Genomic DNA, 57,671 nt, shown 5'->3' with positions numbered 1-57,671 from the left:
CTTTACCTGGAAGTAAGATAACTCCCGTTTTGTGAGCTAAACGGAATAGGAAGTCTTTGCCTTTACCGCTGTCTTTAAACCATTCAACAAACGCTTCACCATAAAGTTTGCCACCTAAAGTGTCTAGCTCTAGTAAGGTGTAGTAATCAACACGGTCGACATTTTCTTCAACTTCAATCCCCATGTTTTTGTATAGGGTGATGTAACGTTCACGGATAATGCGTTTACAAGCTGCTTTGTAGTTGTCTTCTAAATCCATTAAGCAATTTAAAGAGAACAACGCCATTTGAACTTGCTGTGGTAATGCTAAACCCGCGGTGTGGTTTAGTGCTACCGCACGGCTATCTGCAACGATACGGTCGATAAATTTAATGCTACGTGGATCAGGAGTGATCGTTTTGTAGCGGTTATCAAGCTCTAGCTGATGAGCTTCTGGTAGGGCACGCATAGCATCATCAAACACATTGCTGTGATGGATACCAATGGTGCCTAAACGCCAGCCGGTTGCACCGAAGTATTTTGAGAATGAGTACACACATAAAGTGTTGTATGGCAGTTTTGCAAACAGTGACACAAAGTTGTCTGCAAAGGTGCTGTATACGTCATCAGTAATGATAAATAAGTCACTACGCTGTGTGTTTACAAAGTCAGTTAAGCGGTTCAGTGTATCGTCAGAAAATTTCACTGACGCTGGGTTTGCTGGGTTAACCACACAAAGTAGTTTGATATCAGTATCAGCTAATTTTTCAATTTCTGATTGCGGTAACTGCCATGTGGTTTCATCAAGGCGAATTTCAACGATTTCTAGATCGTACTCAGCAAGCTCTGGAATTTCTAAGTAAGGGGTAAAGATTGGCGTGATAAGTGCCACTTTGTCGCCTTTTTTAAGCAGACCATTGTTTGCCATTGTGGCGAAGGTATAGGTCATTGACGCAGTGCCGCCTTCAGTCGCAAACAAATCAAAGTCAGAATTCATTGGCAAATCACCATACATTTCTTCGCCGATGTACTGTTTTACCACTTTTTCGATGTTAATCAGCATACGTGAAGGTACAGGGTAGTTACACGCAAGGAATGCGTTAACAAATTCATGTAAGAAAGATTGCTTTTCGATGCCTAAACGGTCTTTGGCATAGCTAACCGCTTTTTGTAAAAACTCAACGCCTTCACGGCCTTGGTTCGCTTTAGCAAAAGTATCGAAACGGGCAACCACACCGTCACCATCTGGGATACCGCCAAACCCTTCATTGAGGTATGAGTAGCTGCGCTCTGACTCTTCTAATGCAAAGTCACCTAAACGAAGGAACGCTTTACGTGGCAAGGTGGCTAAAAAGTTTGGGTTACCACGGCCAGCATCTAACAAAGTGCGATCAGGCACTGCTTGTGCAACTTCGATAAGTTTATCTTTCAGTTCAAATGGGCTTAAGTCGGCAAATTGTGTGAAATCGATTGCCATTAGGTCGTTAGTATTTTGCTTGTTCATAGTATGTACCTATTGATATTTTAAAATCTGATTATTGGCGAGTCAGTTGAGTGAACTCACTCGCCGAAATGTGTTTTGTTTGAAACTATTACGTTGAAAAGTCAGGTTGAAGCTACTGAGTTGAAATGATGCCGACAATGATTGGGCCCCAAAGGGTGAGCAATACATTGGCAATGGCATAAGTCACTGTGAAAGCAAATACTGGTGTCGCGTTGCCTGCTTTTTCAAGTAAGGCTGCGAATGCTGGGTTAGCGCTGCGGCCACCAGAAACACAAGCTAAAGCTTCAATTGGATTCTTAATTTTCAATACGTAATAAGAAATAAAGAATGAAATGATTTGTGGAATAATGGTCACTGCCATACCCAAGAACAATAAAGTTAAACCGTGTTCTTTCATGGTATTAATGGCTTCTGGACCTGCTTGTAGACCAACAATGCCGACAAACACCGCTAAACCAAAATCACGTAAGAAGTTAGATGCACCTAGAGGTAGTGAGCCAATAGCAGGTTTACGGCTACGTAACCAACCCACGAATAAGCCTGAAATTAAACAACCTGCGCCTGAACCAATTGTGACGGGAATACCGGCAATTTCGAAACTGATTAGACCAATTAGCAGACCTGCAACCATACCTAAACCAAAGAAGATAAAGTCGGTGGCAAAGGCTGAACCTAAACGTTTACCAATATTTTTCTCTACACGGTTAATGTCTTTAGCGGTGCCCGTTAACTGAATGATGTCGTCTTTAGCGACGATAAAGTCAGCATCAACATCTTGTGAATGACCACCACGAATAATGTCTGTGACATAAACACCACGGTAAGTATCCGCATTGGCTTTTGCTTTAACTTCAGCAATGGTTTTACCCACTAAGCTGGCATCTTTAGCAATAAGCTGGCGATTTTCTTCAATTAAGTTGATGCCTTTTGGCATAGCGACTTCGCTGGTTGCAGTGCTCATATAACCTGCAATTGCTTCACGGCGGCCTGTGACAATGACAATGTCGCCAGCTTGAATTGTGATGTCTTTATCAAGCTCAATGGCATTACCGTTACGGTCAATCATTTCGATAGCGATATCGAGCAAATCTTTATTGATTTGTTGGCTGGTGCGGCTAATAAAATCGCTGCTGTCATCAATTTGATAGGCACGAGATACCAGATCGCTAATAGCGTTAAACTCACCAGGTGCAAGCTCTGCTTTACCGTCTGACATTTTTTCAGCAAGCTTAAGTGCTTCGCCGCGGATGTCCCATTTCATAAAGGTTGGAATCAACCATGACACCATTAATATTGGACCTAATGAACCAAAGATGTAGGTCACGGCATAACCGACTGCTACGTTGGTTTGCATCAACTGTTTAGCTTCTTCGGTGACGTTACCTAGCTGTGATATAGCATCACCTGCTGTACCAATAATGGCTGATTGTGTTAAGCCACCTGCTGCAAGACCTGCAGCTGTGCCGCTATCAAGATCAAACATCAATGCTGCAGCAAGTACACAGAGTAAACCTGTGACTGTCATGACAACCGCTGACAATAAGATATTGATGGTTTTGAAGTTAAGCGCACTGAAAAATTGTGGCCCACCTTGATAACCGACTGCGTAAATGAATAACGCGAAGAAAATGGTTTTTACACCTGGATCTATTTGTACTCCAAATTGGCCAATTAACACGCCCATGATTAAGGTTCCTGCTACGCCACCCAGCACAAAACGGCCGATGGTGATTTTACCGATGAGGTAACCTAACGCGAGTGTAATAAATAAAGCGATGTAAGGAGATACGGCAAATAGATTTTCGATAATGCTCATAATATTTGCTGCCTAAAATTAAATTCAAAAGTGAATAGTCACTGGTTAATTTGAACCATTTACTTATTCACTATTAAACTGAATGTGAGTGATAGTTCGTGGTTTCGGCAGCAATATTAGGGCAGGAAACTAGACACAATTAATCCCATTTGATGGATTAAACCCTTCATAGTCTTATGTTATGAGAGAAAGTAGAATAGTTTTATGTATTAGGTTATTGATTTTTATGAGCAACTAGAAGTGAGGCTCCTAGCGAGGAGATTATTTTATTTGAGCAAGATTTTGTGAAAACATCCCTTAAGAGATATGAAAAGAGGTGAGTCGTGAAGCCGTATTCTATTCAGACCGAGTGAAAAGTGAAAAGTGATGCGGATACAAAAACGGCTTAATGGTAAAACCCAATAAGCCGTTTGAAGAAAAGTGAGTTACAAATAAGTTAGTCTAAACCTTTAGGGTAGGGATACTCTGCAAAGATATTGGAAACAATCTCTTTAATTGGCGCAATTTGTTTTGAGTATGGTGCCCATAACGCTATAGGGACACTAACATGATCAAGCAACTGTTCAGATTTGAACGTAACGACTTTTTCTTGGTAGCTTGGTGATATGGTCACTAAGCTAGGCAGTAAAGCCCAGCCAACATTCGCTTCGAGTAGTTTTAGTATTAATGTCATTTGATCGATGATTTCATGATCTGAAGATAATATGACTTTTTGTTCCATGTCGTCATCGAGCATGGCTTTCAGTATTAACTGCTTTGATGACTTCATCATAGACATGGTTTTATTTTTAGGGGCAGTCGCCAAAGGGTGATCTTTACCTGTATATAAGTAAAAATCTAAATTCTTTAGGAAGGTAAAGTCGATACTATTAACCACTTTACTGTTGTAAACATTGACAATAGCCAGATGAATACTGCCATCTTCAATGCCTTTTTTGATTTCTGGTTTCGTGCGAACAACATAGTGCACTTTCATATTGGGAAACTCTTCCAGCAACTTAAGACGAATGTCGGTTAAGAGCCCTGGTGACATAAAGCTGCCATAAGCGATAGTAATAGATTCAAGCCCACCAAAAGATAAACTGAGCGCCACTTTATCGAAAGTCAGTGCTTGTTGAACCGTTGTTTTGGCGTAAGTGTAAAGCAGCTCACCATCTTCTGTTGCTTCGACACTGCGACCAACACGATTAAATAAAGCGACTGCGACCTCGTCTTCTAGGTTGGTAATCACTTGCCCAATAGTTGTACGGTGCTTATCTAACTTAACTGCAGCTTTACTAAATGATCGCTGTTCATAAACCGCAACGAATGCGCGTAATTGCTCTAAGCTAAAATTCATCGGGTATGGGCTCCATTTATCATTATTTCTGGTTAAGTGACTCGCCAAGCTACGTCATTTGATGCAGATTGAGAAAATTACCTTCAAGAGTCAGTGTAATTAAACCCTGTATCAATTGAAACAGTAAGTAAGCGTATTCAGTTGCTTATGAGGTATTTTTTTACCTGCTTTGCTCATACTCATCATTTGTTTTAACAAACCCACTCAAAATGGTTTATTTGAGCGATTATTGGCTCATTGAATACGATGTTCGTGCCTCACTAAATATTATTAAAGATAGTCTCTATTCAGTCATTGGTAAAAAGGGTCTGTCTTGGGTTCAAGTTTGATGGGTTACATCCTCTTTAAGCGATTACAACAAACATTAATCAATCGATACAATTATCGTCATTAGCAGTATTGCTTATTTTGTGATGCTGCTCCCTTTTTAGTTATAACTCGATTGGTGACACAAATGCCTCATGAATTTGCGATTGGAGAAGTGTACTTTCCGCCGCTGTTAATCGTTGTAATGTTAGCTTATTTTCTTACCGTCGCGGTTACATTTGTTGCTGGCAAACTCGGTTGGCAGCGTGTTATAGCGTTGCCAGCATTAGTTGAACTTTGCATGGTGGTGATATTTACCGTGCTATTAAGTCGATTTATCGCTTTTACCTAACTCATCAGACTTTGGAGCTCGATATGTTTCGTATAATTACCACACTGGTGATGGTTGCAATTGCTGCAATAGCAGTGTTAAGCCAGTATCAAAACTACGCTGAAAATCCTTGGACCCGTGACGGCCAAGTAAGAGCGCACATTATTCAAATAACCCCAAGAGTGACAGGCCCTGTAACGAACGTGCTGGTAGACGATAATAGCCGCGTTAAGAAAGGCCAATTACTGTTTGAAATTGACCCGAGTATTTACCAAGCTGAGTTAAGTAATGCTAAAGCAAAGCAGATGCAGGCGAGCGCATTAGTAGATAAAGCTAAAAATGAAAATCACCGCGCAGTGGAACTTGAGAGTCTCAAGCACGGCACGGTTTCTGAACTTGATTTGAATAACTTTCAAAACGCGGTGCAAACAGCTAAAGCTAACTTGGCTGCAGCAGATGCAGTGGTTGAACAAGCTGAACTTAATGTGGCTTATACCCATGTTACAGCGCCTACAGACGGCTTTATTACCAATCTAAACCTTAGGCAAGGCGCCCAGGTTGTGGCTAACAACCCTGTTGTTGCCTTGATTGATGAGAACAGTTTTTGGATTGAAGGTTTCTTTAAAGAAACTGATTTACAAGGAGTGAATATGGGGGATGAAGCTCGCGTGACGTTAATGATGAACCCAGATAGCCCGATAGAAGCGAAAGTTGAAAGCATTGGTTTTGGTATTGCTAAGTCAGATGGCAGCACAGGTAATACCCTATTACCTAATGTGAACCCTAATTTTCAATGGATCCGTTTAGCACAGCGTATTCCCGTTAAGATCCATATTGAACATGTTCCTGAAGACGTACAACTGCGTGTTGGCACCACCGCCTCAGTGCAAATTTTTAATGGCGCTTAATAAGCTGCAGACCTGATATTTATGGTGCAAAAGGGGATTAATATGCTGGGTCTTGCTACTAAAGAAGCCATTAAAGTCGCTCTGGCTTTTACCAGTGCCATTGTATTGGCATTGTTATTTGGCTGGGAAAAGCCTTATTGGGCAGCCATTACCGTTGTTACATTGGCGGCAAATGAATCATATAGCCATTCAATTCAAGCTGCACAAAACCGTATTATGGGCACAATAGTGGGGGCTAGCATTGCTATTGCAATGATTGCCTTTTTTGCCCAAGAGCGAATGCTATTTATTGGGACATTTATATTGCTTGCTGGCATTAGTACTGTGATGTCTTATGATCGCAAACACGGATACTTTGTCAGAATTACGTTTATTGTATGTACTCTAATATGCTTTATGGGAAGCTTTGACGATATAACATCAGTCAATATGATTTTTCTTCGCTTACAAGAAACATTACTGGGCGTGGTGATGTTCTCGCTTGTGTATCGATTTGTCTGGCCGATAAATTCTGAAGTCAATTTTTATGCACAACACAACAGCATCACAGAGCAATTAACTGAATTAGTTGCAGAGCTAACCGACTGCTTGAATGGCAAAAAAGAGGTGAGTATAGATCAGCTTTTAGCCCATCAGGCTAACTTAGTTAAGATGACCGAAAGCATCAAATCCCAAAGTTTAATTTTAGATTTGCCCAGTGCAGGGAGTTACCAATTATCCCATCAACGTAAACAGTGGAAGCTATTGACCATTGCGAGTTACGAAACGATTGAGCGTTTAACTCAATGGCTTGAGCAAGCTAAGAGTATCGTCGGCAATGCAGATGCTAATCCTGAAGTGATTAAAGTGTCTTTACTGCAAGCCGTTTCTAATGAAGATAGCCTTATTCAACTGAACGAAAAATTGATGCAGAGCGCATCAATGGTGACGCGTATTCAGGTAGCTAAAGATTATTTGCTGAGCACCTCAACACGTATTGATAAAAACAGCAAAACCTTTACTGATATTAACGTGACTTTGACATGGCAGGAGTTAGTTAAACAATGGGATATTGCGCTTCCGCTATCGTTGCGCATTAAAGATGGCTTAATTGTAATGGCGGCATTAGCGACCAGTTTTGCTTTGTGGATATACACACCATTACCTAATGGCTATATGTTTCCGATGTTGTCTGCGGTGATGGCTGTTAATTTAAGTGCATTACCAAAATTTATTGTGAATGAAGCTTTGGTCGGTATCTGTATTTTTGGCGCTTTAGTGACATTGGAATATGTATTTATCATGCCTTCTTTTACAGAAGTGTGGCATTTAGCCATGTTCTATTTTGTCAATATAGTGGTGATTTGGCGACTTTGTGCAGCACCTCAATTAGCTTTGCAAAAAGTGATTGGTGCTAATTTACTGGTAGTGCTAACCATGAGTGCGCTGCACCTTACACCAAGTTTTGATATTACGGTGTCATTAAATATGTTGGTACAGGTATTCATGGCGATAGCCGTCGTTCGGTTTTTTGTGGGCGTATTTAAAGAGGGCTAATAGCTTCGAATGAAATTTTGCAATGCTTGACTCAACTGAGTTCAAGCTTGTGAATTTGCTGACGACAAAATCAACAGTTGAATTAATTTTTAATGGCGTGGCGGTTTCAAATTCTTAACAAGTGCAACGTCATCCTTGCTGTTTTTTTACACGCTGCGTGTAGATTTAACCTTAAGTGAGTTAACACTTTTAATCCCCAATTAGTCTTGTAGCATGCGATTTAAATTATGTCGTTTGGCAAGTTCACGCCTTTAAATGGTGTGCTGCAAACTGGGGAGTTAACAATGCTGACTTATCACCAATCTGTACGCTTACAAGTTGACAATGTATTGGTTCAATATCATATCTTTGATACTGATGAGCCTTTAATGGTGACATTTCCCCCTTCTAGTAATGCGATGTCGCAAGAGCAAGTTGATGCTGACCAGCAGGCATGGAGTTTTCAGTTTTTTGCTAAAAAGAAAATGAATGTGATTTCGTTTAATCATATTGGTGGTGAAACCCATTATTTTGACTCAGCAAAGTTTGCCGCATTTATTGATGACTTGTCTGATTCATTATTCCCATTTCCCGCTCGGATTGGTTATGGCTGTAGTAAAGGCGGTTTTGCAGCAGCATTTCATGCCAAAGCGTTAAAGCTAGATAAAGCCTTATTACTCATGCCGCTAAGTACCTATTGGCAACCTAATGCACCGTGGGATCCAAAGCTGAGTAAACACACCGAACTGCAAGTTCAAGATATGTCTCATATTGATGCAAGCCATTGTGAAACGCCATTAACCATTATCTACGATCCATTGTTTATTCCTGATACTTTACATAAAAAACGCTTTAAATCCTGTGTTGCTAGTTACCGCATACCTGGTGTGGGCCACAGAATTGCGCGGGCTTTACAGCATACAGGTTCGCTTAAAGAGACAATATTGGAGTTTAGAGAGGGTGAAATTGATGCTGATCGTTTTTATCGAGTTGCAAGAAAGCGAAAGCAATTAAGTTATTACTTTCGTTCAATTGATAAGTCCAGTACTCAAAAAATGACACCTAAGCGTCTCGGGGTCATCTATTTACATCGATTTTATCAATATAAATCCCAGAGTATTGATCTGAATAAATTAAAATCTCGACTACAACAAAGTGTTGAAAAACGGGTTAATAGCCTTTGTGGTTTGGTGCAAGGGAAAAGCATTATTGCAGTGAGAAATTTTGCTGGTGGAACTGCGTTTATGTTTTGTTAATTTACCAGCTTTCTTGGGCTGTTCTGAGTTTGCAGTTCATTGCTCTCAATTTTTTTGGGGAGTAAATAAATACAAAATGAGCATCTTGCTCGTTTTTAGCCAATTAGACTCACTCTTCTGCAAAGCATAGTTTCTAAATTCTTCTTCGTTTTCCCTTTTCCCTTCATGCCTTTTAGGGGGGGATTTATATCTCAGTTAGGTGTCATTTGATTTTATTTTTGGCGTTAAATGGTAACTATTACTGCCAGTAATCGGCGATTATTTGTGCTGTTAAAGCACAGTTATTCATTTGGTTGTCAAACAGAGCTGATGTTGCAAATGGCTTATGTTGCAAATGGCTTATGTAGTAAATGACAGTAGCGCTCTTGAATAACAACAATTGATTATCTAACTTTTATTGGAGGTATTATGTCTAAGCTTAATCAGACTTTATTGCTAAAAACTGCAGGTCTTGTATCTACTTTTGCCGTTGCCGCAGTGATGAATTTTACCGTCATTAATAGTAGTTATGCTGAGCAGTATGTTTTTCCTCAGCAAAATCAAAGTTCAGAGCTACAGGCTAGTGATGAGGCAAGTTGTAATAGTTGGGCTGTATCGCAAACTGGCTATAACCCAAGTCAGCCACAAACTATCGCCACAACAACACAACCGACGCAAGTTACACCAGATAGTAATGACTCTGCTGATAGAGGCTCTGGCATGCGAGGAGCTATGGCTGGTGCAGCCGCTGGCGCTATGATTGCCGAATTTGGTGATGATGATAGTAGTGACGCTGCGCAAAATGGAGCAGCTATTGGCGCTGTGGCAGCAAGACGTCAAAGTCGCCGCAGTAATATTCAACAAGCTGAACAGCAACAACAAGCGGCTCAGCAGCAAGCTGCGCAACAACAGGCTCAGCTACAAACTGCAAATGTCCAAGGCGAGGAAAACTTTTATCAAGCTCGCGCAGCTTGCTTAGAGGGTAAAGGCTATAGTGTTAATTAGACTTTCATTAAAAGATCTATTTATAGCTAATACATAGCCACCCATTATTTTGAAGCTATAACATAAAGCTAGACTGGGTGGGCTAATTGATGAACTACAACCTTCTTTGAAAAATTATTTTCAAAGAAGGTTGAATACCGAGGCCTAGACACTCCCCCCACGAGCTTTGAAATTTGCGAGCTGGACAACGATTTGGGGATAAGGACAGTTTAATCACGATAGGGCATGATTACTGTTTTTTGTTAATTGTAATTACATAGTAAGTGGCAAAAGGCCGAATAAACTGCCAAACAAGCAGTAACGATGCTAACGGAAAAAACAAGCTATAAATGTTGAAGTCCGCATGGCCCTTGGCTGCATCTATCATCCATTGGGAAAACGCTGACGTGGCAAAAAAACTATAACCAATTACAAATAACATTAAAAACTGCGCTTTACCTTCAATAAAGAGTGCCAATACTCTGCCGAATGTGGACAGTTTTCCGCCTTGAGAAGCTTCATGCATTGGCATTTTTTTAAGTTTAGACCGAGCAATGACAAAAATGATTAAAGCGAACAAAGGTATTAATACAAAGAGGGCCCACTGCAAGATATAAAGGTCAGCAATTTCACGCATAGCAACTGATCTATAGTTCATTTCTGCATCAGAAAAAGGACCTAATTTTAATAATTCCCAATAAAATTCTAAGTTTTCCATATGAATATAAGGCATTCTGAATTGCTCGAACCACATAAATAACGTAAATAGTCCAAGGTATAAAGCCAGTAATGAATTAACAGCTAGAGTCTCAGTTGATTTTCTTTGTGCGATTGAAGGCGTTATTGAAGTGTTAGTTTGAGCTGTAATACATGCACGAAAAAACATACTAATATTGTGAATATGATACTGCTTAAAAGGCATATTAATCTCTATTTTTAATTTGAAAAATTTATCCTCAAAGCATTATATGATAATTCTATATCAATGAAATAATTATGGTTTATCTTACTGTGACCTCCTATTATCAACTAGATATTCGTTAAGTTATATGGCTTTATGTGTCGATGAGGTAATAGCTTTTTGTGCGGATGCTTACAGTTTTTTTGAAAGTTGTTGGGTTTCTTTTACTTATTCTTACTTTGATCACCCACACCCACACCAAAATTCATTTACTGATGGCCAAAGGACTAAATACTTCATCATTAATCACCGAATATTAAGCAGTAACTAAAGCCTTGTAGAGTGTTTGATATTTAGTCACATGGAATGGATGACCATGTTGTTGCTACTCCATAGATTTTTCTATCCATTTTTTGAAATATGAAATGCGAGAGTAGTTTTCAATTACCCCATATTTAGCTTCTTGCCATTCTGTTGGCTCTGCATTTTGCCATGAACTAACGCCCACAATATAAAGTCGATTATTCATTTTAAGTAGTGCGGGTCCACCAGAGTCCCCTGGACCACTAATACCCTCTAATGCCAAAGAGTCTTGTTCACTATCAAACTTAAACCGAACCCACTGCCCAGAAGTTTCTGTGACAACATTTTGCGCAGCCCTTAATCGAGCATCAGCACCAACAATTCCTACTTCACCAGTGCCAAAGTCTCCGCGACCGATAAACGTCAAAGTTTTATGAAGTTCATCTTCTTTGTCATATAAAGCAACAGTTTCACTATTAGGGATAGTCGATTGTAACTGGACAAGCGCTATATCATTTGGAAATTGCTTATCTTTCCAATCTGGATGTTTAACAACTTTCTTTATCTTGTAGTAAGAATCTTTAAACCTGACTTTTCCATCAATTAACAAATAATTGGCAACATGAGCAGCGGTAATCACCCAATCTTCGGCAATTAGAGTCCCAGTTCCTTCGACAATTTCTTTATCTCTATAATTTCCGTAAAAGGTAACTATCGATTTATTATCTTTTGCAAATTCTAGATATTTAGACTCATCTACATCATGTCGCATTATAATTGCACTCGATGGAAATGATAAAACGAGTAGGATTAAGAAACTCCATTTCATGAATTATTCCTTTAACGCCCGTCTCAACTGCCGGAGGTCAGATTGCAGGCGCTTGTTATGTTTTTGCCAGCCATTTATACATGACTAGCGCGTCTACGTAACCCAACTTAGGGTGATTGAACGCTTTTGGTAAACGGCCAACTGTCTCAAAGCCCAGCTTATCCCATAAACGAACAGCACCTTCGTTGCTTGAGGCCACAAAGTTAAATTGCATGGCCAAGTACCCTAAATCAATGGCAGCTTGTTGGGAATGCTCACACATTGAAGTAGCTAGCCCTTTGCCTCTGGCTGCAGATGAAACCATATAGCCACAATTACAGACATGATTTCCTGGCCCAGCTTGATTTGTTTTAAGGTAATAGGTGCCAAGAATTTCCCCGTCTTCTTCGAATACGTAAACTTTTCTTGGTGTTTCTAGCCAAATCTTTTCCGCTTGCTCTTTGGTTGTAGCCGGATCGTAGGCATATGTTTCTCCCGCAGAGACTATTTCACTGAAAACTGGCCAGATTTTTTCCCAATCTGATTTAGTTGCCTCTCTAATGTTCATAGCTCGATCTCTCTAAGAAAACATAACGCCGCAAACAAAGGCGCGCTTTAGCGCGTCCTTTTTGCTTTGCCTTGTTATGAGTGTTGTATAAAATAAAATGCATACATAAATGGTGTTGATATTAAACCTGCTATAACTGGTAATAACAATATAACCAGAACGTTTTGAAACCATTTTAGCCGAACAACATGCCTTACATAAAGGTATGAAAATATTAAGCTAAAGGGTATACCTAAATAAGGACCATAATCATAACTTACAAATAATAAGCCTAAAGGCAATAGCACCTGTAAAAAAGCTAAAGTAAATCCAAACATTATTGCACGGCGCAGTAGCTGTGCAGTTACTCCAACTCTCTTAAGTAAGACATACGATGGAGGTACAAAGCATGAAAAATAAGTTGTTAATACTAGAACAGAAGTTAAATCCATAATTACTCATAACGATCATAGTTCATGAGCCGTAGGTCTCATGTAACGGGTTGTTCTTTACTTCGGAGAGAGGAGGTTGTCGCTACTCAATCCGTGAGTTCATATTCCATGCCCTTGGGGCTTAATTGAAGCCCCCCTGCGGCGTGAGGGAAGCATCGCTTCTTTACTTGAAGTCAATTGCAGGTCTCTTTAAAAGCTACGCTTTACGAGCCTTAGCAAGTGCCTTCAAGCTACCATAAAATAGGCGTTTCTTCCATCACGTTTGGTTCTATCTACTCCCTCGGCTAGACTAAAATATCACTTCTTTTTACTAAAAAATCGTCTACCGCAGGTCAAGAACGCCCGCTTAATGGGCAGACAACGCTACCACTTTACTTAACATAAAGTACCGTAAACACAGAATTTCACGAGTGGTAATAAACTGGCCAAGCGTTGGCTGTCCCTATTGAAGCGTTTGTTAAGTTACGTTTTTTTTGTTGCTTTCCATTCATCAGACAGTATTTTTTGTGTCAGAGTTGATAGTTGTTCAACTAGATGACGGGTATCTATATTGTCATGATAATTTCTGACTATCTCAGAAAGCAGTGCCACTAAATTTTGATGATCTTTTTCATTGGCGTTGATATGTAGCTCAATACTCGAATACAACAAAACTAAACGTTCATAACGAAGTAGATCTTCTTTGTGAGCTACAGAGCCATTAGTTTTTGATTCTGATTCAGTGGGAGAAATATGGAATCTATCAATGGCCACGATTGAAACAAACTCAGCTATTTTATCTCTTAGTGCATTAATCCAAGCTTGGCGCATAGGGGCAATTACTTGCCTTTTTGAAATTCTAGCATTCACTAAAGGACTAACGAATAGAGCTAAAAAAGCTATAGCTAACGCGCCAATTGAAACCAGCTCATTAACTCCTATGTTTTCGACAAAACATTCTTTAATCTCTACCACAGAGTCTCCTCAATGAATTAGTAACTTAACGCCCATTTAAGGGGCTGATAATTGTTTGCTAAAATTGTGTAGCGAAGCGAAACCGAGCAAACTGTTAGCAGTCCCGCTTTAAATTCTTGTTAGGTATACTCTTCACCGAAACTCTCGTAACACTTTGGAAAGTAACCCCAAACTCTGATTGTTGACTTGGTTGTTTCGAACTCAAAGCCAATTTTGCGCACCAAAGTTAATACAGTTTCAGTTAGTTCTATATCAATCCACTCAACGTTAAGTAATGGGAATGGTAAGTGATAATACCATTCGCTATCCCAGCCCGATATGTAGCCATTAACTACCTTAGTTCGGTAGCAAGGTGGATTAGGGAGTTCTCGCATTTCTGAGATGAGTTCATTCCATTTTGTGTTATTGGCAGCACCAACTAATTGCTTTTCAGCAATGATCCTTTTAGCTACTTTCACGTCCTTTTCATCGGACACTGCATCAGCCATTGGCAGAAGACTCATGTGTATACCTAACGCCGCGTTAAGCGGACAAAAATTGTGGGTTATAATGTGTAGCGAAGCGAAACGTAACCCACTGTTTTTGTTCCGTTTAAACGCCTTGTTAAATTGATTATTCGCCAACACACAAGCTACCTAAAAACTGCTTTAAAGACTTTGATAGTAGAGTCATGTTGTATTCCCAAGGCTCTCCATCATAGTTTGCTTCTTCATGATCCCAATGATAGATATAACCATATTCATGATCTTTCAATGAAATACAAAATGCATCTCCGCCTGGGCTATCAGCAAAAGGTAAATACCCTTGTGGAATCATCCCGACATGTTCTTTAATTTGCCTCACTAAGTCATCGTGTCTCGATTCATCTAAAACAGCATAGAAGTAACCAACAAAGTCAAAGTGCTCATCATTATGGCGCACTCCATCTAAGCTTGGGCGACCACCATTATGCTCTAATAAAAATGACTTATAATCAGCAGGCAATTCAAAGCCAATTATATTCTCGACAATATTTAGGTCATCAGAACTTATTGAATTGTGGCTATCTAGTAATTTCACGATACCTCCATATCAATTTAACGCCCGCCTCAACTGCCGGAGGCCAATGGCGCCTTTTGTGCGGCTTTTTGCACAAAAGGTGACAGTGGCCGGAGGTCAGATTGCAGGCGCTTGTTAAATGCATTTATTGTAACCCTGCTCTCATTGGTAATGGGATGCCCCAAATCATTGCTAGAAAACTGGTAAGTAAAATTATACTCGCTATACCTATGGCGGTTAATACACGAAATAATAGTAATCTTAATTTTTCTCTAAAATCAGCCCACGCTTCTATTTTTCTTTCGTCTTGCAGGGCTTCATAATTATCAAGCAGCTTAGAATAGTTTTCAGGCATGGCTGATAAATATTGCTTTAGCTCAGGATTAGTCTCACGTACTGTCTCGATGAGCTCTCTTCCATTATCTTTTAGTTCGGGTCTTTCCTTTAGGATGTCTCTCGTCGTAGTAACAGAAAGCTCTAAGATTCTTTCCAGGCTCTTTACATGATTTTCTCTAGTTGGGTGCCCAGTAATTGGCAAGGTACCAGCAAGCTTTACTAAAGCCTTGGGGAGATTTTCCTTTATACCCATATTCATCCTTATTTGAACACTTCAAGCATTTAACAGCTTATTAGCGAGAATTCCGATAAACACCCTAGGCCACTTACCAAAACTCAACCACTTTTTAGCTTGATTTATTAATAATTTTAATAACTTAACAGCCAGCATAATTTAAATCAATCGACTAAATAGTGGATAAAACCGAGAATTGAGATAACCGAGAATTAATTTGGGTCGTTATGTAAACTTCCTCTGTGATAAAATAGTTATTTTTCAATGGTATATATTTGTTCGGATGGTAAATCCGAGAATTTTTGCTTTTACATAACGAGAAGCAAGTGCTGTCAATTGCTGCTTTTTAATTATAACTGTATATCCATACAGTCATATAAAGCTAACAAACTTTGGGTAAAAACGTTTTACCAGCACCAACTTTATACTTAATTTATATTGGCTCTTTTTCAGTAGTCCATTACTACAATTTAACCCATTGCCTGCCGCTGGGATGTTCAGGATGAACGGAATGTCGCGATCACATGGTCAATGATGTTCCCTACATCATAATGACATTTCCCATATCCCTATGGGTCAGATGTGAAAAAGCGGCCTTTTGTGCAGATACATCCAAGACACGCCGTAAACACATCCCTGTGGGCTCTGCGAAAACATCCATGTTTTCGAAGGTCTTGAACGTATCTACACTGGGTTTATTGTCTCTTCGATTTGACAGCATTGGTGATAATTTAAAGAGCTAAAGCTAGTAGAACTTACATTTAAAAGACTCCATTTGAATTGAGGACGTTGAAGAAAATAGCGTGAGCCTGACAGGACGTCAGGCTAGCTTTCGCGGTGCAGGGATGCACCATCGGAAGCGTTAGCATTTTCGAATAAGGCCGAAGCAGTAATCAAACGAAGTTTAAAGCTGGATCAATCCCCGTTGAAAATATGCGCTTTTCAGCATTTTTCGTTGGGGCTGCGGGGTGTTCCAAGAGGGTATTGCAGTTGATACCCTCTTGGTCGGGTGTGGGTGGAAAACCCACGACTTTAATCCAAACGAAGTTTGGAAATATAGAAAGGAAATTTACGGTCTAACTCAGGTGTTAACTAAGCATCACGACTTTGTTTTTAAAGTAGCTAACAAGTTTTGAGGCTGGAATGTGTTACACCTAACTCAGCCAAGCGAGCAACACGCCCTAATGACCTTTAGATTGTTTAGGTTCAATATTGCTTTGCAGGTATTGACGACAAAAGTCTGCTTTGGTTAGCGGTGTGGAAAACATAAAGCCTTGTAGGTAATCGCATGATAGCTGTTTAAGCAACAGCTGCTGGGCGCGAGATTCAATTCCTTCCGCAACAACTTGTACGCCGATATTATGGGCCATAGTAATAATTGCTTTTACTAATGCGACGCTGCTTTCGTTAGTTGTGATATTGGTTATAAATGAACGATCGATTTTGATGATGTCGATATCAAGCTCTTGCAGATAAGCTAAAGATGAATAACCCACGCCAAAGTCATCAATGGCAACTTTAATTCCGTTGTTATTAAGTAGCTTTAATTGTTGCTTAATAGACGAGTCTGGTGTCATCAAAGTATTTTCTGTTACTTCAATTAAAAAAGCACCATGTGGTAGCTTTGATTTATTACAATCTAATATCCATTGATCGATCCACTTTCCAGAGCGATCTATTTCGGTTGGGGATGTATTTACACTAATTTGTATTACTGTGCCCTGTAATTGATAAAACTCAATTGCATCAGCAATAACTTGCTGACGAACCCAATTACCAATTTCCACTATAAGCCCGCTTTCTTCGGCTACTGGAATAAAGTCGTTAGGTTCAATTAAACCCCATTTAGGATGATTCCAGCGGATTAATGCTTCTACTTTCTTTAATTGGTTGCCGTCAATATTAACAATGGGTTGATAGAATAATTGGAACTGTTCAGACTTAATCGCTTGCCTTAATTCTTCTGTAAGGCGTCTTTTACCCAATGCTTGTTCTTCCATTGAAAAAGAGAAAAACTCGTAACGGTTACGTCCCTTACTTTTGGATAAATACATTGCTTGATCTGCGTGTTTGACCACATCTTCAATGGTCTTACCTTCGCTAGGGAAGAAGGTTAAACCGATACTACTAGTAATATAAACTTGCTCATTTTTAATGGTAATCGGTTGCACTAAACTGCTTTTAATGACCTCGGCAATTTCGCTGGCACGACGTTGATCATTAATGCCTTCAACGATTAAGGTAAATTCATCGCCACCTAAACGAGCCACTGTATCATGACCTCGAACGCAGTTTTTCAGGCGTTTAGCGACCTGTTGTAACAACAAATCACCGTAATCATGACCAAGGGTGTCATTAATCTCTTTAAACCCGTCTAAGTCAATAAATATAAGGGCGAAAATCATTCCTTCAGTATCTATCAATGATTGCAATTTTTCATAGAAATAACGTCTGTTCGGCAGGTCGGTCAAGCCATCTTGATAAGCGAATTGGTGTAATTTCTCATTAGCGCTTTCAAGCTCTTCGGTTCTACTTTTTACCTGACTTTCTAAGCGCTTATCACGTTGCTCAATGGTTTCAAGCATGTCATTAAAGTGAGCGCTTAACTTGCCAACTTCATCATGAGATAACTCTTTGGCGCGCAAACTATAGTCATTGGAGTCAGATACTCGTTCTGCAATAGTCGCTAAATGCAATATTGGGCTTAAAAAACGGCGCCGTAAGATGAGCGACAGTGAAAAACTGATCCCTAGGGCAAATATCAACAATATGATAATGAACTGGCCGTAGAATTTAACGCGAGTAGTGATATAACTTTCATCGGCTAAGATGTGAATTTGACCATACTCTTGTTCATCTAATGTCAGAGGGTTATTAATTTGGGTTACATTTATCGGTGGGTTTAAAATATTGTCTGGCTCACGGGGCGTTTTACTGACAAATGCCAATACCTTGCCTTGGTTATCAGTAATTGTGACTGACACAATATCGCCGCGAAGTAGAATAGGCTCGATCAGTTCTTGTATTGCGTCTTGATCATCAAATAGAACAGCGGCTGTAATATTGGGGGATAGCATTTTAGCGATGGTTTGTAAGCCATCAACTTGCTCACGTTTTGCAGTGGTAAGTTCGTAGGCGCTGAATACAAAAGTAACGGTGATAATGGACGCAAAAGAGACCCCCATTAAAATCATGAGTAACTTTTTGCTGATGGTGTTCATCGAGAAGAATCTAGTCATGGCATCACCTATCCAGCACGCGACCAAGTCGCAGTACTTTTGAACTCATGGTGATACCAGATTGCTGTAATTGTTGCGGTGATATCTCGAACCTTACTTTACCACTGGCAATGAAAAAACGAATATGACCGCCAGCTTCAATGGTGCCTTTTGATTCGCCGACAATCATAGTGTTGGCTAAAGCTTTAGGGTGAACATTGTGCCAGTTGACCCATTGGATGAATGTTTCAGAGGTAATGAATAACAATTGGCAATGGTTAAATTGTTCTCCCTCAAATTGAATTTGTTTAATCAGAATAGGTTTGTCATCGACACTGCGCTGCTTAAGTGTTGATTGTGCGGTATAGACAAAAGCGGCGTCAGCGCTGCACAAATTAAAATATTCATCCTTGGTGGTATTATCTTGCCAATTTCCGTAGCGGGCGAAGTTATATAGGAAACCTGCTTTGAGTGCGTGTTCTTGCTCAGCCGTATTTGCATTCGGGCTACTGAGTAGCAAGAATGAGAATAGTAAAACCTGTAAAAACGAAGTGATATTGCGCATTAAGTTAATTAGAAGTTCGCCGTTACTTTGAACAATACACTTTCATCAATGTAATTGGGGATAGTGTATGTTTCTTGTCGATTTGCATATTCAAGATGACTACCTGCAAATAAATTTTTTCCAGTGACCGAGACAGCCCAGTCAGGAGTCAGTGCCCAGCTCCATGTTAAATCAAGCAAGGTGTAGTTTTCTGATTGATAAGCATCACTGTTTTCTACTCTTACCGAGGCAAAAATATTATGGTTATCAAATACGTGAATATCTGCTTTGGCAAAAATTTGTCGAGTTGTAGAGTCGCGTCCAATGGCTGGAAAAGTATTCTCAGGAAGATCATAATCGAAGGTGTTATAGCTATAACCTAGCTCAGCGTTAAACATTTCAGCAGGTACCCAAGACAACACAATATCGCCGCCTTGAGTGGTTACATCAGCGGTAGAAACGATATCAAATTGGATGGTTGTTTGAGTTAAGGCTTGTGAAGCCAGTTGTATTTGACCTGCTTGGAAAAGGGCTAGAACAGGTAAAAACTGCTCCATGTTAGGGTCAATATCAATAACAGCAACGTTTTCAGCTTCCGTATGATACACAGATACATCAATATTCCAGGCATCCTGCGATAAACGATAACCTAACTCATAGGATAAAGACGTTTCTGCTTCGACTTGATCATTGCCATTGAGATAGGTTTTTATGTGGTAATCGTCTATTGCCTCAATGCCTGTTGATAAAGGCAGAATATCGCTAACTTTCTGACCATTAATCGCATAATTATCATTAAACTCAATAAGTGAGGGGATACGAACACTTTGGGATACTGATGTCCATAGTACTTGATTGTCTTCGGGTTTCCAGAGCAACCTTGCTAAAGGCTGATACTCCCAATCAGTTAAGTCATTATGCTCAGCTCTGGTACCAATAACAAAATCAAGCTGTTCTGGAATAAGGGCAAATTGTGCCTGAACAAAGCCGCCGAATTGTTGTAAGTTATCGAAGTCTTTATCACTATGAAGAAATAAACTGTCTTCAAATGAAATCGTGCTATAGCGGTAATTTAATCCCCAATCGAGCTGTAAAGCTTGATAAATAAAGTTCATTTGATAATCAATATCAAAGGATTCAAATTCTTCTTGAAGGTAGGTTTGGGTACCTGATTGATCCAGCCACGATACTTGGATCATTTGATTTGCTGAGTCTGATATTCTATTTTCAAGCCGAGCCATTAATCGTGAGTCAGTGCGCTCTAGCTCACCAGAAAAGGTCACATTTTCATTAGTATCATCCACAACGCCGCGATAGTTTTGTCCAAGTGTTGATTCCGTCATATCGCCTTGAATAAAACCAGACCAGTCATCATTGAGAGAAAAATCCAGTCGACCACCTAAGGAGTATTGCTCTGTGGTGTCATTGGGTTCAACAGTTAGGCCTTTTTTAGAAGCATTACCATCTTTCACGTGGCCATAAACACGGTAGCTTCCACTGCTGCCTATATCAGCACCATAGCGAATATTAGCATCAATATTAACTTGGCTACCGCTAGCTGCGTCCACAAACAGGCCGCGAGTATCAATGCTGTTTTTAGTAATAATATTGATCACGCCATTATTGGCATTACTGCTCCATAGTTGTCCACCCTGACCACGGATCACTTCGATGCGCTCAATATCATAAAGAGGCACGTTGAGGGTTTCCCAATAGACAGCGGAGAATTGGGGGGTATAAAGACTTTGACCGTCAATCATGACCAACATTTTACTGGAAAACCTTGAAGCAACCCCGCGAGCCGATATAGCCCATTGGTTGTTATCAAGTTGGCGAACCACGAGTCCTGGCACCATTTTTAATGCTTCTGGAACCGAGGATGCACCAGAATGTATGATCCGTTCTTTAGTGAGAACATAAATGGAAGTTGCGGTATCGAAGGCTGATTGAGAACGTTTCATTGCAGACGTCACTTGGACATCCATTGCCATTAATAACTCTAAATCTAAATCTTCCAGTGAATCGACAGCCTGAGCTATAGGAGATATAACCATTAAGGGGATTAATAAGTTAAAGTGTCTTTTCAAAGTTTACTCTCCGACAGTGTGCATATGCACTGTTATTCGCAATGTGCCTTTGTCGCGCTACTACAATTTATCTTATCATGTTAAATAATTGTTGAGTGCTTTATGTGATTGTATTATTACCTTTTGCGATATAGATCCATTAAGTGGCATGAAGCTGGTATTAATCAATTTATGGCTTAATGCAAAGATGAGCTTTTAAGTGAGAGAATAAGAAAACTACTTTTCACTTACTGAGGATCATTAATCGCTCAGTCATTTATTAGCGATTTATTGGCCTTTTATATACTGGCCTTTCATTTACGGGCAATTCACTTACCGACCATTCAATTATCAGCCATTCATTTATGGACCATTCATTTATGGATCATCTATAGGTAAATACTCATGAGTTGAGTGCTCACAAATTCCTATTTAGTTTGAGATCCTTTAGCTATAATTTACTTAATATAAATAAGTGTATACCAAACATTAGCATTATGCTTCTTGGTTTAAATCTAATAAAAGCTAGGGTTACTGGCTTTGAATAATCACCTGTCGTTGAATAACTGTGGCAAATAAAAAAGTGACCTATGCCGGAGAGGATAGGTCACTTCCATTCCATATACTTAGTATGCGTAACCAGTATGTTTATTACTTAAACTGTAAAAGGTCGCTTGGACATAGTCATCTGCGTCACCCGTGTTGTTTTGGTTATAAACACCGGCTTTAAAGTACATATATTGGTCGCCTGCATCATAAGAGCTACCACTCATATCCACTTCTTCAACTACATCAGCTTTACCTTCACGCATGATAGTCACGGTTAAGGTATTTCCCACTACTTTAACTTGGTAACTGAACTTCTCATCAAGGCTGATGCCATCAGCAGGATCTGAAGCTGAGCTGCTGCGAGAGCCAATCATTTCGTAATATTGTTCAGAACCAGTAATAGGCTCATGGGCAATATAGATTGAACCTTTGCTATTTGATGGTAGTTTGCGGTAATACAGGCGTAGCGGCTCATCATCGTTAGCATGAATTTGGCCGACAATCACACGTCCAACTTGGCTACTGTCACCTGTGGTCGTCACATAGTTAACGGCAAGCGTTGCTTCTAAAACGCCATCAACGCCGCCTGCTGCATTTTGATCTGACGAAGGTGCGCTGCCAAATACCCAGTTGTTGCCGCCGACACCTTGAGTGCTATAACTGGTATCTCCACGGCGCAACATCTCACGTAACTCAGTACGGGCGTAGCTGGTGTTAGTTGAGGTTTTTGGTGCATCAATTGGACATCTAAATACCATGCCTCCGTCTGCAGCAGTATAAAAATACGGAGTACGACTATAACCACTGGATAATTCGATTTCTTTAATGGTGTCAGATTTACCATCACTATTTTCATCAACTGGGACACCTAAGGTCCAGTCCACTAATTCAAAGTTTCCAGAAGGGGGTAAATCAGGATCTAAGTTACCGACAGGATTACTGGGTTCGGTTGGGTCAGTAGGTTCTGTAGGAACAGTGGGTGCAGAACCATCTGAACAACCATTAATTTTAGTTTCAATGATGCTATTCCAAGTATTAGATGAATTACCGTAACCGGTTATTCTCACTAACTGAGCACTGGTATCCGTGACATCGTATTCTTCTAGTCCAGCATTACTGCCACTTGATTGACCTGAAGATAAGACTGATGCCCAACTGCTACCATCTGCAGAAGTTTCTATATCAAAGTACGATGCGCGCTCATTACCTTTAAACCAAGCAACAGACACTGATTTCACTTCTGACTGTACACCTAAATCATAGGTAATGGTTTTACCTTCTCCATTAGATGACCAACGAGATTCAGTATCATAGCTGTTATCAATGGTATTGCTCGGTCCATGACCATCATTAGTGCCATTATCTGTTGCGGCTACAATGGTTAGGGCGCTACTGCCTGCACAAGTGACTGGTGTAGTCGGCTCTGAAGGTTCAGTTGTATCAGATGATGTTGTAAGTTCGAAAGAGTCAAAACGACCTTCATTACCAAAGTATTCCCCATATATGGTAACGCTAGTTGCTGAGCCACTATTAAACGATACGCTGGCCTGTTGCCAGTCGCTGCTACTGATGTTGGTTGATTCGCTCACACCACTCGCTGATACACCAATTTTACCACCACCCTTCACATAGGCTGTTAGGGTGTAATCACTGTTTGAATCGATATTAATTGTTTGTTCAACTCTGCCGTTTGAGCCAGACATTTTTGCTGAGTTGCTGCCTTCAAAGGCCACACCTGAGACCGAAGATGGATCGATATCAATCCAGCCATCAAAGCTACTTTCAAAGCCTGGGTTGGTTATGTTGATTGTTGCTGCACTGATATTAGCTGCAGTAAAGCTTGCGGTGAACGCTGTTGCCAGAGTAATGGCAAGTTGAGTCTTGTTATAACGTTTTATCATTATTATACCTTAGGTCGTTTCCCCATAGAGTTAACAACCTATTCAGCTAGATCGACTGCTTTATCTCAGCAGTTTGATCTGATCATTCTATGACTAGTGAATGGCAACTGAATAAGCTGTTGCTGCCTAATACATAAAATGACCTCAGTAATGTAATACACTATTTGAAGCATTAGGTGCTATTGGTTATATGATCGTATTACCAATTTGTAAAACTAATTTGTGTGTAAATATTGTAAGTTGGTAATATTATTTTGACGCTAAAACCTTGCTGAGAAAATTAAATTCATTAAGGTTCTGTATTTATTCAAATATATCTATCGTCAAAATTTAGTTGCACAACGGATTAATTCTTATATTTTTTTAATCTATCTATATAAGTATTAGCGAAAATAAATGGCTAAGCTGAAATATGTCGCTCACATCTAAATTGGTAAGGTAGGTTGTGTTCGATCGGTTTCATGTGTGTCGATGATTTCTTGCAAGATAATTCTTATGCGAGCAGTTCAGGTATCAAAAATTTGATAGAGATGAGAAGTGACTTAGCCAACTCTTATTAAGCCATGGGCAATTATTTCATGGTTCAGTCGATTGAGGGCTGTGTGAAGTAGGGCTGTGCGAAGGAAAGCTGTAAAAAGTTAGTGATATTTACACTGTTTAAGGTATGAGCTTATTCTCATTTTTGAACATCTATTAACAGGGTTATAAATTTGTATCTCGGTGACAAAACTTACTGTTTTGAAAGTATTTTGTATTAACATCTCTGGTTGTATTTCTAGCTGAATATTAAAGCAAGTTATTAAAAAAACTAATAAAAGCAATCAACCTAGTGTTTATCTCTGCTATTTTATCAGGGTTTGAAATAAAACGTTTTTTGATGGTTTACACTTATCTAACATCCCGCCTGCACTAGGGGGTAGGGGCTGACAACCCCTACTTTGGTATAATAGGCAGTTGCTTGACCAATGACACTAAGTGAATGACACTCAATGCTATTCAAATACCCTACCAAGTATGGATGACTATAAAAAATGTTAATTTTCTTTATTTGTATTGCGTTGTTAATCCTCGCTTACAAGTTCTACAGTCCTTTCGTAGAGCGTCAAGCAGGCATTGACCCCAACGCAAAAACACCACAAAAACGTTTTGAGGACGGTGTCGATTATGTCGAAGTTCATCCTGTTAAAGCGTATCTGATTCAATTCCTTAATGTTGCAGGTGTCGGTCCAATTTTTGGTCCAATTCTTGGTGCGTTATATGGCCCAATCGCATTAGTATGGATTGTGCTTGGTAATATTATTGGCGGTGCTGTTCACGATTACTTCTCTGGTGTGCTAAGTATCAAAGAAGATGGTAAAAGTTTGCCTGAAATCGCAGGTCACTATTTTAATATCTATTTTAAAGGCGTGATGCTGATTTTCACTGCGATGTTACTATTCTTCGTCGGTGTTGTTTTCATTATGAGTCCAGCAGGTCTTCTGAGTAATCTTGAATACTTTGAAGGGACCATTTTTGCTAATAACGTATTTTGGGTTGTATTAATCTTAGCTTACTACTTCTTAGCAACGTTATTGCCTATCGATAAAATCATTACCAAGCTTTATCCTATTTTTGGTTTATTGATGATTGTGATGACAACCTCTATCGCAGTTGCTTTATTAATTAGTGCGCCACAGTTACCAGAAATTGGCGATATATTTGCTTACTTCGACCACAGCCATTACAACAATGATTTATTAGCGCCAAACCCTGATGGGCTACCTGTTTGGCCATTACTATTTGTAACTATTACCTGTGGTGCAATTAGTGGTTTTCATTCTACTCAGGCGCCAATTATGGCGCGTTGTTTGACGAACGAGAAATACGTGCGCCCTGTGTATTACGGTGCAATGATGTCTGAAGGTATTGTGGCATGTGTATGGGCACTAGCGGGTATTGCTGCTTTCCCTGGTGGTTATGTTGAGCTGAAAAGTATTCTTGATGCTGGTGGTCCAGGTTTGGTCGTTAACCAAGTTGCCAGTACTTACCTAGGTGTTGCGGGTGGCATTATGGCGATTATCGCCGTAGCTATTTTCCCTATTACGTCAGGTGATACCGCTTTCCGTTCACTGCGTCTAACAATTATCGATGCGTTTAATATTCCTCAAAGCATGCGTAATCGTCTATTAGTTGCGATTCCAATTTTAATCATTGCTTACTTTATGACTAAAATTGATTTCTCTTTGATTTGGCGCTATTTCGCTTTCTCAAACATGCTGCTTTCAACCAGTGTTTTATGGTTAGCCACTAAGTACTTATTTGACCGTGGTACTTTCCATTGGATTGTGAGTTTGCCGGCGATTATTGGTACCTGTGTCACCGTGTCTTACATTATGACAGCAGGTATTGGTTTAGGCTTGCCTCAGTCGTTAAGTCAGCCTGTTGGTATCGCAACCGGTATTGTCTGCTTAATTGGGCTTATTATCGCCCATAACAAGCGAAAAGCTGTGACTCAATAAGCGTTAGCTATAATCAAAAAGGACTGCACTGGCAGTCCTTTTTTGTTGCTGATATTTACAACAAATAAAATCGAGATAAGAATGAACCGTTAGTCGCAATCAGCTGCAGTAAATCAGCTGCAGTTAGTTGTGAATCAATAAAAAACGATTGAATCACTGGTGAGTTAGAGATTAAGCAATACTCTTTAACGAGTGATTGCGTAGTCTGGGAATTGATTCGGCTTTTAGGGAACAACTTGGCGGACAAGTGGGCTTGAACGGCAAAAGCCAGCAACTTACTACATTCTTGCCTATAAAGGATAATAATTTATATTTAAGCATTGAGCATTGAGCATTGAGCATTGAGCATTGAGCATTGATTAAAGAGGCAGGGTGAGGTTGCCACCCATGTATCATGACTTAGATGGTGAGCAGACGCCTGTGCCAGTCAACGCAATATGATTTAAATTGTTCTTAATCACCTTATTGCCGACGTCATAGGAAGATTCAGGGCGACTAATTAAATAACCTTGGACGCAGTGAATACCAAGGTTTTTGATCAATTCAAACTGCGAGGCAACTTCAACCCCTTCAGCCACGACTTTGAGGTTTAATGTTTTTCCTAAGCCACTGATTGAATTTAATATCTTTTCGTACTTAGGGTTAATTGTGGCTTGGTCGATAAACAACTTATCAATTTTAATCACATCCACAGGTAAGTTAGCAAGGGTGGATAATGAGCTGAAACCCGTACCAAAATCATCAATGGCAATTAATACCCCTTCTTTACGTAGATTTTCCAAATCTTGAATAATCTTTTCGGAGGCATGGAAAAGGCAAGACTCAGTTATCTCAAGTAATAAGGCACTTGGTGGTAAACCTGTTTTAGTTAAGGTGTCCATAACCCAGTCATAAATAGGTAAGTACTTTAATTGTACGCCAGAGATATTGACTGACATTCTGACTTTGTTCATTCCTGCGTTATGCCAAGCTGACATTTGGCGACAGGCTTCAAATAGTATCCAATTTCCTAGTTCAATGATGAGGTTTGAGTCTTCGGCAATAGGAATAAATTCAGCGGGTGAAATAGGGCCTTCCACCGGGTGGTTCCAGCGTACCAGCGATTCGAAGTAATCAATGCTGCAATCGTCAACATTTACGATAGGTTGAAAAGACAAAGTGAAGTTTTGACTGGCTATTGCTAAGCGAATCTCTTCGAGCAGGTAATGATAACGGCGAATTTTACTGCCCATTTCAGGCGAGTAAACTCTGAAAATACCGCGGCCATCAGTCTTAGCACGGTACATGGCAACGTCGGCCATTTGTAATAATGCATTCGGATTTGAAGCGCTGTCTGGGTAGGTTGCAATACCAATACTGGCACCAATTTTAATCACTTTATTGCCAAGTACGAAATCGCGTTCAATTTCTTGTAAGACGTTTTTAGACACCTCTACGGCTCGCAAGTTATCTTCGATGTTGTCGATAAAAATAGAAAACTCATCACCACCCAAGCGAGATAAATTAAGTTCTAGGGCAAATGATTCGCTCAGTTTACTGAGTCCATTGTTACGCACAACGGTAGTGAGTCGTTCAGCCACTTGAATCAGTATTTCATCACCAAAACTGTGTCCGAAAGAGTCATTAACTTGTTTGAAGCCATCTAAATCGATGAAGAGTAAGGCTTGTTTGCAACCTGTCTGTTCAGCTTTTTGCAGTTGCGATTCAAGGTGTTCTAAATAGGCATGACGATCAATCAGACCTGTCAGTTTATCTTGGTAAATGCTTAATTGAGTTTGAATGTTATGTTCTTTTACGTGCTTATTGAGCTCATTAAGGGCGATGCTGATCTGGGAGAGTGTATTAGCTTGCTTACCTTGAGGTAAATCGATATTAAAATTAGCGAGTAACTTATCGGTTTCACTACGAATAAAATCTAATGAAGCGCTATTCTTTTTTTGAGATTTTGATCTTATATAAAAAGGGATTGCGTAGGCGAGTAGCACCATGAGTAAAAGTGGGATATTACTGAACATGATCATTTCACTGAACACATCTTTTATTTTAATCACACTGAGGCTTGATTCAGCCCTATTTAATACAGCGAAATAATATTGCTCAGATTTTACAATATCGTTTTCAAGAAAAAGAAACTTTTCCCAGCTGGCATTGACGTTGACAACATCAGAATTATTTACATCGATTATTTTATGATGAAAGTTATTGCTATGAATAGCCTGTAAACCCTGATTAAAACTAATTACAAGTAACACGTACAGCATCAAAAAGAAGCTGACAAAGGTAAAAATTAGTTTTGAAATTTTGGTCATAAAATATCTTAATGCATCGCTGTGATGTTACAACTAGGTTTAAACCTTGTTTCACCTGGTGCGAAATTATAAATCTAAATATCTACGAATACAATAATGGTAATATTAGTCATAAATATAAAGTCTAATAAATATAGATGGTTAAGTTATTTGCGTTACACCATTGATACAACTTGATACATAACTTCATAACATATGTGCTGCTGTAATAGAGATTATTTGTTTTTACAAACCGAACTTAGTTACGCAAGGAACGTTTAGTGAATGTTGAATTAATGTTGTATTTTAAGTTGTTCGCAGTGTAAATAGTTTTAAACTTGAAGTATGTTATTTAAGTTACAGTTTATACTTTTATCATTTTAGTTTTAAATAAGTGTTGGGTGTAGCGTTTTTCTAATAGAGTTCATGATTAAATGTATGACTCAAACTAAGAAAGTTGAAAGGGCATTTCTCATCCATGTTATCAAAAACAGGCCATATAGTAGGAAGTTTGAACAGCAATAAAGAGCAATTGGCATTCCTAAGGCTACTCAATCTGCTATTAAAACTCGGGTTGATTTTATTTGGTATAGAGTTATTCGATTTAACTCGTCCGCCCAATGAACTGAGTTATGTCTTGTTCCTTGAAGCTGTGTATGTGGCTTTTTGTTATCGCTATCGGTTTCAATGTATTAATACCCCATCTATTTTATTGATAACACTGATCGTTGATATTCTGTTTTGGTCTACTTGGCTTTTTTACACCGGTGGGGCAACTAACGCCTTTGTATCACTGCTGTTATTACCTGTCGCTATTGGTGCGGTAACACTTCCGCGCTGGGCACCGTGGATACTGACCTTTCTTTCGACCAGTTTATACACCCTGATGATGTTGACTATGCCAGAAAATCGGATTCGTCATCATGGCATGGATATGAGTTCACACTACCTTGGTATGTGGTTTAACTTTGTTATTTCGGCCTTGGTACTCACGATTACGGTTGGTTATATTGCAAAGCGGGTGAGACAAAAAAATGCCCAACTAAGCTATTTACGTGAAGCGCAATTACGTCAAGAAAAACTGTTAGCTTTAGGCACAGTCTCTGCGCAAATGGCACACCAAATGGCGACGCCTTTATCCACCTTAAGGTTGCTAGTTGATGAACTTGTTGAAGATGGCACAGCAAAAGACATCGAGCCTGAAATGCAACAAGCTTTAACTCGATGCGAAACCACTTTAGCTGATTTAAGATTGGCCACCGAATCCATTCGTCAGCAAAAAGCTTACCCTCAAAAAGTCGATAAACTAGTGAGTAACTTACATGAGCAAGTGCAATTACTTATGCCTGAAACTGAGCTCACCATTGAAATCGATACTTTAACTGCTTATCCCGCAGTGAATGCTGATACCAGCTTGTTGCCAGCGTTACTGGCCTTAATTGAAAATGGCGCGAGAGCCAGTTTAGAAAACATCCAAAAAGCGCAGGTGACTTTATCAGTGACTTCAGGTGACTCTGGACAATTATGTTTCAATATTCGTGATTTCGGCAAAGGCATGAATGCAAAAGAGTTGTCTGAACTGGGTAATAATGTGGTTACTAATCCAAAAGGCATGGGCATAGGTGTGTTACTTAGTCATGCAAGTTTTGAACGTTTAGGTGGTCAATTAAGTTTGTCACGCCATAACCAAGGAGGCACTATCGCATCTGTGATGTTGCCAGCAAATTATGATGAATAAATTGTTAATCATTGAAGATGACTTAGCGCTGTCAGCAGCGTTAGCAAGACGATTGACTAAGCAAGGGTTTGAATGCGCGCAGTGTAATGATGCTAGTGAAGGCTTATTAATGGCCAGACAGTTTAATCCTAGTCATATTTTATTGGATATGAAGATTGCTGAGCAAAACGGCCTTACGTTGATTAAGCCATTGAGGGGGTTATTGCCCAAGGTTAAGTTGGTACTGCTGACAGGTTATGCCAGCATCGCAACCGCAGTAGAGGCGATAAGGCTCGGTGCAGATAACTATTTAGCTAAACCTGTGGATACGCAAACCTTACTCAATGCGTTGAGCATTGAAATAGAAGATGAAGACCTTTCTGTAGCGTTTACAGAACAGCCTATTAGCCCAAAACGTCTGGAGTGGGAACACATCCAACAAGTGCTTGCTAACAATAATGGCAATGTGTCAGAAACCGCGAGGTTATTAGGTATGCACCGTCGCACGCTGCAACGTAAGTTACTTAAAAAACCGATAGCAGATAATCGTCCAGCCTAACTCGCGCCAAAACTCATATCTACGCTCTCATCCAACATTAAAGCCTCATTCAATGAGGCCTTAATGTTCATGATACCTTGAGTTAGCAGGAGCTTAATCCTAAGCTAGTAACCCTAAGCTAATAACACTGTGCTAATAACCCTAAGTTAATAACACAGTGCTAATAACCCTAAGTTAATAACACTAAGCTAATTACACAGTGCTAATAATACAGTGCTATAACACTGTGCTTAAAAACGATACTCGCCCGTTACCCAAGCTTGTAGCCCGACACCAGGCATACGCTCGCCTGGCATTAAATCGCCTCCCATAACACGGTTATATCCCGCTAAGTGATCCTCATATTCAGTATCAAATAGATTATCTACACCCGCTTGAAGCCCCCAAGTTTCAGCGTCATAACCCACTGAAGCATTGAACAAGCTATAGCCTGATGTCGTTTGCTCTAACTGGGTGCTTGAGACATTGTTTTGTGCACTGAACCCCACAGTTTCCATGCGTGCACGCCAGCCATTGTGTTGATAGTTTATGCCTAGCAATATTTTAGGTGGCGCAATACGGTAGAGATTATCATCAATGTCTTTACGTTCGCCGCTGATGTAGTTCGCTAACATATCAAAAGAAAATTCATCATTGAGTTGATAATTGGCGTTGATATCTATGCCCATTAGGGCTGCATCAACGTTGGCAAATTGCATTGGGTTACTGTCGCCCATCATTGCCGCAGCCATAATCACCGCAGGATCAGTGGAGGGAATGCCTTGAATGTAATCATCAATTTGATGATAGAAAACCCGTGGGCTAATCGTGAGTTTATCTGCGTGATAATCAGCACCAAGTTCAAACTGATAAGCGGTTTCTAATGCTAATGACACATCACCGACATAAGTGCGCCCATCAGCTAAACCACCCGTTGACTGCATGGGGACCCACAAATAGCGTTGCTGATAACTGGCGGGTGACTGCTTATGTGCAAAACCCATAATCCAACTAAGCTCTGGGCTCACTTGATAACGGCCATTAATTACTGCATCAATGCCGGTTTCTGATTGCGCGCGATCGGCGTTATTAAACCTTTGCATCAACACATTAACTGCAGGCATTATCATCGCCATAGAGTGACTGACTTGCTCTGCATCGGATTGGTAATATTTAACCCGAGCTCCAAGCTCCCAATGCCAAGCATTAAAGGCCTGCTGCCACTGCACAAAGGCGCTGTATTTATCATCACTGACGCCAGAAAAATTATCGACTAAAAACATTGGATTTTCAGGATTGGTAATCACAGAGTCATGTTCACTTAACTGGCTGTCTACTCCCCATTGCCATTGCTCGTTACTTATTGAAAAGTGGGCATCATAACTAGTGCTATCAGCGTTGTTGTAACGTGCGCCCATAGATGGCATTAAATTGCGTTCAGAAAAGTTATCCATACCATGACGGGCGTCGCTATATGCCAGATGCCAGTTAATTTCCCAATCATTGAGTGTGTGTATACCATCGAATTTAACTCTATCAGTACGAATGAAATCAATGTCCATTGGTAATGCGGGTGTGCCTGCATCTGTGGTTTCACTATGCAGATAGTTAATGCCTATGGATTCATTTTGACGGGTATTATCCGCAAGGTTAAATCGATATTGACCGCCAAAAACTTGTTTGTCATAAGTGGTGGGTGAAATGTCATTGCCATTACCGGTTTCGCTATTGTCATTGCCGTGCATATCATCTGCAAAGACGAGAATACCGTGACTATCATTAGCGAGATTAGCTTTACCGCTAATGGCTGTGCGAGCACCATTGGTTTGATATTGGCCTGCTAGTTCCGCTGAGTTTTGCTCAAATTGAACCTGAGTTTGAATCACGTTTACACTGCCACCTAATGTATCAATACCCGATGATACAGGTGCAATACCACGATAAAGCTCAACTCGCTCTGTCATGCTAATACTGGCATAACTTAGCGGTGTATCCATGGCATTAGGCCCTGCGCTAGCAAGACTGGCACCATCAATTTTACTATTAACACGATCGCCAGAAATGCCACGATATTGAACCATACCGGTTAAAGGCCCATTAGCATTCACTGCAGCTCCTGGTAATGCGTTAACCGCTTGCGCAATATCAACTGTTGGCGAGATATCTTTGGGGCTAACAAGCATGATAGGCGTGGCCACTGAACCGCTGATGTTAATCACTTCAATGGTTTCATCAGCTTGAGCGTTACAGTGGAAGAGGGTACTTAGTGCGGCAACAGGTAAAGCAGATAACAAAGAGTACACAGATAAATTTAGCTTCATATTATGTTTTTATTGAAGAATCGTATGTTAATGCTCTGTGTTATTTAGGGGGGGCACAATTAGAACATCCTAAACTGCGACAAGATGTCGCAGGGCCATTCAGCTTTATTCCATTTTAATGTAACCAACAGAAGTTTGGGGCAGTGCATTAATTAGCTCATTACTTTTTCATAATAAAAATGTTGTTGTCATTTTGGGTTTGCATATATTGCTCAATAATGGCCCTCGCTCGAAGAAATACAGGCCCAAGATGTAATCTTCGACTCGCTAAACAGTCAATTGTATTAATCCAACCATTGGGCTCGTATTCAACATCTAACTTGACGAGTTTGCCTTCCTCTATGGCTGGTGTAACCATTTCCTCAGGTAGAATCGACCAACCGACTCCTTGTTGAGTCAGTTCATTCATAAGATAATGACTATTGGCATGCCATCGCTGTGAGCTAATCCCATAACTAAACCACAGCTCTTGCCCTGTGTTGGCGCGAAGTACGACCTGCCTGTGCTGACGTAAATCAATGTCTTTAATACGGCGCATTTGGGTTAAAGGGTGACTCGGGGCAGCAAGTGTAATGAATCGAGTGTAACCAATGGTGCTGAAATCAACTTGATCTTGGATTTTCCCGTCTGCATAAACTATTCCCATATGAGCACTACCGTTACTGACGAGCTGGCCAATATCCAGTGTTGATTCTGCGATGATCTCGATATTAGTAATCGGGAACTCATCAGCCAATTTAGCTAATTGGCTCAGTAATGCAGGGCTGATTAAGCTTTCTTCGATAGCAATGATCAATTCGTGTTCATGTTGTAATTCTAAAGAGGCTATCTTTTGATCAAAATGCAGTTGTTGCAGCATGAGGGCTTTCACTGCTGGGAGTAAAGCTTCACCTTCTTTGGTCAGTGATGGCGTATTACCACTACGATCAAATAAGGTTTGATTAATACTCACTTCTAAATTGGAAATTGCTTGGCTAATGCCTGATTGCGCTCGCTGCAGTTTCCTTGCCGCTGCAGAGAAAGAACCGGTATCGCAAACTGTAATGAATATTTTTAGTTGCTCTAAACTGTACATTCAATAATCGCCTCATTGTATAGCATCGCTTCGGAACAGTCATATTAAGCTATCACTTTTAGTGATGGTTGTTAACTTTTGTTAGGTGAATATGCAAGTCATAATCCAACTCGATTTAATTCAGAATCCTATGTGTAAAGTAAGTTGAGGTTGTTATGTCTACAGTAGAGCGCATATTTCATGCTGTGTTGTTTGAGTTTCTTGCCATTATTGGTTCAGTTATTGGTTTGATGATATTTACTGATTATGCGTTAGCCTCCCTTTCAGGAACTATGATAGCTATTGCGACAATAGCCATGGGATGGAATTTCATCTTTAATATTATTTTCGATAAGTTTTACACCGAACCTCGAGAGCAAAGAACTGTCATTCAGCGAATGATTTATATTGGTTTTTTCGAAGCAGGCTTATTAATGCTCACTATCCCCGTAATGGCTTATATTTTAGGGATTTCATTGATAGAGGCATTCTGGCTAGATATCAGTGTGACAGTTTTCATCACTGTTTACGCCTATGTCTATAACTATGCATACGATCATATTCGTGCTCGTGTCATGCTTAATTGCAACACGGTAGCGCTTGATACTCAATAATATCGAGCGCCTACGTAATATTTAGTCAATCAAAGCTGTGCTTGTTTTTGTCATTAATCTGTCTCATTTGTGGGTTAGGTTTATATCCTGGCCTAATCATTATTTGTTAGAAATGGACGAGGTGAATGGCAAAGTTTTCCTTCGAGCACAGTTTTGAAATTGATACTCTCAAAAGATTGATTGCTCAGTATCAAGGTCTATTTCGGCACCAGTCATTATTGGATTTACATTATCGCGGTGAACCATTATCCGTCACAGCTATTGAACTTGGTAAGCAAGATGCACCGTGCCCAACGGTGTTGTTTGTCGGTGGTGTACATGGGGTTGAGCGCATTGGTGCTCAAGTCGTATTAGCTTTTTTGGGCAGTTTGCTGAATCGTCTTTCTTGGGATAGCCATTTACAAGCATTACTAAAAGAAGTGCGTTTAGCATTTGTCCCCGTCGCAAATCCTGTGGGCTTTTTACAAGGTTCACGCAGCAATGGTAATTATGTTGACTTAATGCGTAATGCCCCTATTGATGCAGAAGAAAAAGTGACCTTTTTAGTGGGGGGCCATCGGCTCACTAACAAGCTGCCATGGTATCGGGGGAAGAAGGGGATGGAAGCTGAAACACAAGTTCTGGTGGATTATGTTCACCAATTGCAAGACTCAAGTACCAGTGTTATTGCCTTAGATGCTCATTCAGGTTTTGGTTTGTCAGACCATATTTGGTTTCCGTATGCCCATACGCGTAAACCTTTTGAAGCAATGGGCTATATTTATCACTTAAAGCAATTATTTGATCGCGGTTACCCACATCATGGTCATTACAAACTGGCCCCTCAAAGTCATTTTTATCAAACTCATGGTGATATTTGGGACTATCTTGCTCAAACAAACCCCAGTAGTAATCCCTTTATTCCATTAACGCTTGAGATGGGCTCTTGGGCATGGGTAAAGAAGAATCCTCGGCAAATTTTTAATTTCTCTGGTTATTTTAATCCGCAAAAAACACATCGACACCATCGAATATTACGCCGACACGTGGTATTAATGCAGTTCTTAATTGAAGCGGCTTACGCTAATGTGCTTGAAAACATTAACCAAGCACAATTTGAGCGTTTACAAACTGACGCTGAGCGATACTGGGCTAAAAAGCCTTAAGCATCTTGATAGCAACAGCTTAATTCACAGGCGTAGAAAGGAGTATTCTGATGGCAACTTGGGTGTTATTACGTGGATTAATGCGAGATAGTCGTCATTGGTATGGTTTTGACGCTCAGCTGCGTGATGAAGGAATAGACGTATTAACCCCTGATGCAACTGGCAATGGGACTTTAGCTTCAAAGCCAAGTCATTTAACGATTGGTAATTACACCGATGACATTTGGCAGCAAATTGATAAAGGGCTTAACGATAACCCAGAGTTTAGCCGAGAGTTAGTGATCATTGGCGTGTCGATGGGTGGCATGATTGCTTTAGAGATGGCCAGACAACGCCATAAACAAGTACGTCATGTGGTTTTGATTAACTCCAGTGCCGGGAACTTGTCACCTTGGTATCAGCGTTTTCAATTAAGACCACTAATCAATTCTATTTGGCATCGACATAAAGCTGCAAATCTAAGTTTTATCGAGTCTTGTGTTCTCAATTACACCACAGTAACAAAAGCTGATGACGAAAGTGTTATTAGCGACTGGGGCAATATGCGCAGTCAACTGCACACCAGTATAATTAATGGTGCGAGACAAATTTACGCCGCTGCACGTTATCAATGCACTTGGTTTGGTCATTGCCGTGTGAGCGTTATCGGAGCTAATCAAGACAAATTGGCGAACCCTAAATGCAGTAAAGCATTAGCGGAGTTTTATCATACCCCGTTACTGCAAGTGGAACAGTGCGGTCATGACGCTACACTTGACCACCCTGATCAAATAAGACAATTGATTCAAGATACGATTTCTGAATCGGCATCATAGGTTTTGTTATCCAACACAATGCATATTCGCTTATCAACTCAATCATGCACTGGTCATGTGGGCTAGATAACGTTAAATTAATTTAGATTAGTTATAATCGAGTTTAATCAATGACGGGTGGAAGATGTTGTGCTGACACAAATTTTAGTGACGCTTTTAGTAATAGCCGGTGCTTTTGCGTATTTACGCAGTGGAAGAAGCAGTAAAGTGGCTCGCAGTGAGAAATACATTGCAGCTGATGCTTCACCATTTTTTAGCCGTATTGTTATTTACGCCATGATTGCAGTGTCAATGCTAGCGTCTGCAAGTTACTGGGGCTGGACTTGGTATGATGACAATACTGTTGTTGAGGTCACTATATCTTCTCCAATCGAAGCCATGTCGGCAAGCTACCAAGTACGTAAAAAAGACATTGAAGCCCAGCGAATTACCACTGTTGATGGTATTCAAATTCGTTTATCGAATCAGGAGCGAGTAACCGTTAAAGCCGCTGAAAATCAGTAAGCGATTTAACTTGGTTTACTTAGCTGAGATATAGTATTTGAGATTTAGTAGTTGAGATTTAGTAGTTGAGATTTAGTAGCTGAGATTTAGTCGCTTAGTATTAATAAAGCCACTATTTTAAAAATTTACTTTTCAGCTGAGGAGTAGGAAGCATACAGGTTTCAGATTTACCGAAAATACGGTAACGATTGTGAGCTAAAACACGGTAAAAGTAATCCCGAAATCCAGTGGGTAACACCTTAAATACCCTACATAAAAACCCAAGCCCTGACAGATCTTTAGTTATCTCTAACGCGGCATCACTTCTTAGTAAATACTTTCCCTCTTTTATTAAAATAAACGAATCAAATCCAATATTTTCCAATTGATACTCAGTCATTAACGCTCGCGCGGTTTCACTTTGCATTGGCGTAAAAGCAAACACATCTTTGTGGTCACGTTTAATGATGAAGTTGACTGCGCCATTGCATAGGTTACACACGCCATCAAAGATAATTATGTGCTTTGAGATAAGTGGTTCCTTATGGCGTTCGAGACGGTGATTAAGAAAGGGGAGGGAGCTTGTTAATACGCAAATATTATCATATATCGGCTATCACTTTTTTATAGGTTTAGCTTAATGGTAACTCGCTATTACTTCCCCAATTCAAGCTGCAGTCATAAAGCGTTCAGCTTTTATCTTAGCAATGAATTGGGGATGTTAGATTTAAGCTTTATCAGCAATAACTTCTATTTGAGACAAATCTTTAACTAGAATATGGGTTTGGTAATAATACTTATCGGTTCTTTTCCCTTTAGAGTAAAAGTCGATTTTCTCCCTTTTAGCCTGGCCTTTCACCATGATGGATTTGTCGATGAAAAACGCCTGCGGTGATTGACCGTATTTTGAAGTCAATTGCGCGCTTATCGATGGTGAGAGAGTGACCGTAACACAGCGTTGATCACGGTAATCTAGTTCGGTGTTTAAAAACACGACGCCTCTTCGAGCTGCAGCCGCTTTAATATTGAGTTGATACTCGCCAAGAACACCGCTGGGGGCAGCTGCAGAAGCACTGGCAATAATGCTCATTGTGTTCGAGGTTACTGGTGGAGATTCAATGGATGTAGATTCGTTTGAGGCGCAGCCCGTTGCCATCAATAATATGGCGATGAGTTTAATTTTCACTTTAAGATCCTTCTTAAAAGTAGTGTTTCTATTTTAAATTGAGCGCTAAACCATGGTTTTAGATTATGACTTTTGGCTATGGCTTTAAAACATGACTATATACTATGGCTGTATGTTAAGCACTTACTAGGGATATTTTAGATGTTTCTACGTTAGCATATCATCTTATATAGATAATTATATGACACGATTAATGGGCATTGAAAGCTTAGTACCACCGCCTTTAGCATCACTTACCGGAGTAGGGGTTGTTGTTTGCAGTAAGTTGGTTTTTACTTAAAGGCTCGCGTAAGTTACTTTGCTATTACTTTTCCCTTCTGATTAGTTTCCCACTCCATACAAAACTCGATAAAGGCCTTTAATAGTGGGCTTTGGTATTTATCTTTGTGGATCAATATCCAAAACTCTCTTTGCATGTCTACAGGTACATTTATTTTACTTACTCGCAGGCTCTCTAAAGCATATTGCGCTGCAATATTAGATAAGCAACCAAACCCCAAGCCTGCAGCGACTGAATTAATCAGTGCTTCTGTAGTATTTAGCTCAACACTCGTATGCCAATTCCCTATATGAGGCGCCAGATTTTGCATAAAACAGTCCCTTGAGCCAGAACCTTGTTCCCTTAATACCCAGTGACTGTTATCTAATGAGCTTAACTCAATCATGCTTTTTGCTGCTAAAGGATGATTAGGCGAGCTAATCACACACATCTCATCTTGGCTAAAAGGGATGGCGATAATATCTGGGTGATGGTGCTCACCTTCAATCAGGGCAATGTCTAGCTCAAAATCCACCAGTTTTTGGCAGATATGTGCTGAGTTTGATACGAACAAACTTTGTGATTCATGGTGATATTGCTGCCTGAAAGCACTGAGTATTATGGGGGTTAAATGGTTACCTACAGTGTCACTACTGCCAATACGCAGCTGCCCAGACATGACTTGCTCATCGTTAAACATCAGACTGATATCGCCAAGTCGGTTGATTAACTCATCCGCAAGCGGCAGCAGTTTATGACCCTCCTGATTGAGTATTAAACGATTATTCACTCGATCAAAGAGCGGATGTCCTAACTGCTTTTCAAGTTCAGCTAACCCCATGCTGACGGCAGCTTTTGAGAGAAACAAATGTTCAGCCGCTGCGGTAAGAGTCTTATGTTGAGTGATCGCGCTAAAGACATTCAACTGTTTAAAAGAAATATGCGGGTTCATGGTTGTCTCATTTTAATTGGATCCGGATTGAGGCTTTTATTGAGGTTGGTATTGAGAGTCGTATTAAGGTTAGTAATAACAAATACGTTCAATTTAAATTAACCCATGTTTTAAATTGTTGGATATATATAAACAAATAGCAAGCGTATTATGGCCTTAATTAAACAATTCCTCGCGGTTGATAGCGCAATATCAGGCTAAGCAATCGCAATAATTAACTTGAGGTTATTATGATTCAGAAAGCAAAACTTAGCTTATTAATGGCGCCAACACCAATGGCGGGTCTCGCGTTAGGTATCGCAAGCCTAGGTTGGAGCTGGGAAAGTTTGGCCAATATACATGGGGTAGGTCAATGGCTCAGTGCAGCGATAGCTAGCGTATTATTATTGGTACTGACGTTTAAATTTCTGGTCCATTCTCATACCTTAAAGCAAGATTTAGCGCACCCTGTGGTGGGGAGTGTCGTGCCCACTTTTGCGATGGCAACCATGGTGGTGTCTAACTCGTTAGGCCAATTTTCAGCTATCGCTGGCGATGCATTATGGCTGTTAGGTTTAGTGCTCCATATTGTGTTTTTAGTCAGCTTCTTATATCACCGCGCTAAGGATTTTGAATTACATCACATGGTACCAAGTTGGTTTGTACCACCTGTTGGGATTATCGTTGCTGACGTTTCATTTTCAGGTAACCCTCAATTAGCTTTTTTAGCGCATCTCGCATTAGTGTTTGGTATGTTTGCTTACGCGATTATGTTACCAATGATGATTTATCGTCTTATGTTTACCCATGAAATTCCAGATGCTGCTAAACCGACACTGGCTATTCTTGCCGCACCAGCCAGTTTATCCTTGGCCGGTTACTTAACGGTGACTGCGGATCCTTCTCCAGTGATTATCGCGTTATTGTTCGGCATTGCAGTGTTAATGACCGCAATAATCTACCTGGCATTTTTTAAATTACTGCAATTACCATTTAGCCCTGGTTATGCGGCTTTCACGTTCCCTATGGTGATTGGTGCCACTGCATTATTTAAAATGGTGACCTGGATGGAAAGCATTGGCATGGCAGATGAGTATGTTCAACAAGTTAGGTTACTGGCAGGTGTAGAGTTAACTATAGCCACGGTGGTCGTTGCATATGTGGCTTTTCGATATGCTCACTTCTACCAAGGTGGGACAAAGGTTAGCGTTTAAAAAAACGTTTAAGGCAGGTGTAGCAAAGCCAATCAAAATGAGTCATTGGCTTTGCTGTCATTTACTTTAGCGCTTGTTGGTTTAGCACCACTTGCTTTAATGACTATCCACGAAAGGGTTTATCACTAATTTATGTTCAATTTCAGTTGGTAATAAAGGCGTATGCTTTTGCTTGGCATATTGCTCATAACCATTGCGGTAATAGGGGGACAAGGGATGACCTGATTGACCGCCAGGTATCGACATAATGGCATCTTGCTCAGCCCCAGGTTGCACAATGAAGCGTTGTGAAGCGCCAAAAGATTTACCTTGTACAGCAGGCATAAAGCTATCACCAAAACCTTCAATTGTAGGCATATCTAGCCAACGACTTAATTGCGGCAATTGTTTCGAAAAGGGATGTTGAATGGTCAGTTGGTTGACCTTGCCCCAGCGTAAATCGGTTAGTTTTTTCTTTGGACTATGTTTTTTAAGTAAAGCTGCAGTGGAATCTTGATAAGCCGAGACAGCAAAGGATTGCCAATTAGCATGATTTTTAGGTAGCCATGTTGCTGGTTGCTGGTTCAATATTTGCCACATAGGTGTTTCTAAATAACGCTTGATAGCCGATAAGCCACTACTACGCTGTTTCAGCTCAGTTTCAATAGGGGCAAAGGTTTGATCGATTAACGCAGTTCTAAATTTTCTAACGAGGGTATAACCCACAGAGTCTGCACAGGCACACTCGCCCCAACTGGAAATATGTTTAATATCTTCAGCAAATAACACAGGTTGCTCACTGAGCACCGAAAGTAAATATTGCTGCCAAGGCGCTAAAAATCGCGCTTCATTATCCAGTTGTAACTGATAAAAATCATCTTCAGTAAAGTTATTATTAGCCAGTAATTTGTCGCGGATTTGCGCGGCGCGAGCGCCAAGGGCATAGCCGCCATCGCCATATCTTAATTGCGCTTCAGCAGATAAAACTCTTGAATTAGCAGTCCAGATACGATGATTGTCAGGATTAATCATTTCAGGCATTACCGCTTGTTGTTGCTGCCAATTATCTTGTTGATAACCATTAGTGGATTGGGCGGTATCGGAAGGATTATCACGCGCAGGAACTGCTCCTGCGATTTTCCAGCCGGCGTTCCCTTGAGCATCTGCTAACAGCATATTTTGCGCAGGAATGCCGATTTGTGTAGCCAACTCCGTTGCTTGCTCAACACTTTGTGCATTCTCTAAAGATAACAATGCCATGTTAACGGCATAATCAGTATGTCCTACCCAAGATAAGGCATAGTCGATACCGGCAACAGTTTTGACAGGGCCATATTTGGATACTTGAACGGTATAATTAACCTGGCCTTCGGGTAAATCAATGGGTTCGTACTCAAGTTCTATTTCAGTGTCTGAGCTGATCTCTATCCAATCTGCAGTATCGATATAACTGTTGGTAAAGCCCCAAGCTAACTTTCCGTTAGAGCCAACAACAATGGCGGGTGCGCCAGGCAGAGATACCCCTGTAATTTGCTTCATGTTATTTGATTTATCTGCATCTGAGCGATGAGTGTTAGGGTAGTTGAGTTGAGCGCGATACCAAATAATCGGCACAGCAAAAGATAAGTGCATGTCATCAGATAACATGGCGCGACCAGTACCTGTTAATTGGCTAGTCACTGCCCAGTTATTACTGCCCACTTCTACTGGCTCTTCAATATCCTGATTTATCGCGCTAATGAGAATTTGTTCTTCAAGTTGTGGAATACTGCCTTGGTAAAGCGCTATTTGGCTATTATCTAATGCTGCTTGATGATGACTAGGCTGGATTAAAAATGCGAGCATATCATTGCCAAAAGCTTGCTGTAATTGGGTTAATGCCATATCGCGTTTGATCGTGTTGCCTTGCAAATCTAGGTACATGCTGTAAATCACTAACAAACTGTCTGTTTCATGCCACTCACGGGGAGATGAATTTGTTAAAAGATATTCAAATGACAATACCGTTTGGTCGGCAAGCGCTTGGTTAACGCCTTTTGTGTATGCCGTTAAAGAGGCTTTATCTTGCTCAGGAAGTTGTTCAAAAATATGTTGGGCACGTTTTCTAAGCTGATGAAAACGGCGACTCTTATCTAGGTCTAATGCAGCTTTACCGAAGATTTCAGAAAGTTCGCCCGCTGAGTTTCTACGCAGTAAATCCATTTGAAAAAAACGGTCTTGGCTATGGGCGTAGCCGATGGCGTAAGAGGCATCAATGCGACTATTAGCCGTTATGATTGCTGTACCTAAGGTATCACGCTCAATGGTGACTGGTGCTGAAATATCTTCACTGGTAATAGTGTTGGATAGACTTGGCATACTCAGCCTTAACACGCAGTATACGGCTAAAATAATGGCTGAAGAAAACAAAAGCAGCGAGGCAAGTGTGTATTTGGTTATCTTGGATTGTAAAACCTTATTAAGGCTGACTGACATGTTTAATTACCCATTGGAGTGACCTGCCTATCATAACCAAGGTTATTGAAATGTTAAAAGTAGTTTTTGAAGTTTTACAGATAAAAGCAAATAAAAATGAATCAGTTAGCTCTGCATCGCTGAGTTTGAGCTAACTGCACTTGTTTGGAGTTGGCTTAAATTAGGTTTATTGATTGATTTTGGCTTTAAATTTCGCCTTGGTGTCATCATTAGCTTTGTTATACCAGTAATCAAGCATTTCGCCGATTTCGGCTTGATCTTCAGCAATGGTTTTAGGTTTAACGGCAAGGTTTGGTGTGACAGGTTCAGCTGGATGATTGATAGATGGAGCTGAGGCCGCCGCACTTGCGGCAATAGGTGCTACTGCTACCTGAGCGACAGGTGCGAAACGTGGCACTGAAGCAATGTGGCTAGCTTGATTGTAGGCAATCATTTCTTCTGGGTAATCGCGACCAATTTGTAAGCCAGCTTTAATCAAAGCTTCACTTTGAAAAGCAACAGTACTTCCCTGCTTGTTGGTGAGAGTCATACTGGGGGTTTTATTGAACTTGTTGGCTGCGTTTTTATTGCGAATTGTTGGCAACGTTAACTCATATTGGTCATTCTGAGCATTAAACGTTAACACTACAGCATTGGAGTTAAATTGGGTTTGCATGCCATTATCGCGATAGTTGACCACATAATTAAATACAATTTGGTTTTCACCTTCAGTAAGCTTTATATCTCTATCACCGCTATAAACTTGGCCATTGAGCACTTTAACTTCAACACTTGTTGGGAGCTCTAACACGCTGGCAGCATATGCTAATGGAGTAAGGGTTAATAGTAATAGGCTAAAAAATAAGGATTTTGAGTTCATTTTATTCTCATTAGAGCTAAGGGCCGCTTCATAACACTGATTGCTGCGACTTTGATGTTTATGGGATTACCTGCATTCACGAACAGCCAAGTATGCAAGATTAAGTTATAGCAAACCTAACAAGAGTTACATAATGCAGAGGACTTGTTTTTAATTGATCAAGCCTTGTTGCTAACCCATTAAGCCTAACTTTTGATAATCAAAGAACTTACGGTGTTCAACACCTGCTAAATTGGTATTTACTTTGTTTGGGTGTTTATACTCGCCCCAGCTTGCCACATGGCTGCCGACATTTAATACAGGGAAATCTGTAGTGTTATTGTCAGCAATGACGTTGTCACTGACACCAATAAAGCGCAATAAAATGTGTAAGCTATTTGGCTCATTAAGCTTAATCGTCAGTAAATCATCTCTGTCAGCAAAGTAACGGTACACAGCTTGCTGATGAGATAAATAACATTGCTTTAAACGAGCCTCGTCCAGTAAGTCGTCGGCACTTAAATCGCCGAAAGTCTGCTTAAAACACCGCTTCAAAATGGGGTGAAAGGTACCTGTTTTATCGGCCAGATTAGGCGCCATCTTTGTCAGCAGCATTTGAATTGAATTAATCCAAGGCTGTATAGGACGATTGATATAGATGAATTTGGCTCCAGGGAAAATCTTATCTAATTGCGGGTAATCACAAAAACAAGGCACATCAGAAACCACATCAGCCACTTCAAAGGCTTTTTTAGTTAGCCCAATATGTGCAACCTTAAAACCATGCTCTAACAAGGCGACACTGACGCTGGTGGTACCTGTTCTTGGAAGGCCGATAATAAAAACTTTATTCATAGAAGCTAGATACAGCCTTAAATTGGTGTGAGTGCTTAGATTCAACTATTTCTTTTAAATAATTTGTGCAATTTAAGTGCGGTATAAGACTTTAATCACATGCCAACCGAATTTAGTTTTAACAAGGTGTGGGGTGATGAGTTCACCTGTAAAACAAACTTTGTCGAACGGTGGCACCATTTGACCTTTTTTGAACTCACCGAGGTTACCGCCACTTTTACCAGAAGGGCATGAAGAATGCTTTTTGGCGAGTACGTCAAACTTAGCGCCTTTTTCTAGTTGCTTGATTAAATCTTCAGCTTGCTGTCTATGTTTAACTAAAATGTGCAATGCAGCCGCAGTTCTGGCCATGTTGATACTCTCCAATAATATAGCCGCTAATTATAACGTGAATCATAACTTGCAAGCCAGAGTGGCAGTTGGGGGCGATGATGATTTTTTGTGATTAATCTGAGTTTATATAGCTTACGTATTCGTTATAACAGCGTGATATGGGTTAATATGAAGGATGAATTTTTGCAAACTAGCACGTTAATATGCTCGTTTAAGAGCCCTAATTAAGCCCGCTGATTGAGAGAACCTGATGATGACAGCCTCCGCAAGATTGATTTATGTTTATGATCCTATGTGCAGTTGGTGTTGGGGCTATAAACCTACCTTACTTGCATTAAAAACCCAGTTAATCGAACTGTTCCCAACCCTTGCAATTGACTATAAAGTGGGTGGTTTAGCGCCTGATTCAGATATGCCGATGCCAGCAGAAATGCAGCAGTTTTTAGCTCAAACATGGCATAAAATTGCCCAGCAACTCGGTACGGAGTTTAATCATGCTTTTTGGCAAGAGTGTCAACCAAGGCGTTCAACTTATCCAGCTTGTCGAGCGTGTATAGTTGCTAGAGAATTTGCTCTTGAGTCAGAAATGATGCTTGCGATTCAACAGGCTTATTACTTACAGGCAAAGAACCCATCAGATCTTGATACGCTTATTGAAGCAGCAGAAAGTGTAGGTATTGATAAAACGGTTTTTGTTGAACGTTTATCGTCAGCAGAAATAGCACAAGCATTTATGAAAGAATTGGATTTTGTGCATCAATTACCGATTAGAGGTTTTCCATCATTGGTATTGCAAGTGAATGGACAAAATATCGGGTTACCCTTGGATTACCATGATCCTCAAACGACGATAGATGCGATAACTAAGGCCTTATAATGAATAAGAAGATTAGCTAACTCAAGAATACCATCTGTGTTGGTCTCTATATGGACTTTAGGGTATTAACAAATTACAGATATAAAAAAACCAGCTGAGCGATCAACTGGTTTTTATTCTCTTTCAGAGAGGTTAACGCTTGATTTAGTGAACTAGCTTGGCCAAATCTGGTAAATGGTCAATCTGCATTAAGCAGTGCTTAAATCAAGATTAAAGGACTTAAATACCCAAGGGTATTAGTCTACACCGTGACAATCAGCACATTCAGTGATTGTTAAATCTGGTGTATGTAGATCAGCATCTAATTCGTGCGCATCAGCAAAGCTGTGACAATCATTACACGTTTCGATGTTTGCTTCCATTTCAGCATGTTCTTCAACATTGATTGCTTCGTGACAATCAACACAATCAACAGCAAAAGCAGAACTTGCAAACATAAGTGCAGCAATCATAGCTAAATATTTCATAGTAACTCCATCATCAGTTAAGGGGCGTTATCGCCCATGCTAGGTGTTAAACCTGAGCAATTCGCGCTGACTCAATGACCGCATCTCTTAATGCAAATAAATCCGTTACTTTATAACTAAGGACACTGAATATTGGTTAGCACATTTTAATTTAGTATTCGTAATGCAATGTTAAGCAGAAGAGTGAACTCTTAAACTTAAATTACTCTACCTACGATACCATCTTATTGATTTATGTTAATTAAAACTTAAAAGAGCGCTTAAAGCCACTTTTTTACATCTTCTAGCATAGTTAAATTTCAAGGTTGTGATCTGCTTAATAAAATTCTTAAACTTTAAAATGTGTTTTGAGGCTCGTATCTAAGCATCAATTATCTGTTTATGTGCAGTATATTGTCACTAAGATGAACCCAAGATGAACGAATTGTTATTGTTGAAATTACAAGCTTTGAAATTACAGACAATGAAATTACAGGCTTAGAAATTCCAGACTTTTGAATTTTCGGGCTTTTGAATTTACAGGCAAGAAATCACAGACATTGAAACTCTTGGTTGTGAAATCCATTACGACTATATAGTTGACTCAGGAGTTCATGCTGCTGATACTTTGATCCACTCGTTTGGTAATGGCTGCATCAAATCGCTGACTTGCTCTGGGGTATTGTTGAGCCAACTGCTAATGGCTGTTGAGGGGATAAATAGCGGCATGCGGTGATGATATTGGGCGCACTTATCATTAGGTTTAATGGTTAAGGTGACTAATTGTTGGAGATCTGGATAAATGACACCAGCCATGAATAAAGGTTTATTAGCCGCATGGGAAAAGCGGTACTTTTGCTTTTTCGCTTGGCCTTCATCGCGCCATTCAAACCAGCCACTACATGGGATCAGGCATCGATGTTGATTAAAAGCCTCGGCAAATGTGGGTTTGTCTGCGACAGTTTCAGCTTGGGCATTAATGATGAGTTTTTTGGACCATTCAGGTTGTATCCCCCAACTTTGCTGAGTAGCAATAAGCTTACCATTTGTAGAACTCAGCACTGTAACTGGATCTGTCGGCCTTAAATCAAGATTCGTTTGAATACTCAATGGCTGGTCAAATAGTGGATCGAGTAGTCCTTTCATGCCATCAAGTAAGACCTCCAACCTGCCACACATAATGTGTCCCTTCCATTTCAGTTCTTGAACAATATTGTCCCGTTAACGTTAGCATTATAAAACTATTTTTTGAGATTATTTTCATAAAAAAAGTCTCGTTAATTGGTCAATTTTTATAAAAATTCAAACGAGCGTATAAATTTTTGAATTATTTTTATCTTCAGCGTACACGTGTAAGTTCATGAATTGGCAATAATTATTTTTAACGATGGCTTTGTTACTGTAAATATTAGCTTTATTTGCCAATTAGAATATTTGATCTAATTTAATTTTTGTGACGTAATGCACACTATTATTCTGGTCTGATGAGTGTAGAACTATGAGCATAAGAACAACATTTAAGAAAGTATTGCCGAGTATTTCAACGACTGAACAAGAAGCATTAGATGCGGGCGATGTTTGGTTAGAAGGATCAATTTATCAAGGTATTCCTGATTTTGCTGCATTACGTGATATTCCCAATGCAACCTTATCGCTTGATGAGCAAGCTTTCTTAGATGGCCCTGTGCAGACATTGATTGAAATGGTCGATGATTTTGATATTCAAAATGGTAAGCACTTGCCAGATGATGTACTGACTTTTCTAAAAGAGAATAAGTTTTTCTCGCTGATTATTCCAAAGTCTTACGGTGGATTAGAGTTTAGTCCTTATGCTAACTCAACTATCGTTGCGACTATTGCTGCTAAAAGTTCTGCAGTGGCAGTTACTGTAATGGTGCCTAACTCGCTAGGTCCTGGCGAATTGTTAATGCATTACGGTTTAGAGAACCAACGTAACTTCTGGTTACCTCGTTTAGCTAATGGTTTAGAAATTCCATGTTTTGCACTGACTAGCCCAGAAGCTGGTAGTGATGCTGGTGGTATTCCTGATATCGGTACCGTCACTATGGGAGAATACGAAGGTAAAGAAGTGCTTGGCCTTTCAGTGACATGGGACAAACGTTATATCACTCTAGCGCCTATTGCGACGGTACTAGGGCTTGCATTTAAAGTCGAAGATCCACAAGGTTTGTTGGGCGGAAAAGAGCAACTGGGTATTACTTGTGCGCTTATTCCAAAATCACATCCTGGTGTACAACTTGGTAACCGTCATGATCCTATGGGCTGTCGTTTCTATAACGGTACGACTCGTGGTGAAAACGTGTTTATCCCTATGGACTTCATCATTGGCGGTCAAGAGAAAATTGGCCGCGGCTGGCAGATGCTGGTTAGCTGTTTAGGTGCAGGCCGTGGTATTTCATTACCTGCATTAGGTGTATCAGTCAGTCAGTGTTCATTTAAGTCTTCTGCGGAATACGCTGCAGTACGTGAGCAGTTTGGTTTATCAATTGGTAAGTTTGAAGGTATTCAGGAGAAGCTGGCTGATATCGCAGGTAAAACTTACCTACAAGAAGCCATGCGCGTATTGACTACTGAAGGCTTAGGTCTTGGCTTAAAGCCATCAGTGGTAACGGCGATTGCCAAATACCATATGACAGAGTTAGGTCGTGATATTCTTGATTCAGCTATGGATATTCAAGCGGGTAAAGCGATTCAGCGCGGTCCACAAAATACCTTAGCGTCAGGTTATGTGGCTCAGCCAATTGCGATTACAGTTGAAGGTGCCAACATCCTTACCCGTAACCTAATGATATTTGGTCAAGGTGTGATGCGTTGTCATCCACATTTACAAAGCATGGTTGAGTCTATTCATAGTGACGCCAGTGATGCTGATAAAACCTTTAATCGTATCTTCAGACAAACAATTGGTTACAGTGTTGGTAATAGCTTGCGTGCATTTAAATTGGGTCTTTTACCCTTTACTGCACCTGCGCAATCATCATTACCTGAAGTCATAGGTTACGAAAAATCTGTACATAAATTGGCATCAAAATTAGCCGTTTATGCTGACTTCTCGCTACTTGTATTAGGCGGAAAACTAAAGCAAGCAGAAATGCTGTCAGCTCGTTTAGGTGACGTAATGAGCTACCTGTATGCAGCAATGGCATCGATTCGTTTTTACGAGCAGAAAGTGTCAGCTAGTGAGCGTAGCCAAGCAAAACCGTATTTTGAGTACGCGACTCGTTGGTCTTTATGTAAAGCTGAAGAAGCCATATTGGCATTTTTAGAGAACTTCCCGTCTAAGCCTACGCGTCAGTTTATGCGTTTAATCACCATGACTTACTCAGGTAAAATGGTAAAAGTGAATGATGATTTGGTGCGTGAATTAGCAGAGCAAGCTCAACTTGATACTGCATTTAAAAAGCAATTAACACACTTGATTAAACCGGTAGCTGGTGATGGTAATTACATTAATGAGCAAGCTTATCTCGCTAAAATGGCTTGTTTACCACTGTTGTCAAAAGTGAAAAAATCACTTAAACAGCGTGTATTTAAAGCGGGTGTTCGCTTCTCAATTACGCTTGATAATGCACTTCAAGCTAATGTCATTACAGTGGATGAGCACAAGCAATTACAAGACTATAATCTAAAACGTGAGCGAGCGATTCGAGTTGATGAGTTTGATTTTGATTTGAATCTAATCTCAGACAAAGCAAACTTAAAAATCGCTAACTAAAGATAAATTTAAGTTTCTTACTGTTTAAGATGTTTACTGTTTAAGTCGCTTACTGTTTAAGTAAACCAATTTAAAAGGCCGCTATTAAGCGGCCTTTTTGTATTTAAAAAGAAATGGAACTAACAAAATATATAATTAGTTCGAATTTTAAGCAGATCACAGATTGAACAAAATTTTACCTTATAGGTATTTCATTAGGTGAAAATTTGAGCTTGGCAGCATTTTTCTTAGCTTAGTTTGGTAAATAATAAAGTACTTATTACTAGGGCCTGTTGAACTTTCAAGGTTGTTTTTGCAGCGAATTGTTGGTCATTTATACAAGGCAGAGACTTTGTGGTGTAGTTATTCTACATAAAAAGTCGATAACGCAGTAAAAATGACCAACAAACGCTGCCCGAAGGGGTCGACTAAAAGCGTTTTACTCTTTGTTGAATACATCTTTGTAAATAAAAGGTGCTTAGATGACTAGGCATCAATTCATCCGCCTTGATTAAAACGCTTTTATTTCGAACGAAACTTAACCGGCAAAGATCAACTGGCCCTGAACTAGGAGGCAAAATGGCACGATTATCTTTGATGGTAAACGTAATTGTGATGTGTTTACTTCCTGGGTTTTCACACGCTGCAGATATCATTATTGGTGGAACTGTGGGTTATCAAACTCACAGTACTTCATCTTATTCAGGTTTATCTAGCAGTGAAGAACGGGGGATTAATTATCAAATAAGAAATAGTGTCGACATTGGTGATGCGAGTCGCTTATACGGAACGTATTCTTTTAACTCTGATGACATGACGTATCATGAAGGTGTGCTTATTTCTTATGATAAATTATTTTTTCTAGAGCCATCGAATCAAGTGAGTTGGTTTATTGGTGCATCAGTAGGGCTAAGCGGTCATGAGTTTCAAATCACAGATATAGATCAAACTTACTATGATTCAAATAGTTGCTATGTATTTGGCGCTCAGACAGGATTAATGTTTGATTTTGGTAATGCATTTACATCTGAATTGGGATTTCGCTATTTGAAGCATAATGATACTTCTTCAGTTCAAAACCTAGGGGCGGTTTCTCAGTCTGTAAATGATGCGGAGCAAGTGTATTGGGGAGTCGACTTGAGCTTTTGAGAAGGATTTAAAGTATCAATTTATCTTAAGAAAAATAAAAGGCTGCCACGAATATGTCGGACAGCCTAATTATAGTAATGTGATTATATTAGCAATTAAGATGCTTTAATCGCGTTACCTTCAGAATCTTTAAAACTACCGACTGCAATCATGATGAAGTCGATTAATGTCCAAATACCTAAACCACCTAAAGTAAGTAGCATTAAGATACCAGTACCGATTTTACCTGTGTAAAAGCGGTGCACACCTAAAGAGCCCAAAAAGAAGCATAAAAGTAGTGTTGGTACGAAACCTTTTTCGCTTAATTGAACAGGTGTTTCTGCTGTTTGAACTTCTGACATAATAAATCCTTTAATTATATTTTTTGTCCTGGATAGGTAATTAATTTACCTTTCCCGTCTCTGTAGCTTCCAACAAGAAGCATAAATGTCACTACAACAGTGTGTATAACATCAATAAGAATAAGACCTGCACCTATGAGGGTGAGCGTAACATCTCCAAACTGTATTAGGATAATGCCAACAATGGCTAACGTTAAATCGAAAAAACCATGTAAAACTCTGCCACAATAAAAATGGTGAATTCCTAAAACGCCAAAAATACCCGATAAAATAACCGCAGTAGCGTATTTTTTATCAGACTTGACTGATTCAGTCACTTTCAACCTCCTTGATGAAAATCTTAAATCTTTTATATAGCAAAGAGTTAGCTTAATCAATTACAAATGTTAAATTTAACTTAAGAATGTGTCTCAGATCTTATCGTTAAGGTGCTCGAGTGTGGCTTTTCAGCGAGTATTGAAATTGAGATTTGTATATTGAATATGAAATTTTATTTTATATTCAATGTTTTAATGGTTTGGTAAATGAAAGGGTTATTGTAATTATTGTTTTAATTAGGCATGTTAAGACTTGGTTAAAAATGACAGCTTTGGCAATGGGCATAAGGGAATCAAATGTTGACAAGAACACAACACGATACGAGACATGACAGTTTAACAAAGCGCTTAGGCTATTCATCAATAGCGATACTAGTTTGCGCAATATCTCCCTTTGTAAACGCAGCTGATTATAAGGTTATTCATGCCGGTGAGCTGTTAACCGTTGCCAGTGAAAAACCATTGCAGCAATACTCATTGATCATTAGAGATGACAAAATTACTGAAGTAAAAAAGGGCTATGTCACTTTATCAAAAGATAAGGTAATAGCGACTGATACCGTTGAATATATAGATTTAAAAGACAGTTTTGTCATGCCAGGTTTGATGGATATGCATGTGCATTTACAAGGTGAAATAGGGCCTAAAAATGACAGTGAAGCGCTTCGGATGTCAGATGCAGATGTGGCAATGAGAAGTGCATATTTTGCAAATAAGACCTTACAGGCAGGCTTTACTACAGTACGTGATTTAGGCGCCAAACCAGAACAAATTTATGCACTGCGTGACGCAATCAATAAGGGCTGGTTGCCTGGTCCAAGAATTGTTGCATCAGGCGGTGTGTCGGTCACAGGTGGTCATGGAGATGTGGACGGTAAAAGCCCAGATTTATTGGATATGCTGACCTCTAAAACCATTTGTGATGGCCCTTTTGATTGTCGCCGCGCGACTCGCCGTGCAATTAAATATGGTGCAGATGTCATTAAAATAACCTCAACAGGTGGGGTGTTGTCTGATACCAATACTGGTACAGGTCAGCAAATGGCCAATGATGAATTAAAAGAAGTGATTGATGCCGCTCACGCATTAGGGCGCAAGGTTGCCAGTCATGCTCATGCGGCTGAAGGTATTAATGCTGCGCTACGGGCGGGTGTTGATAGCATTGAACACGGCAGTTATGCCAATAAAGAGTCAATTAAATTATTTAAAAAGTCTGGAGCTTATTTAGTTCCGACTTTATTGGCTGGTGATACTGTAGTGCAAATGGCGAACTCGAAAGGCAACTTTATGTCTGATGCGATTAAAGCGAAAGCGATTCGTGTGGGTAATGACATGCAAAACAACTTTGGCAATGCGTATAAAAAAGGCGTAAAGATTGCTTTTGGAACTGACAGCGGTGTGTCTCGTCATGGTGATAACGCTAGAGAAGCGGTACTGATGTCTCAAGCAGGTATGTCGAACAAAGATATTTTAATTTCTGCCACCATTAATGGGGCTGACTTAGTGGGGATGTCAGAATCAATCGGCACCTTAGAGCAAGGTAAACAAGCTGATGTTATCGCGATGAAAGTGAGTCCATTAACCCAAATCGATGCATTACTTGATGTGCAGTTTGTGATGAAGTCTGGCGCTATTCATAAACGATAAATCAGTCGTGTGGATGGAGGTTAAGCTGACTTAATCATGAGTCAGCTTAATCTATCCGCGAAGAGTCTAATTTGATTAATACCATTCAATAATTGGCGTTAAACAGCTTACTCGACCCAATGTAAAACATCTTTGATGACCGACCAACGAGGCTTTTTAGGTTGGGCATTTTCACCTAAAATCCAATAGCCATAAAGTGTGTCGACATAACCTGAGGATTGTTGGATGGATAACCAACTGTTTAAGAAGGTATGCAGCGAGTGATTACCTTTAGCTACAGCGTATGAAGCTGGGAAGGATTTAATTTCTTCACGGTTATACATGGCAGTATATTCGGGGTATAAAATCGTCCATGTTTTGCCAGCTTCTAAACTAATTAATAAAGCATCATAGTTTTCACCATCATCTTCAAAGAATAACTTGTCTGAGTCGATAGAGCTAAATTCAACATTATCAAACTTTTCTTGAATGTGCGGAATGATGGAGTAGTCACCGACAGAGGCCACTCTCACCTTTTCAGCTTCATGGATTAATTGATCAGTTTTAAATTCATCAGCTCGGTAATCCTTCACGACAAAGGCGTAGTGTAAATCGAGTACGGGATTAGTGAAATCGACAAAACCAATACGGAAGGTAGTCATTTGTAGCCCCGAAATGGTGATATCAAATAAGCCACTGTTGATCCCATCCAGCACATTGGCTGAGTTATAAGGAATGAATGCCACTTTAATTTCAAGTTCAGCGGCAAGTTTTCGCATCATTTCAATATCAAACCCCACAAGATCCTGACCAGCATTGTAGTAGGAAAAAGGCACTTGAACAGGGTTATAGCCAACGCGTAATAGCCCGCTTTGTTTTATTTGCTCTATGGTTCGTGGGCCATTCACTTCAAGTTCTTCTGACCAGTTAAAAGCCGTGATTTCTTCAGGCACTTCTGCAGCAGAGCTCATTTGAGCAACAACTTCATCCATGTTGTATTCAGTATCAACGATACTACTCAATACCCAACTGGTGCCTAGCAGCGTGATACCGAAAACAACAGGGGTAATGGCACTACAAAGAATGAGTCGCTTCATGCTGATTTTAGCAATACCTGCCAGCATGGCTGTGCCACCGATGGCGAGAATAAATATATTCATTGCGGCTAATAGCGAAGTAAATCGACTGGTGAACAAACTAGACACCATATAAAGCTGGAATAGATCAGATGATAATTCTAATGAGTCAAGAAGCATCGGAATAGTCAGATAGACACTACCAAATAAGCTAATCAGCCCGTTAACAGACATAGGCAAATAACTGAGGAAATCGAGTTCTTTACCTGAAAACCAAGCAGCAAATAACACAAATACAATGGTGAGGAGCTTACCTAAATTAGGAAAGCTAAAGACCACAGGGATAATGATATTGGCGTAATCATCGGTTTGCTCATCACCGATATTGTACTTATGGAATAGCTCTTTAGTGCGTTGAATGAGTAAAGGTAAAATAATGAAAATATTACCTGCCGCAAATGCAGTGATCATCGCGTCTTTAGCAATACCAGTAATGTCTCGGTAGGAAAATGGGGTGATCACCATAATGATTGCCGGTAACACCCAATAGGTCAAAATCACCGTCATTACCACATGAGCGACAAAGTACACCTGCAATTTTTGAAACTCGTCAAAATCCATGGTGCCAGCGGTGGCCGCTGTCATGGCGAAAATGCCAATGGGCATGAGCATCACAATGCTTTGTGTGACCTTATTAAAAGACTCACCTAATAATTGCAAAGGACGCATCAAAGACTCTTTGTCTTTAATCGAAATAAGCGCGATGCCTGTGGCGACACAAAATAATACAATGGCTGGGATGTAACTATTCGATAATGAAAAAAATGGGTTAGATGGGATATATAAGTCTAATAAATTGACTGAATTAGGGTCTTGGAGCGCAGTTAAGCTAAAGAACTCTCCCGCTTGCCACTCAGGAAATGTGTATTTGATCAAATACATACTGAGCAAACCCAATAGCCAAATGACTAGCATCAATTTACCCACTTTAACGCCCAGAGATTTTGCTTGCTCTAAGGTTAAACTGCCTAAACTCGAAATAAGCGACACGATAATATAAGGGATGATAGTCATCTGCAGAAGCTTGATAAAAGCATCACCAATTACAGACATCCACGCGAGCATTTCGCCAAAAAATAGTCCTGCAATGATGCCGCCAGCAAAGGAGAGTAACACCCAACTCGACATGCTGAGTTTGTTCTTTTTAGGTTCTTTATTGGCGGGCGAAACCGCCTGTGCTTGCTCTGGGCTTTGTGCAGTATTATTAGTGGGATCTGTTTTATCATTGTCTGGTGTGGCCGTTGCCATATGAATCCTTTTATATGCTCTATTTCGCGAATGGTGCTATTGCTATTGCTATTGCTATTGCTATTGCTTGCGACTAATACACTAACCGAATGAGTTAGCTGCAACTAACAAGCTGTTGCGCTTGGCCATGAGTCGCGAGTGTTTGGTGGTAGCAATCGACATACTGATTAACTTTAATTTCAGTATTAAAGTGCTGAATCGCTCTTGCACGCCCAGCTTTTCCAAGTTGCTGTTGGTACTGGTTATCAGCAAAAATCTTGCTAATGGTGCTAGCCATACTTTGCGCATCTTCAGGTGGATGCATAAAGCCAGTTACACCTTCTTCGACGACCTCAGGAATGCCATCAACATTGCTACTAACCGTTGGCACCCCACAGGACATTGCCTCTAGAATAACCATACAGAAAGACTCGCGGTAACTTGGCTGAATTAAACAGTCTGCATTAGCAATATAGCGTTCTACCTTGTTCACTGAACCAGTAAAACGGACTCTATCTAAGATGTTGAGTTGACTACATTGCTGTTTAATTTTTTCGATATCCGGACCGCTACCAACCAGCACTAGCCTGACTTTTTCATCGCAGTGTAATTGACTAAAAGCATTAACAACGGTTTGGGTGTTTTTTAGCGGCCTGAAATTTGAAACGTGCATTAAGATTTTTTCGTCATCATTTGCCAATGTTCGTCTTAGGTTTTGGTCAACTAACTCTGGGGTAAAATCATTGGCATCAATAAAGTTATGCACCACATTAATGGGTTGGTTTATTTCAAACTCTTGTTGAATATAGTGGCGCTGGAAATTGGATACTGTCGTTAATAAGGTACTTTGATTCATGCTGAAGGTATTTAAACGTTTTATCGCATTATCTTGACCGACAATCGTGACATCAGTTCCGTGAATAGTGGTAACAATCGGGAATGAATATTGGCAGATATTACTGGCTAGAAATGCACATAAAGAGTGAGGAATAGAATAATGAGCGTGGATCAAATGTAATTGATATTGTTCGACGACTTCGACAATTTTGGCGGTTAACGAATAGGTATGTAGTGGGCCTTCAAATAAAGGATAATTTACTTCGTCTACTTCATGAAAGTAAACATTACTATAATTTTGGATAAGCTTAAATGGCCGTTTATGGGCAATAAAATGCACTTCATGACCTAATTTTGCTAAGCCAATACCCAACTGAGTGGCCACTAACCCAGAACCACCAATACTTGGGTGACAGACAATACCTATGCGTAACTTATTCATCATTTTTCACTCGTATCCTTACTAGCGTGCTCAGCGCAATGAAATGGCAATTATGAATAATAATCGTAATGTTATTTTTAGGTTAACTTTTTGAATATTGCAATATTTTTCTATCTAACTGTATTGGGCATCTGTTCAGCGAGATAATGACAATGCACTATGCACTATGCACTATTCACTATTCACTATTCACTATTCACTATTCACTATTCACTATTCACTATTCACTATTCACTATTCACTATT

48 protein-coding genes (1 of these 48 running past the window's edge) are annotated in these 57,671 nt (G+C 40.0%); 17 read left to right on the top strand and 31 right to left on the bottom strand.

Going from position 1 to position 57,671, the window contains the following annotated elements:
* From Q4600_RS07805 to Q4600_RS07795, 3 genes are all read right to left on the bottom strand, one after another.
* A protein-coding gene (locus Q4600_RS07805) for a bifunctional aspartate transaminase/aspartate 4-decarboxylase (RefSeq protein WP_303514993.1) crosses the window boundary here: on the bottom strand, positions 1 to 1,483 show its 5' portion. Its footprint begins 134 nt before the window's first position; only the first 1,483 of its 1,617 coding nucleotides appear in the window; the start codon lies at positions 1,481 to 1,483; its stop codon lies off the left edge, out of view.
* 112 nt (positions 1,484 to 1,595) lie between these two features.
* Positions 1,596 to 3,299, bottom strand: coding sequence for an aspartate-alanine antiporter (gene aspT / locus Q4600_RS07800; protein ID WP_102529439.1), 1,704 nt, complete (start codon positions 3,297 to 3,299; stop codon positions 1,596 to 1,598).
* A 436-nt stretch (positions 3,300 to 3,735) separates the two neighbouring features.
* Complete coding sequence (locus Q4600_RS07795) at positions 3,736 to 4,638, bottom strand: LysR family transcriptional regulator (RefSeq protein ID WP_303514989.1); 903 nt, start codon at positions 4,636 to 4,638, stop codon at positions 3,736 to 3,738.
* 454 nt (positions 4,639 to 5,092) lie between these two features.
* On the opposite strand from Q4600_RS07795, the gene Q4600_RS07790 reads away from it, so the two are divergent.
* The 5 genes from Q4600_RS07790 to Q4600_RS07770 all read left to right on the top strand — a co-directional run bounded on the left by Q4600_RS07790 (position 5,093) and on the right by Q4600_RS07770 (position 9,938).
* Positions 5,093 to 5,296: a DUF1656 domain-containing protein gene (locus tag Q4600_RS07790; protein ID WP_198589612.1), complete on the top strand. Its 204-nt coding sequence runs from the start codon at positions 5,093 to 5,095 to the stop codon at positions 5,294 to 5,296.
* A gap of 23 nt (positions 5,297 to 5,319) precedes the next feature.
* Entirely contained in the window at positions 5,320 to 6,183 is an 864-nt protein-coding gene (locus Q4600_RS07785; RefSeq protein WP_303514985.1) for an HlyD family secretion protein, read from the top strand.
* A gap of 42 nt (positions 6,184 to 6,225) precedes the next feature.
* Positions 6,226 to 7,719, top strand: coding sequence for an FUSC family protein (locus Q4600_RS07780; RefSeq protein ID WP_303514981.1), 1,494 nt, complete (start codon positions 6,226 to 6,228; stop codon positions 7,717 to 7,719).
* A 284-nt stretch (positions 7,720 to 8,003) separates the two neighbouring features.
* Entirely contained in the window at positions 8,004 to 8,954 is a 951-nt protein-coding gene (locus tag Q4600_RS07775) for a hypothetical protein (protein WP_303514978.1), read from the top strand.
* Between the two features lie 408 nt (positions 8,955 to 9,362).
* Complete coding sequence (locus Q4600_RS07770) at positions 9,363 to 9,938, top strand: hypothetical protein (RefSeq protein WP_303514975.1); 576 nt, start codon at positions 9,363 to 9,365, stop codon at positions 9,936 to 9,938.
* Positions 9,939 to 10,167: 229 nt separating this feature from the next.
* Here Q4600_RS07770 and Q4600_RS07765 read toward each other — a convergent pair whose 3' ends face one another.
* The 12 genes from Q4600_RS07765 to Q4600_RS07710 all read right to left on the bottom strand — a co-directional run bounded on the left by Q4600_RS07765 (position 10,168) and on the right by Q4600_RS07710 (position 23,769).
* Positions 10,168 to 10,839 (bottom strand): hypothetical protein, encoded by a 672-nt coding sequence (locus Q4600_RS07765; RefSeq protein ID WP_303514973.1) that lies wholly within the window; start codon positions 10,837 to 10,839, stop codon positions 10,168 to 10,170.
* 364 nt (positions 10,840 to 11,203) lie between these two features.
* Complete coding sequence (locus Q4600_RS07760) at positions 11,204 to 11,950, bottom strand: trypsin-like serine protease (protein WP_303514970.1); 747 nt, start codon at positions 11,948 to 11,950, stop codon at positions 11,204 to 11,206.
* 55 nt (positions 11,951 to 12,005) lie between these two features.
* Positions 12,006 to 12,497 carry a GNAT family N-acetyltransferase gene (locus Q4600_RS07755; protein ID WP_303514967.1) on the bottom strand — a complete coding sequence of 164 codons (492 nt, stop codon included), beginning with the start codon at positions 12,495 to 12,497 and terminating at the stop codon, positions 12,006 to 12,008.
* A gap of 74 nt (positions 12,498 to 12,571) precedes the next feature.
* Positions 12,572 to 12,928, bottom strand: a complete 357-nt coding sequence (locus Q4600_RS07750; RefSeq protein WP_133149364.1) for a hypothetical protein — start codon at positions 12,926 to 12,928, stop codon at positions 12,572 to 12,574.
* 462 nt (positions 12,929 to 13,390) lie between these two features.
* Positions 13,391 to 13,882 (bottom strand): hypothetical protein, encoded by a 492-nt coding sequence (locus tag Q4600_RS07745; RefSeq protein ID WP_303514964.1) that lies wholly within the window; start codon positions 13,880 to 13,882, stop codon positions 13,391 to 13,393.
* Between the two features lie 119 nt (positions 13,883 to 14,001).
* On the bottom strand, positions 14,002 to 14,385 hold the full coding sequence (locus Q4600_RS07740; RefSeq protein WP_303514962.1) for a DUF6678 family protein: 384 nt from the start codon (positions 14,383 to 14,385) through the stop codon (positions 14,002 to 14,004).
* Between the two features lie 109 nt (positions 14,386 to 14,494).
* Positions 14,495 to 14,941 (bottom strand): SMI1/KNR4 family protein, encoded by a 447-nt coding sequence (locus Q4600_RS07735; protein WP_303514960.1) that lies wholly within the window; start codon positions 14,939 to 14,941, stop codon positions 14,495 to 14,497.
* 124 nt (positions 14,942 to 15,065) lie between these two features.
* Positions 15,066 to 15,509, bottom strand: a complete 444-nt coding sequence (locus tag Q4600_RS07730) for a hypothetical protein (protein WP_303514957.1) — start codon at positions 15,507 to 15,509, stop codon at positions 15,066 to 15,068.
* Between the two features lie 1,163 nt (positions 15,510 to 16,672).
* Entirely contained in the window at positions 16,673 to 18,730 is a 2,058-nt protein-coding gene (locus Q4600_RS07725; protein WP_102528136.1) for an EAL domain-containing protein, read from the bottom strand.
* Positions 18,731 to 18,734: 4 nt separating this feature from the next.
* Entirely contained in the window at positions 18,735 to 19,274 is a 540-nt protein-coding gene (locus Q4600_RS07720; protein WP_303514955.1) for a YfiR family protein, read from the bottom strand.
* Between the two features lie 8 nt (positions 19,275 to 19,282).
* Entirely contained in the window at positions 19,283 to 21,307 is a 2,025-nt protein-coding gene (locus Q4600_RS07715) for a TonB-dependent siderophore receptor (RefSeq protein WP_303515324.1), read from the bottom strand.
* Positions 21,308 to 21,945: 638 nt separating this feature from the next.
* On the bottom strand, positions 21,946 to 23,769 hold the full coding sequence (locus tag Q4600_RS07710) for a polysaccharide lyase family 7 protein (RefSeq protein ID WP_303514952.1): 1,824 nt from the start codon (positions 23,767 to 23,769) through the stop codon (positions 21,946 to 21,948).
* Positions 23,770 to 24,800: 1,031 nt separating this feature from the next.
* Between Q4600_RS07710 and Q4600_RS07705 the strand changes: the two genes are divergently transcribed.
* Entirely contained in the window at positions 24,801 to 26,267 is a 1,467-nt protein-coding gene (locus Q4600_RS07705) for a carbon starvation protein A (protein WP_303514950.1), read from the top strand.
* Between the two features lie 392 nt (positions 26,268 to 26,659).
* Here Q4600_RS07705 and Q4600_RS07700 read toward each other — a convergent pair whose 3' ends face one another.
* On the bottom strand, positions 26,660 to 28,576 hold the full coding sequence (locus tag Q4600_RS07700; RefSeq protein ID WP_102528131.1) for a bifunctional diguanylate cyclase/phosphodiesterase: 1,917 nt from the start codon (positions 28,574 to 28,576) through the stop codon (positions 26,660 to 26,662).
* Between the two features lie 457 nt (positions 28,577 to 29,033).
* Here Q4600_RS07700 and Q4600_RS07695 point away from each other — a divergent pair, with 457 nt between their 5' ends.
* Both Q4600_RS07695 and Q4600_RS07690 read left to right on the top strand, forming a co-directional pair.
* Complete coding sequence (locus tag Q4600_RS07695) at positions 29,034 to 30,293, top strand: sensor histidine kinase KdpD (RefSeq protein ID WP_248954362.1); 1,260 nt, start codon at positions 29,034 to 29,036, stop codon at positions 30,291 to 30,293.
* Positions 30,286 to 30,831: a response regulator transcription factor gene (locus tag Q4600_RS07690; protein WP_102528145.1), complete on the top strand. Its 546-nt coding sequence runs from the start codon at positions 30,286 to 30,288 to the stop codon at positions 30,829 to 30,831. The genes Q4600_RS07695 and Q4600_RS07690 overlap by 8 nt, the downstream gene beginning before the upstream one ends.
* A gap of 230 nt (positions 30,832 to 31,061) precedes the next feature.
* Here Q4600_RS07690 and Q4600_RS07685 read toward each other — a convergent pair whose 3' ends face one another.
* Both Q4600_RS07685 and Q4600_RS07680 read right to left on the bottom strand, forming a co-directional pair.
* Positions 31,062 to 33,131 carry a TonB-dependent siderophore receptor gene (locus Q4600_RS07685; protein WP_303514943.1) on the bottom strand — a complete coding sequence of 690 codons (2,070 nt, stop codon included), beginning with the start codon at positions 33,129 to 33,131 and terminating at the stop codon, positions 31,062 to 31,064.
* 160 nt (positions 33,132 to 33,291) lie between these two features.
* A complete protein-coding gene (locus Q4600_RS07680; protein WP_102528128.1) occupies positions 33,292 to 34,206 on the bottom strand; it encodes a LysR family transcriptional regulator in 915 nt (304 codons plus the stop codon).
* Between the two features lie 155 nt (positions 34,207 to 34,361).
* Here Q4600_RS07680 and Q4600_RS07675 point away from each other — a divergent pair, with 155 nt between their 5' ends.
* The 4 genes from Q4600_RS07675 to Q4600_RS07660 all read left to right on the top strand — a co-directional run bounded on the left by Q4600_RS07675 (position 34,362) and on the right by Q4600_RS07660 (position 37,263).
* The gene (locus tag Q4600_RS07675; RefSeq protein WP_303514938.1) at positions 34,362 to 34,799 is read left to right on the top strand and encodes a PACE efflux transporter; all 438 of its coding nucleotides are present in this window, start codon (positions 34,362 to 34,364) and stop codon (positions 34,797 to 34,799) included.
* A 125-nt stretch (positions 34,800 to 34,924) separates the two neighbouring features.
* Positions 34,925 to 35,944, top strand: coding sequence for a M14 family zinc carboxypeptidase (locus Q4600_RS07670; RefSeq protein WP_303514936.1), 1,020 nt, complete (start codon positions 34,925 to 34,927; stop codon positions 35,942 to 35,944).
* Positions 35,945 to 35,994: 50 nt separating this feature from the next.
* Complete coding sequence (locus tag Q4600_RS07665) at positions 35,995 to 36,759, top strand: alpha/beta fold hydrolase (RefSeq protein WP_303514933.1); 765 nt, start codon at positions 35,995 to 35,997, stop codon at positions 36,757 to 36,759.
* Between the two features lie 129 nt (positions 36,760 to 36,888).
* Positions 36,889 to 37,263, top strand: a complete 375-nt coding sequence (locus tag Q4600_RS07660) for a hypothetical protein (RefSeq protein ID WP_303514927.1) — start codon at positions 36,889 to 36,891, stop codon at positions 37,261 to 37,263.
* 112 nt (positions 37,264 to 37,375) lie between these two features.
* On the opposite strand, the gene Q4600_RS07655 is transcribed toward Q4600_RS07660, so the two are convergent.
* From Q4600_RS07655 to Q4600_RS07645, 3 genes are all read right to left on the bottom strand, one after another.
* A complete protein-coding gene (locus Q4600_RS07655; protein ID WP_303515322.1) occupies positions 37,376 to 37,756 on the bottom strand; it encodes a thiol-disulfide oxidoreductase DCC family protein in 381 nt (126 codons plus the stop codon).
* A gap of 213 nt (positions 37,757 to 37,969) precedes the next feature.
* Positions 37,970 to 38,428 (bottom strand): hypothetical protein, encoded by a 459-nt coding sequence (locus tag Q4600_RS07650; protein ID WP_303514925.1) that lies wholly within the window; start codon positions 38,426 to 38,428, stop codon positions 37,970 to 37,972.
* Positions 38,429 to 38,721: 293 nt separating this feature from the next.
* On the bottom strand, positions 38,722 to 39,639 hold the full coding sequence (locus Q4600_RS07645) for a LysR substrate-binding domain-containing protein (RefSeq protein WP_303514922.1): 918 nt from the start codon (positions 39,637 to 39,639) through the stop codon (positions 38,722 to 38,724).
* A 230-nt stretch (positions 39,640 to 39,869) separates the two neighbouring features.
* Between Q4600_RS07645 and Q4600_RS07640 the strand changes: the two genes are divergently transcribed.
* A complete protein-coding gene (locus tag Q4600_RS07640) occupies positions 39,870 to 40,832 on the top strand; it encodes a TDT family transporter (protein ID WP_303514919.1) in 963 nt (320 codons plus the stop codon).
* 96 nt (positions 40,833 to 40,928) lie between these two features.
* On the opposite strand, the gene Q4600_RS07635 is transcribed toward Q4600_RS07640, so the two are convergent.
* The 4 genes from Q4600_RS07635 to Q4600_RS07620 form a co-directional block, all read right to left on the bottom strand.
* Entirely contained in the window at positions 40,929 to 43,169 is a 2,241-nt protein-coding gene (locus Q4600_RS07635; protein ID WP_368501624.1) for a penicillin acylase family protein, read from the bottom strand.
* Positions 43,170 to 43,452: 283 nt separating this feature from the next.
* Positions 43,453 to 44,145: a DUF2057 domain-containing protein gene (locus Q4600_RS07630; RefSeq protein WP_303514914.1), complete on the bottom strand. Its 693-nt coding sequence runs from the start codon at positions 44,143 to 44,145 to the stop codon at positions 43,453 to 43,455.
* Between the two features lie 171 nt (positions 44,146 to 44,316).
* The gene (locus tag Q4600_RS07625) at positions 44,317 to 44,979 is read right to left on the bottom strand and encodes a sulfotransferase family protein (RefSeq protein WP_303514911.1); all 663 of its coding nucleotides are present in this window, start codon (positions 44,977 to 44,979) and stop codon (positions 44,317 to 44,319) included.
* Between the two features lie 72 nt (positions 44,980 to 45,051).
* A complete protein-coding gene (locus Q4600_RS07620) occupies positions 45,052 to 45,330 on the bottom strand; it encodes a peptidylprolyl isomerase (RefSeq protein WP_102528118.1) in 279 nt (92 codons plus the stop codon).
* Between the two features lie 232 nt (positions 45,331 to 45,562).
* Here Q4600_RS07620 and Q4600_RS07615 point away from each other — a divergent pair, with 232 nt between their 5' ends.
* Positions 45,563 to 46,189 carry a DsbA family protein gene (locus tag Q4600_RS07615; RefSeq protein WP_248954374.1) on the top strand — a complete coding sequence of 209 codons (627 nt, stop codon included), beginning with the start codon at positions 45,563 to 45,565 and terminating at the stop codon, positions 46,187 to 46,189.
* 236 nt (positions 46,190 to 46,425) lie between these two features.
* On the opposite strand, the gene Q4600_RS07610 is transcribed toward Q4600_RS07615, so the two are convergent.
* Both Q4600_RS07610 and Q4600_RS07605 read right to left on the bottom strand, forming a co-directional pair.
* Positions 46,426 to 46,656 (bottom strand): cytochrome c3 family protein, encoded by a 231-nt coding sequence (locus Q4600_RS07610; RefSeq protein WP_102528117.1) that lies wholly within the window; start codon positions 46,654 to 46,656, stop codon positions 46,426 to 46,428.
* 591 nt (positions 46,657 to 47,247) lie between these two features.
* Positions 47,248 to 47,814 (bottom strand): SOS response-associated peptidase, encoded by a 567-nt coding sequence (locus Q4600_RS07605; protein WP_102528116.1) that lies wholly within the window; start codon positions 47,812 to 47,814, stop codon positions 47,248 to 47,250.
* A gap of 319 nt (positions 47,815 to 48,133) precedes the next feature.
* On the opposite strand from Q4600_RS07605, the gene Q4600_RS07600 reads away from it, so the two are divergent.
* A complete protein-coding gene (locus tag Q4600_RS07600; RefSeq protein WP_303514905.1) occupies positions 48,134 to 50,371 on the top strand; it encodes an acyl-CoA dehydrogenase in 2,238 nt (745 codons plus the stop codon).
* A 558-nt stretch (positions 50,372 to 50,929) separates the two neighbouring features.
* Complete coding sequence (locus Q4600_RS07595; protein WP_303514903.1) at positions 50,930 to 51,499, top strand: hypothetical protein; 570 nt, start codon at positions 50,930 to 50,932, stop codon at positions 51,497 to 51,499.
* Positions 51,500 to 51,594: 95 nt separating this feature from the next.
* Here the strand turns inward: Q4600_RS07595 and Q4600_RS07590 are convergent, their stop codons facing one another.
* On the bottom strand, positions 51,595 to 51,840 hold the full coding sequence (locus tag Q4600_RS07590) for a TM2 domain-containing protein (RefSeq protein ID WP_102528113.1): 246 nt from the start codon (positions 51,838 to 51,840) through the stop codon (positions 51,595 to 51,597).
* Between the two features lie 14 nt (positions 51,841 to 51,854).
* Complete coding sequence (locus Q4600_RS07585) at positions 51,855 to 52,157, bottom strand: NINE protein (protein ID WP_102528112.1); 303 nt, start codon at positions 52,155 to 52,157, stop codon at positions 51,855 to 51,857.
* A gap of 297 nt (positions 52,158 to 52,454) precedes the next feature.
* Here Q4600_RS07585 and Q4600_RS07580 point away from each other — a divergent pair, with 297 nt between their 5' ends.
* Entirely contained in the window at positions 52,455 to 53,804 is a 1,350-nt protein-coding gene (locus tag Q4600_RS07580; RefSeq protein WP_303514899.1) for an amidohydrolase family protein, read from the top strand.
* A 107-nt stretch (positions 53,805 to 53,911) separates the two neighbouring features.
* Here the strand turns inward: Q4600_RS07580 and Q4600_RS07575 are convergent, their stop codons facing one another.
* Positions 53,912 to 56,167 (bottom strand): cation:dicarboxylase symporter family transporter, encoded by a 2,256-nt coding sequence (locus Q4600_RS07575; protein ID WP_303514896.1) that lies wholly within the window; start codon positions 56,165 to 56,167, stop codon positions 53,912 to 53,914.
* A 94-nt stretch (positions 56,168 to 56,261) separates the two neighbouring features.
* Positions 56,262 to 57,428: an N-acetyl-alpha-D-glucosaminyl L-malate synthase BshA gene (gene bshA, locus Q4600_RS07570; RefSeq protein WP_303514893.1), complete on the bottom strand. Its 1,167-nt coding sequence runs from the start codon at positions 57,426 to 57,428 to the stop codon at positions 56,262 to 56,264.
* Positions 57,429 to 57,671 lie beyond the last annotated feature (243 nt).

Source organism: Shewanella sp. 2_MG-2023 (assembly GCF_030548905.1).
GTDB classification, from domain to species: domain Bacteria; phylum Pseudomonadota; class Gammaproteobacteria; order Enterobacterales; family Shewanellaceae; genus Shewanella; species Shewanella electrodiphila.
This window is presented reverse-complemented; position numbering and strand designations above follow the sequence as displayed.

Excerpts from the sequence above, each read along its gene's own strand:
- aspT (WP_102529439.1), bottom strand. The coding sequence starts at position 3,299 with ATGAGCATTATCGAAAATCTATTTGCCGTATCTCCTTACATCGCTTTA.
- Q4600_RS07795 (WP_303514989.1), bottom strand. The coding sequence starts at position 4,638 with ATGAATTTTAGCTTAGAGCAATTACGCGCATTCGTTGCGGTTTATGAA.
- Q4600_RS07790 (WP_198589612.1), top strand. The coding sequence starts at position 5,093 with ATGCCTCATGAATTTGCGATTGGAGAAGTGTACTTTCCGCCGCTGTTA.
- Q4600_RS07785 (WP_303514985.1), top strand. The coding sequence starts at position 5,320 with ATGTTTCGTATAATTACCACACTGGTGATGGTTGCAATTGCTGCAATA.
- Q4600_RS07780 (WP_303514981.1), top strand. The coding sequence starts at position 6,226 with ATGCTGGGTCTTGCTACTAAAGAAGCCATTAAAGTCGCTCTGGCTTTT.
- Q4600_RS07775 (WP_303514978.1), top strand. The coding sequence starts at position 8,004 with ATGCTGACTTATCACCAATCTGTACGCTTACAAGTTGACAATGTATTG.
- Q4600_RS07770 (WP_303514975.1), top strand. The coding sequence starts at position 9,363 with ATGTCTAAGCTTAATCAGACTTTATTGCTAAAAACTGCAGGTCTTGTA.
- Q4600_RS07765 (WP_303514973.1), bottom strand. The coding sequence starts at position 10,839 with ATGCCTTTTAAGCAGTATCATATTCACAATATTAGTATGTTTTTTCGT.
- Q4600_RS07760 (WP_303514970.1), bottom strand. The coding sequence starts at position 11,950 with ATGAAATGGAGTTTCTTAATCCTACTCGTTTTATCATTTCCATCGAGT.
- Q4600_RS07755 (WP_303514967.1), bottom strand. The coding sequence starts at position 12,497 with ATGAACATTAGAGAGGCAACTAAATCAGATTGGGAAAAAATCTGGCCA.
- Q4600_RS07750 (WP_133149364.1), bottom strand. The coding sequence starts at position 12,928 with ATGGATTTAACTTCTGTTCTAGTATTAACAACTTATTTTTCATGCTTT.
- Q4600_RS07740 (WP_303514962.1), bottom strand. The coding sequence starts at position 14,385 with ATGAGTCTTCTGCCAATGGCTGATGCAGTGTCCGATGAAAAGGACGTG.
- Q4600_RS07730 (WP_303514957.1), bottom strand. The coding sequence starts at position 15,509 with ATGGGTATAAAGGAAAATCTCCCCAAGGCTTTAGTAAAGCTTGCTGGT.
- Q4600_RS07725 (WP_102528136.1), bottom strand. The coding sequence starts at position 18,730 with ATGACTAGATTCTTCTCGATGAACACCATCAGCAAAAAGTTACTCATG.
- Q4600_RS07720 (WP_303514955.1), bottom strand. The coding sequence starts at position 19,274 with ATGCGCAATATCACTTCGTTTTTACAGGTTTTACTATTCTCATTCTTG.
- Q4600_RS07715 (WP_303515324.1), bottom strand. The coding sequence starts at position 21,307 with ATGGTTATATCTCCTATAGCTCAGGCTGTCGATTCACTGGAAGATTTA.
- Q4600_RS07710 (WP_303514952.1), bottom strand. The coding sequence starts at position 23,769 with ATGATAAAACGTTATAACAAGACTCAACTTGCCATTACTCTGGCAACA.
- Q4600_RS07705 (WP_303514950.1), top strand. The coding sequence starts at position 24,801 with ATGTTAATTTTCTTTATTTGTATTGCGTTGTTAATCCTCGCTTACAAG.
- Q4600_RS07700 (WP_102528131.1), bottom strand. The coding sequence starts at position 28,576 with ATGACCAAAATTTCAAAACTAATTTTTACCTTTGTCAGCTTCTTTTTG.
- Q4600_RS07695 (WP_248954362.1), top strand. The coding sequence starts at position 29,034 with ATGTTATCAAAAACAGGCCATATAGTAGGAAGTTTGAACAGCAATAAA.
- Q4600_RS07690 (WP_102528145.1), top strand. The coding sequence starts at position 30,286 with ATGAATAAATTGTTAATCATTGAAGATGACTTAGCGCTGTCAGCAGCG.
- Q4600_RS07685 (WP_303514943.1), bottom strand. The coding sequence starts at position 33,131 with ATGAAGCTAAATTTATCTGTGTACTCTTTGTTATCTGCTTTACCTGTT.
- Q4600_RS07680 (WP_102528128.1), bottom strand. The coding sequence starts at position 34,206 with ATGTACAGTTTAGAGCAACTAAAAATATTCATTACAGTTTGCGATACC.
- Q4600_RS07675 (WP_303514938.1), top strand. The coding sequence starts at position 34,362 with ATGTCTACAGTAGAGCGCATATTTCATGCTGTGTTGTTTGAGTTTCTT.
- Q4600_RS07670 (WP_303514936.1), top strand. The coding sequence starts at position 34,925 with ATGGCAAAGTTTTCCTTCGAGCACAGTTTTGAAATTGATACTCTCAAA.
- Q4600_RS07665 (WP_303514933.1), top strand. The coding sequence starts at position 35,995 with ATGGCAACTTGGGTGTTATTACGTGGATTAATGCGAGATAGTCGTCAT.
- Q4600_RS07645 (WP_303514922.1), bottom strand. The coding sequence starts at position 39,639 with ATGAACCCGCATATTTCTTTTAAACAGTTGAATGTCTTTAGCGCGATC.
- Q4600_RS07640 (WP_303514919.1), top strand. The coding sequence starts at position 39,870 with ATGATTCAGAAAGCAAAACTTAGCTTATTAATGGCGCCAACACCAATG.
- Q4600_RS07635 (WP_368501624.1), bottom strand. The coding sequence starts at position 43,169 with ATGCCAAGTCTATCCAACACTATTACCAGTGAAGATATTTCAGCACCA.
- Q4600_RS07630 (WP_303514914.1), bottom strand. The coding sequence starts at position 44,145 with ATGAACTCAAAATCCTTATTTTTTAGCCTATTACTATTAACCCTTACT.
- Q4600_RS07625 (WP_303514911.1), bottom strand. The coding sequence starts at position 44,979 with ATGAATAAAGTTTTTATTATCGGCCTTCCAAGAACAGGTACCACCAGC.
- Q4600_RS07620 (WP_102528118.1), bottom strand. The coding sequence starts at position 45,330 with ATGGCCAGAACTGCGGCTGCATTGCACATTTTAGTTAAACATAGACAG.
- Q4600_RS07615 (WP_248954374.1), top strand. The coding sequence starts at position 45,563 with ATGATGACAGCCTCCGCAAGATTGATTTATGTTTATGATCCTATGTGC.
- Q4600_RS07610 (WP_102528117.1), bottom strand. The coding sequence starts at position 46,656 with ATGAAATATTTAGCTATGATTGCTGCACTTATGTTTGCAAGTTCTGCT.
- Q4600_RS07605 (WP_102528116.1), bottom strand. The coding sequence starts at position 47,814 with ATGTGTGGCAGGTTGGAGGTCTTACTTGATGGCATGAAAGGACTACTC.
- Q4600_RS07600 (WP_303514905.1), top strand. The coding sequence starts at position 48,134 with ATGAGCATAAGAACAACATTTAAGAAAGTATTGCCGAGTATTTCAACG.
- Q4600_RS07595 (WP_303514903.1), top strand. The coding sequence starts at position 50,930 with ATGGCACGATTATCTTTGATGGTAAACGTAATTGTGATGTGTTTACTT.
- Q4600_RS07590 (WP_102528113.1), bottom strand. The coding sequence starts at position 51,840 with ATGTCAGAAGTTCAAACAGCAGAAACACCTGTTCAATTAAGCGAAAAA.
- Q4600_RS07580 (WP_303514899.1), top strand. The coding sequence starts at position 52,455 with ATGTTGACAAGAACACAACACGATACGAGACATGACAGTTTAACAAAG.
- Q4600_RS07575 (WP_303514896.1), bottom strand. The coding sequence starts at position 56,167 with ATGGCAACGGCCACACCAGACAATGATAAAACAGATCCCACTAATAAT.
- bshA (WP_303514893.1), bottom strand. The coding sequence starts at position 57,428 with ATGATGAATAAGTTACGCATAGGTATTGTCTGTCACCCAAGTATTGGT.